This window comes from Pseudomonas poae RE*1-1-14, assembly GCF_000336465.1.
Classification (GTDB): Bacteria; Pseudomonadota; Gammaproteobacteria; order Pseudomonadales; family Pseudomonadaceae; genus Aquipseudomonas; species Aquipseudomonas poae.
In genome coordinates, this window is the sequence record NC_020209.1 from 1717072 (window position 1) to 1774464 (window position 57393).

A 57393-nucleotide genomic window follows, 5' to 3' on the forward strand; every position below is an offset into this window, starting at 1 on the left:
TGACTACCTTGCGCCAGCTCTACGGCATGTTGCTGGAGAAGGGGGTGGAGGTGGTGAAAATTACCGATCATGAAATCGGCAACGGTCTGTATTTCAACGACCCCGATGGCAATCGCATGGAATTCTTTCTCGAGACCGAGCATGACGATGCGTGCGGCAAGGCCCGCTTCAAGGCAGCCGGTGCGCCGAGTCGCAATATCACGCTTGACCCCCTTGACCCGATTTGAACCGAGGTTCACCTGATGAAAACTGCAAATTTCGCCAGCTATCACATCCGCAAATGGTACAGCTTCGTCGAAGAAACCCTGGCCAATGAAACCGGCCAACTGGCCGATGGCGAGCCAGTGTTCAAATACGCCGTGGCCGCCGTGATCGCCAACCCCTATGCCGGCCGCTACAGTGAAGACCTTTCGCAATTGATCGAGCCGTCGCCGCTGCTGGGTGAAGAGTTCGGCCGACGCATCCTGGCACTTGCCGGTTCACGCCGGATTGAAAGCTATGGCAAGGCTATCCTGGTGGGCAGCGCCGGTGAGTACGAACACGGTAACGCGTTTCTGACCAACCCGGCGGCCGACCCGATTCGCGTGGCGCTGGGCGGCGGCAAGTCGTGGGTGCCATCCACCGGCAAGCGCGGCGGTCCGGGCTCGACCATCGACGTGCCGCTGGCCCACAAGGACGCGCTGTATGTGCGTTCGCACTACGACAGTTTTTCCATCACGTTCGGTGACGGACCTTCGCCGGATGAGCTGGTGGTGATCTGGGCCTTCGCCACCCGCGGACGCCTGCATGCGCGGCTGGGCGGCCTGCGCGCCGAAGAGGTGAAGGGCCTTGACGGGCTGCACTGATAACGGTGCAGGCGTGAGCGCTGGCGTACCCCAACCACAACAAGAACAGCGGTGAATAGCGATGAAGCAGGAGAAGACCCAGGTTGTCATCGTCGGCGGTGGTCCCAACGGGATCACCGCCGCGCATTACATGGGGGTGTACGGCATCGACTGCGTGGTCCTCGAACTGGCCGACGGCATCCTGCCGTATCCCCGTGCCGTGGGCATGGACGACGAAGCATTGCGCGTGTTGCAGGGCATCGACATTGCGGACCTGGCGGTGCGCGACATGATCTGCGACGTGCCGCTGCGCTATTACAACGCGCGCGGCGTGTGCTTTGCCGAGGTCAAGCCGAGTACCGCGCATTACGGCTGGCCGATGCGCAACATTTTCATGCAGCAGTTGCTCGAAGGCACCCTGCGTGAACACCTCGGCCGTCACCCGGGTGTCGAACTGCGCGAGGGCCACGAACTGCTTGAGCTTGCCCAAGACGGGCAGGGAGTGACCCTGCAGGTGCGCGGCGCCGACGGCGAGGTCTATCAGTTGCAGGCCGACTATGTGATCGGTGCCGATGGCGGGCGTTCCACGGTGCGCAAACAACTGGGCATCGAACTGCTCGGGCTGACTCACCCGCGCAAATGGGTGGTGGTCGACACGGCCAACGACACCCTCGATGCGCCGTTCACCGCCTTGCATGCCGACCCGCAGCGGCCCTTCGTGTGCATCTACCTGCCTTACCAGCAACGACGCTGGGAATTCATGCTGATGGAGGGCGAAGACGAAGCGAAAATGTGCGAAGAGGCGACCATCCGCCGGCTGATCCACGGGCATATCGGCGATGCGGTCGACGACCTCGATATCATCCGCATTCGGGCCTACACCCACCACTCACGGGTCGCGGCGCGCTTTGTCGAAGGGCGCGTGGCGCTGGTCGGCGATGCAGCGCATATCTCCCCGCCGTGGGCCGGGCAGGGCCTCAACTCGGGCCTGCGCGACGTGGCCAACGTGGCGTGGAAACTCGCGGCGATCATCCAGGGCCGCGCGGCACCGTCGATCCTTGGCAGTTACGATCAGGAACGCCGTGGTCACGCGACCGAACTGGTGGCCCTGGCCGACAACATGGGCGCCGTCCTCGGTTTGACCAATCCGCTGATGGCCGGGGTGCGCGACTGGCTGTTCCAGGCAGTCAACAGCGTCGATAACCTGCGTTCGCACTTGCTGGAATTCAAGTTCAAACCCAAGGCCACCATCACCAGGGGCCTGGTCCACCATGAGCGCGCCGAATTGCGCGAGGACGACCTGGTCGGCCAGCTGTTTATCCAACCGTCCATCGAAGATGCCCAGGGCCAGCGCCGGCGCCTCGACGAAGTGCTTGGCAATGGCTACGCGGTGCTCGGCTATCGGGTGAATCCGCGTGAACACTTGAGCGATGCCATGGCCGAGTATTGGGCCGGGTGGAGCACGCGTTTCATTCAGGTCAACCGTTCACGCAGCGGTGTGGGGCGCAACCAGCCGCTGACCGCCAGCGACGCCTTGAGTGTGGAGGACGTGGATAACCGTCTGGGCGAATGGTTCTCTCGGGTGCGTGATTGCATCGTCGTGGTGCGTCCGGACCGTTTTGTCGCCGCCATCACCACGCCTGAGCGACTCGACGGTGTGTTGCGCAAACTGGCGGAGCAACTGTCATGAGCAACGTCAACGATGTGCTTGCGCACTTGCAGCAGGCCGGGCGCGCTGTCCAGGCCATTGCGCCGTTGCCGCCCGAGGCGCTCGACAAGCAGCAAGGCTATGCGCTGTTGCGCCAGGGGCTGGCGCGCCGCAGTGCAAACGGCGAGCGCTTGAGCGGCTGGAAAGTGGCGTTTGCCGGCCGCGCCGCGCAGGCGCGCTTTGGCCTGGATGAGCCGGTGTATGGCGCGCTCACCCAGGCCATGGCGGTGGCGCCGGGCAGCGCGGTGGCTTGCGAGCAGCTGATCCAGCCCAAGCTGGAGGTGGAACTGGCCCTCGTGTTCGGGGATACCCTGGCGCCGGGTGAGTACAGCGACGCGCAGATTCTGGCGGCGATTGCCGAGGTGGCGCCGGCGTTCGAGATCGCCGATTGCCGCTGGCAAGGCTGGCAGTTCGGGCTTGGTGCGTTTCTGGCCGATAACGCCGCCGCCGGCCTTTACTGCGTCGGAGCGCGCGTACCGTTCGACCCGGCGCGACATGCCTGCGTGGCCTATCGCCTGGAGCACGGGGGCGTGTTGCTGGGCAGCGGCGATACCCAGGCGCGGGAGGACAGCCCGCTATTCAACCTGTGCTGGCTGGTGCGGCGTCTGCTGGCCGATGGTCACCCGGTTGAGGCCGGGCAGGTGGTGTTGTCCGGTGCGTTGCTGGCGCCGCTGGCGATAGAACCGGGAGCGTATCGTTTGCACATGCTTGGCACGGAACTGGCTTTGGATTTTCACGCCGGCATCGCGCCCGCGCCAACGTCCGCTGCCGCCAGGGATGACTGAGCCCTGCTTCAGGCCGCCGAGGAATCACACCTATGTTCGCCCAAGTGCGCACCTTCAATGACTCCCAACAGCATGCCGGCTCGATCCAGGGCTGGCAGCAGGTCTACGACCAGCTCGGTCGCGGTTGCCTGAACAGCGAGCTGCACCAGCTGTCCGGGGATCGTTTTCAGATTTTCCAGGAGGTGCTCGACAAGCGCGTCGTGCAGCATGGCCGCTCACCCAAGGGCCGCCTGTGTGCGGCGATGTCGCTGGGCAGCCCGCCCGTGGCGCAGGGCCAACAGGTAAGTGCGCAGAGTGTCGTGCTGCTGCGCGATGCCGAGGAATTCGTGCTGCATGCGCCCCAGGGCACGCATTTTTTCTCGCTCAACGTCGATGCGGTGCGCTTTGCCAAACTGGCGGCGTTCGAGTTGTCCGCCGAGCAGCTCAAGCGTTTGACCAGCGTGTCGGCCCTCAGTGTCGATGAAGCGTTACTGCTGCGCATTCGCCAGCGCATCCACCCGCTGTTTCGTCACTTTCTGGAACATGCCCACGCCATCAGCCCGGCCTCGGAGAAGATGCTCGAAGATGAACTGCTTGGAGCGTTTCTGGATCTGTTCAGCCACGCCGGCGATGAAGTGCGTGGTCGCCGTGGCAATTTCGCGGTCAGCGCGTACCTGGTCCGGCGCAGCCAGGAGTTGATCATCGCCAGTGGCGATACGCCGTTGAGCATTCTGGATCTGTGCGAACAACTGCGCGTGAGCCGCCGCACCCTGCAGAACAGTTTCCAGGCGGTGACCGCCATGCGCCCGGTCGAGTACCTGCGTAATCTGCGCCTCAACGCGGTGCGGCGGCGCTTGATCGCGACGTCGGCGAGTGACAAGAACGTCGGCGAGATTGCCGTGGCCATGGGCTTTTTTCACCTGAGCCACTTCGCCACCCATTACCGCGAGCTGTTTGGCGAGTCGCCCTCGGAAACGCGCCGGGCCTCGAGCTGAAGTTTTATCGGCCATTGCTACCGTTCTGATGCACCGCAGTCCATACGTGGGAGCGGGCTTGCCCGCGAAGGCGGTGGGTCAGTCAACATCAATATTTGCTGGACTACCGCCTTCGCAGGCAAGCCGAATCGTCGCACCGCAGCTCTTATCAAACACAAAATAACTTATTGATTTTAAAACCTGACGTTTCAGGCAGCCACATTCCTGTGGCGAGCGGGCTTGCCCCGCGTTGGGCTGCGCAGCAGCCCCAAAACCATGTTCTGCGTAGTGTCAGGTACACCGCGTTTTCGTTGATTGGGGGCGCTTCGCGCCCCAGCGTGTTTGACGGGGCGCCTAAGATCAAAAGCAAAAGCGCGGCGGCCTGAGAGCCGACCGGAATGGGGAATGTGAGCGCGATCAAATGTGGGAGCTGGCTTGCCTGCGAAGGCGTCGGCCCAGCAAACATTAATGTTGACTGACCCACCGCTTTCGCAGGCAAGTCGCAGCGCCGCTCCCACAGGGGATTTACGCTTAACTGAACGGAATTATGGCAAGCCCGCTCGCCACAGAGGCCCCCGTTTGCTGCGCGACAGCGCTAAGTCGAAGACTTGGCGGAGCCTCCCACATTTGGATTGCGTCCGGCCTGCGTTATAAGTCAGGCGTTCACGCCAGGCCCGGATCCACGCGTTTGCCGATGTCCTTGAGGCGCGCCAGTTGGTCGATCATCGACGGCGCCTCATCCAGGCAACTGACGAAGGTCCACAGGTAGGTCATCACCGCATAGATATGCCCGGCTTTGACCGCGGGCGCCAATGCCAATTGGCTGATGGCGACCACGAACAGCAGCGCCGAGACCACGCCGATACACAGAAAGGCCACGGCTTCACGGTCCGACAGCCGGATGCGCAGGCGCGACAGTACGTGGTAGTGACGGTGCAGCGTGTGTTCGCCCACGGCTTCGACCAGGCCGATTTCCTTTTCCAGGCGATTGTTCAGGCGCTCGTGCAAACGCTGGTTGCGTCGGGCGAAGCCGGGCATGACGGTGAGGCACAGCAGCAACGCCACCAAACACGCCAGGCCGACCCACGGCTCGATCACCAACAGCATGCCCGCCGCGCCGATGATCGAGACCAGCGCGGTGGCGATGATCGGCACGTGCTTTTCGAAGAAATCCACGAAGTCCCGCGCCAATACCACCCGCGCCGCCGCCTTGGAGGTGCTGTGGCGTTGCAGGCGCTGGTTGAGAATCACCGGCACCGCAAGGTCTGCGTAGATGCGCGTGAAGGTGCGCGTGTCCAGGGCCCGGCGCGCCGCGCCCACCACCCAGAACCCCAGCACCACACCGGCATACAGCAACGCACTGGCGGCATCGCCACGGATGATCGAGTCCACCGCAAAGCCGGCGAACAGCGGGTAGGCCAACAGCAGCGCGTTCTCCAGCGCGACCAGCGACAAGGTGGCGAATAACTTGCCGGGGTAGGCCCTGGCGATGGCCTTGAGGGTCTGGCTGGCGGACTGTTGTCCGAGTTTTTCACTGTCTACGAGCAGGACTGGCGGTGTTACGGAGGGCATGGGGCACCTGTGGCGCGTATTGGGCATTTCGACGGGTGCCGATAATGCCTGGCAAGCGTGCAGGGTCAGTGAAGGGATTGTGGAGAACGCGTGGAGGCCGCAAACATGCTGCCTGCCCAATCTGCATCGGCTTGGTAAACACCAAATACACAGCGGCACACCCGGCTCAGTCGCAAACGAAGCATTCGAGTAAAAATCTAAACTGAGACGAAAGGAGTTCCACCCGCCTGTAGCCCCAATTGGTAACGCCAACTTCACTGGTCTTTCGGACTTGTTTGGCTTTCCAAGGATACTAGAAATCGCTGCGGGCGCTGAGACTTTAGGTGAGGTACGGGGCATGAAACCCGCGTGGTCGAGTTAGTGAGAGGTGCCGGAAGTTACTGAAATTTAATTCATTGAAATTGAGAGGATTTTTAAGAAAAAAGGCCATCGTTACAGCATCGGTATAAGGTGGCTTTATCCGTTGCTGATGGTGAGCCCCCTTGCATGGCGTCAACCATGGTGATGGGGTACCGGAAAATAGGGGTCTACTTCAGACCATCCCTAGAGCTAGCTAAAAATATTGGCTTTTTCAAGGCACAAAAATCTCTGCTTCAGAAGAGATACCAATGCTTTGGCATATCTCGGAAAGGGATGTTAATGCCCCGCCTGATAACTGAAAATAAATACTTTCTATCTCTTGGGTATCGTCGAGTAATATAGACATTCTTATGTCTTCGCCTGCATATTTCTTTATTCCGGAATACTCCTCTAAAAACTTAAGTTTAAGAGTTTCTATTAAGTAATTGCTAATATTTTTAGACAGGCGCTCAGAACTTTCAAACTCCCAGCCATCCTCTCCAAGGATCTTGGTGGCCCCGATTGGGAATATAAATGCGGCTTTATATTGGTTAGTCATTACATTACTCCCAAATTTCGACTGGAATTTTCTCAATACCCGCTTTTTTTGCTGCTGCTGCCCTATGGTGTCCGTCTTGGATTTCCATTCGCCCTGTGCTGGGATTTCTCCAGACATCAACTGGATAATTTGGGTCGAAGCCATTTTTTTCCATATCTTTCGCGAGGCGCTTAATCTGTGACCCGGACATCTCGGACTTGGATTGCGTTGGAATCAGATTGCCAGGTTTCTCATATGATCTCCTCGGCTTGAGATCCCTTGGAGTACTAGTATCAGAGCGAGGTGACGGCGCTGAGGCTGGTCTTTCTTGTGAACCCATTGCTCCTTTATGCGTTTCAGCCTTTTGCAAGTCCGGTCTACCCTTCAACGCATCTTCATGCTCAACCATCCACTGGCCAATTCTTGCGCCTTTCGGACTGGCTCGCATCTCTTGGGCTAACCTGCCAGCGTTACCTCGACCACGAGTCAAGTATTCAACCATGGCGCCCAGCAACAGAATGACGACTTCAACGTGGCCTAGCGCGATGTTATGGGCCGCGCTGCTAACCGCCAGGGGATCATCTTGGCTGAAGGGAGTTAAACCTTCCTCACCTCGTGTTCCTTCCCATGCAGCTTTAATTCCTGTCAAGTAATACCAGCCAATGCGCGGCAATCCTTCGACGAAGAACTCTGCAATAGACTGCAGGCCAAGCATCCCCAGTATCCAGCTGCTGACCTGCAATCCCATGGTAGCACCAGCAGCCCCCATGGGAACTGCGCCAGCTCCGCCGAAGAATGTGCCCACGCCGGCACCGAGTGCACCTCCGGCCAACGTACTGCCCGCTACGATCATTGCCATCTGAGTAACGACATCGATCAGGTCTTTGAGGATGATGGAAATATCGAGATCGGCGAAACGTCGGCGAAGTAGTTCACTCGCTTGCCATTCAGCCTGATGAAACGCAGAGCGGACGCTTGCAACGCGACGGATATTGAGGCTGAGGGACGGGACAGGTTCACCCCAATGGTTTCGATGCTGGGCACCACCCTGGTAGCCCATCTCGTCCCTTATCCGATCTTCAATTTGCTGCCAAGAGGGCCCGATTTGCCATAAAAACACTCAATGTCTCCCTGCCACCTTGCTTGCTTGAGGGGGGCAATAGTCCGTTTTTGGTTCTAGATAAGATACCGGCAAACGGTATTGCAACATCGCCTGGAAAGTTACCTTAAGGATGTGCTGACGCAAAAGGCCGATAAGATCGAACAAGTTCTGCCTCATCGGGAGGTGCATGGCAGATCTGCGCTAGATGTGTTCCATGTACGCTTACGTTTTGCGAACGTATAGACTCGCACACCGCAGTGGTGTTGAGTTGTGCAAAGAGGATCGCGTCGCCAGGGCGACTAAGGAGTGATACTGAAGGCTGTGAGAAAGCCAAACAACTGGCCGTTCGGCTAGGTATTGGTAAAAACCGAAATTTCCGACAAGGTTAGTTGGTGCCCGCAAGCAGGTTTAACTCTGGGGGCGGGTATGTTCAGGAAGGGCAGGGGTTCATGCGAAACGGATGCGCTCGTTGTAGGCGCTCTGCAGCATTTTGCGCTGGTAATCGCAGGGCGTGGTGCTGACCAGCTTCTTGAAGTCGCGCAGGAAGTGCGACTGATCGGAAAAGCCCAGGTCCAGCGCCAGGTCCGAGAACGACACGTCGCGCTGGTTGTTCAACGTGTCCAGGGCGGCCTGGCAGCGAATGATCCGAAAGAAGGCCTTGGGCGACACGCCGGTGTCCTGGCTGAACTGGCGATGAATCGTGCGGCTGGTGTAGCCACTGAGGTCTTCCAGGTGCTGGATGCGCAGATCGCCACGATGGGCCAGCGCCTGCTGGATCACCAGGCTGGTCAGCTTCGAGGTGCGGCCCATCAGGCGAGGGGCCAGGTAATCGTTGAACAGTTTGATCTGGTCCTGCAACAGCGGGGCGTTGACGATGTTCTCGAACATGCTCTGGGCAAATGCCGAGACTTGCAGCAGGTCCCACTCCTGTTCGGTCAGGTCCTCAGCCATGACATTGATGAAACCTGGAATGACCCCCGGCGCAAAGCGCACGCCAAAGTAATGATGGCACTGAAGCAGTTCGACCCGCTGGGCTTGCAGCGGCGTACCGCAGATTTTCACGCTGGGGCGCGTGGCATCGCAGTCGAACACGATGTCCACGCAGCCATCCGGCACCGCCAGCAGGTCAGCCGAGTGGGCGACATCGAAGGCATAGAAGTGCGATATCGCCGGATGTTCGCAGGGCACTACCGCATACCGCGATGAGTTGAGCACGAACCAGGGTTGTTCATAAGCGGTGTGCTGCCGCGACAGCGGTGAACACAAGTTGAGCATGTCCGGACCTTGCTATGGAAATAGGCACGAATATTCACGCACGTATCGCGCCAACTTCTGGCTGTGCGCCGAGCCGTGATGTCCGAAATTTACAATACCGGCGCGCAACACCGCCCGATACTCGACCTCGATAGCGTGGGAGCCGCGCCTACCGCAGCGATATCACCTTCAGCCGAGAATAATAATGTCCACTACTGCAAAAATAGACTTCGTCTACCTGTCCGAACAGGACATGATCCGCGCCGGCGTCACCGACATGCTCGCCTGTGTGAATACCATGGAAGAAATGTTCGGCCTGCTCTACAGCGGCGACTACCGCATGGCCGGGCCGAACAACGATTCCCATGGTGCGATGGTGATATTCCCGAAGGATTCGCCGTTTCCCAACATGCCCAAACCCACCGCCGACCGCCGCATGATGGCGATGCCGGCCTACCTGGGCGGCAACTTCTGCACCGCAGGCGTGAAATGGTACGGCTCCAACATCGCCAATCGCGAGAAAGGCCTGCCGCGTTCGATCCTGATGTTCACCCTCAATGACCCTGACACCGGCGCTCCTTTGGCGCATATGTCCGCCAACCTGCTGTCGGCGTACCGCACCGGTGCGATCCCCGGCGTCGGCGCGCGGCACCTGGCCCGCAAGGACGCGAAAGTGGTCGGCCTGCTCGGTCCGGGAGTGATGGGCAAGACCACGCTCGCCGCGTTCATCGCCGTTTGCCCGCATATCGACACCTTGAAGATCAAGGGGCGTGGCGAGAAAAGCCTGAATGATTTTATTGGCTGGGTGAAGCAAACCTATCCGCAGATCACCACGATCAAGGTGGTCGACAGCCTCGAAGAGGTGGTCCGCGATTCTGACCTTGTTACTTATTGTAGCTCCGGTGAGACCGGCGACCCCTCGACCTACCCAATCGTGAAGCGCGAGTGGGTCAAGCCGGGATGCTTCATGGCGATGCCCGCGTCCTGCTCGCTGGACGAAGGCATGGAGCGCGCCGACGTGCGCAAGGTGCTGGACAACACTCGCTTGTACGAAGCCTGGTTCGACGAACTGCCCAAGCCTGCACACCACAACGTGCCGGTGATTGGCGTGCGGTTCATGGACATGATTGCCGAAGGCAAGATGCAGCACGAAGAGCTGGAAGACATCGGCAGGATCATCGCCGGCGATGCCCAGGGCCGTCGCAACGATGACGAGATCATCATCATGTCGGTCGGCGGCATGCCGGTCGAGGACGTGGCGTGGGGCACGGTGGTGTACCGCAACGCCATCAAACAGGGCATCGGCGTGAAGCTGAACCTGTGGGAAACCCCTGAGCTGCGCTGAGCCGTTCCTTACCCAACTGAAGAGACCTTCGACATGATCAAGATCATCAAGCTCAAGACCGGTTCGCCGTTCGAAGACCAGGCCAGCTATTCACGTCTGGTGGTGGTGGACAACTGGATCTATGTATCCAATACCGCTGGCCGCAATCCGCAGACCAAACTGATCCCCGAAGACGTTCTGGAGCAGACGCACCAGGTCTTTGCCAACATCGAGTCGGCCTTGAAGGCAGTCGATGCCAGCCTGGCCGACGTGGTGTGCTCGCGGGTGTTCATCCAGAACCCCAGCGACGTGCCGGCGGTGATGGGGCTGATCGGCGAAAAGTTTCGCGGCGTCGACCCTGCCAGTACCGTGACCTGCCCGCCGCTGGGCTCGACGGTCTACAAGGTGGAGCTGGAGGTGACGGCTTACCGCAACGCCTCCAAGGCGCAGGTGGAACTGATTCGCCTGGCGCAGTAATCCGCGACGCGGCCGTGCATTCGTGCGGCCGACTTTCATTGTTTTGCGAGTCTTGATCATGGCCCCGACTATTGCGCCCGTGAACACGTCCACCGAGTTTCCCTCTGCCACGTCCGTCGTCATTATCGGCGGCGGAATCATTGGCTTGACCGCCGCGCTGGCGCTGGCTGAGCGCAATATCCCGGTGGTGGTCCTGGAAAAGGGCCGTATCGCCGGGGAACAGTCCTCGCGCAACCTGGGCTGGGTGCGCAAGACCAGCCGCCACGCTCACGACATTCCGCTGGCCCTGGCCGCCGACCGCCTGTGGGCGCAGATGCCCGAGCGAGTGGGCGCGGATGTTGGCTACCGCCAGGAGGGCATTATGTTCGTCGCGCGCAACGAAGCGCAGATGGCGATGCATGAAGGCTGGCTCAAGTCGGTCGAGCATCTGTCCCTGGATTCGCAGTTGCTCAGTAATCGCGAAATCGCGCAGCGCGTGCCCGGTGGCCAGGGCGAGTGGGCCGGCGGGATCTACACCGCGTCCGACGCCCGCGCCGAACCGACCCTGGCCAGCAGCGCGATTGCCAAGGCGGCCATGGCCCTGGGCGTGGTGATTATCGAGCAGTGCGCGGTGCGCACGCTGCAGAGGTCGGCCGGCAAGGTAAGCGGCGTGGTCACGGAAAAAGGCGAGATCCGCTGCGACCAGGTCTTGCTCGCCGGTGGCATGTGGTCGCGACGCTTTCTGGGCAACCTCGGCGTGTCATTGCCGACCCTGGCCCTGACCTGCTCGGTGCTGCGCACCCACCCCATGCAAGGCCCCACCGAAATCGCCGTGGGCGCGCCGGATTTTTCGTTTCGCAAACACAAGGACGGCGGCTTCATCATCACCCAGCGCGGCAAGCTGGATGCATTCCTGACCCTTGACCACCTGTTGCTGGCCAGGCAATACATGCCTCAATTTCGTGCGCAGCGCAGCGTGTTGAACGTGTCGTTGGGCAAATACTTCTTCAACGACCTGGCCCTGTCGCGACGCTGGTCGGCCGACAGCATCAGCCCGTTCGAACGCGTGCGCACCCAGGACCCGGCCGCCAACCCACGGCTGAACGACGACGCGATGAACAACCTCAAAGCCGCCTGGCCGGTGTTCGAGCAAGCCCGAATCGCCCAGACCTGGGCCGGCACCATCGACGTCACACCGGACTCCAACCCGGTCATCGGTCCCGTCGAAAAGATCCCCGGCCTCACCGTCGCCACCGGCTTCTCCGGCCACGGCTTCGGCACCTCACCAGCCGCCGGCCAACTGGCCGCCGACCTCATCAGCGGCCATCCCCCCATCATCGACCCAAGCCCGTACCGCTTCGACCGTTTCTAAAAACGCTTTTGATCTGGCTTTTGATCTGGCTTTTGATCTGGCTGTTGATCTTGATTTTGATCTCAAGCGCCCCGTCAACCACGCTGGCCGCACGCAGGCTTGAATCCGTGGGTAACCCGGCAGGACGCCGGGTTAGCCGCACTGGGCCATGGATGGCCCATTGCGGCGGCCCACGGATTCAAGCCTGCGTGCGGGCACACCGAGCGTGAGCGAGGTGCCGAGTGGTGGGGCAAGAGCCCTTTTGGTTACTTTTGGGGCTCTTTTCCAAAAGTGACCCGCCGTAAGGGCGGAACCAATCTAAGCCGTCACCCCAGAAACGGATATGTACACCGTCAGCCCGCTATCGCAGGCAAGCCAGCTCCCACATTAAATCCACGGCGGATCACCCAATGCCCCCAACCAGCAGCTTCTTCACCAACCGCACCGGCCTCAACCTGCACGTCCTGCGCTGGGGCAACCCAAGCGACACCCCCCTGGTCCTGCTCCACGGCCTGCGCGCCTACGCACAAACCTGGGAATCACTGGTCCAGGCGCTCGGCCCCGGCTTCTGCGTCTACGCCCTGGACCAACGCGGTCGCGGCCTGAGCGACTGGGCACCGCCCACCAGCTACCACACGCAATCCTACGTCGACGACCTGCAAGACTTCGTCGCCCACGCCGGCCTCGAGTACTTCTTCCTGCTGGGCCACTCCCTGGGCGGCGCCAACGCCCTGGAATACGCCCGACAAAACCCCGACCGCCTGCTGGGCTTGATCATCGAAGACATCGGCCCCGGCTCCTCCAGCCAGGGCGACGGCGCCGCGCGCATCCGCCGCGAGATGAACCAGACCCCGCTGAACTTCGAGAGTTGGGACGCTGCCCGTACGTTCTGGCAGGCCTCACGCCCCGGCTTGTCGGAGCAGGGCCTGACGTCCCGGCTGGCACACTCGATGAAAGAAAGCGCCGGCGTTATCACCTGGCGCCACGATCAGCAAGGCATCGCCGAGGCACGCCTGAGCATCGAGCCCACCGATTTATGGCCGGCGGTGCGTGCCCTCGATTGCCCGACACTGTTCATACGCGGCGCGCGCTCGGATTTCCTGCCGGCGGCAACGCTGCAAGCCATGCGCGAGAGCAACGCACGGGTGCGCACCGCCGAAGTGGCGGACGCCAGCCATTACGTGCATGACGACCAGGCCGAGACGTTCAACCGGCTGGTCATCGCTTTCCTTGACGAGCTGTTGGACGTCTAGGTTTTCTTGTCCGCCTTCGTCGTCCGGCTGTCGGGCACCGCACAGCCATCCGCGCCACAGCGAGCGCCGCCGTCAGGGTGCGGCAGCCAGGCCAGGTGGGGGCGAAAGCGGCAGAACAGGCGATAGCCGATGTTCAACAGCGGCCGTGTCAGCCGCCATGACAGCGGCGCGGCCCAGACACCCAAGCCAGCTGCCCGCCAGCTCCAGAGCGTTGCGTCCAGGCCGGTGACCCAGGTGCCATCGTCAAACCTGGCATGCAGCGATGAGGCCATGTCCGCCGCAGTGAACCCCAGGGGCGTCGCGTCGAATGCCTCAGCGCTGATGTCAACGAACAGCAGGCGGTCCGGCGCGGCATGGGCGCTGAGCAGCTTGATCTCGCGTGCGCAAAGTGGGCAATCGCCATCAAAGTAGAGCGTCAAAGGCCATTGGGCGTTCTTGTACAATGCAATTCACCTTGTATAAGTTATTGGTCACGATAGGCGCAAAGAATCGCCGTTGCAACGTGCGCCGACATTCCATCAGCCGCTTTGCACGGGGCCTCAATAAGCCGTTGGCCTTGCCGATAGCCTGAGTATGACCCCAGAGGCGCTGCCCCATGTTTAACTCCAAAATCAAGCAACAACTCAATGTTCAGGCTGCCGAGCTGGCGCAACTGCGCCAACTGCGCGACGGTCTGGACCGCGAAATGCTGACGTTGAGCATTGATCCGACGCTGAATATAACGGCCTGCAACGACAACTTCGCCAATGCCCTGGGCTACACCCGGGAGCAGCTTCTGGGGCGGGCAATGGCCGATATCGTTCCGCAGTACGTCGCCAGGCTGCCGTGCTATCAGAACTTTCGCGCCGCCGTCAGCGCCGGGAGGTCAATCACTGACGAGTACCGCTACCTGCATGCGGACGGCTCGCTAGTGTGGATTCACGCCCACTGGCAGCCCATCACCGATACCAGTGGCAGTTTGAGCCACATCACCTGTTACGCCACCAACATCACTTCGCGTCTGGAAAAAGCTTCGGAAAACACCTCCTTCATCGATGCCTTGCTGCGTTCGACGGCGGTGATTGAGTTTGACCTTTCCGGGCATGTGCTGATGGCCAACGATCAGTTCCTCAAGGCGATGGGCTACAACCTGGCCCAGGCCAAAGGCAGTCATCACCGTATTTTCTGCAAGCCGGAAGACGTCGCGTCACAGCACTACAAGGATTTTTGGGCCACCCTGAACAAGGGCGAGTTTGTCGGCGGGCGCTTTGAACGCATCGACAATCGCGGTGAGACGGTATGGCTGGAAGCGACCTACAACCCGGTGTATGACACCGAAGGCACGCTGTGCAAGGTGGTGAAGTTTGCCACGGTGGTCACCGACCAGGTGGCCCGCGAACAACAGGTCAGTGAGGCTGCGCAGACGGCCTTTGAAATTTCCCGGCAGACCGACGTGACGGCCCAGCGCGGCGCCGTGGTGGTCAATGACACGATGCACACCATGCGCAAGGTTTCGGTGGACATGCAGGCGGCTTCCGGCGGCGTCGAGGCCCTGGGCAAACAGTCGCTGTTGATCAGTTCGATCATCCAGACCATCAGCAGCATCGCCCAGCAAACCAACCTGCTGGCCTTGAACGCGGCCATCGAAGCGGCGCGCGCGGGTGAGCAGGGTCGCGGCTTTGCCGTGGTCGCCGATGAGGTTCGCCAGTTGGCCGGTCGCACGAGCACGGCCACCGAAGAGATCGCCTCGGTGGTGTTGCAGAACCAGAAACTGGTGGATGAAACGGTCGCCGAAATGGCCAACAGCAAGTCCCAGGCCGAGCAGGGGCTGGAGCTGGCCACGCAGGCGGGCCAGGTGATTGTCGAAATTCAGGACGGCGCCAAACAGGTGGTGGATGCCGTGGGCAGGTTTGCGACGCAGGTGCGTTAGCCGCCGCGCCAGGCCCTGTAGCCGCCGTTTCGCTTGTGACGGCGGGCTTAACCGCTGGTCGTGAGACTCAGGTTTGTTTTGAAATTTTGCCCTCTCCCGATGCTTCACATGAAGGTAGGCGCGCATTCCAGAATGCCGTCACTTTCAGTAAGCCTGAGGAGATTGTTCATGTTTCTACATAACAAACGACTTCAATACACGGTACGTGTGGCCGAGCCCAATCCGGGCCTGGCGAACCTGTTGCTCGAACAGTTTGGTGGTGCCCAGGGTGAATTGGCGGCTGCGTCCCGCTATTTCACCCAGGCGTTGGCCGAGGACGATCCGGGGCGCAAGGATCTGCTGATGGACATCGCCACCGAAGAGCTCAGCCACCTGGAGATCGTCGGATCGATCATCGTGATGCTCAACAAGGGCGCCAAGGGCCGCATGGCCGAAGGCGTGGAGGAGGAGGGCGAGCTGTATCGCTCACTCAACGGCGCCGGCAATGACTCCCATATCACCAGCCTTTTGTATGGCGCCGGTTCGCCGTTGACCAACTCCGCTGGCGTGCCGTGGACCGCGGCCTACATCGACACGATTGGCGAGCCGACCGCCGACATGCGCTCCAATATCGCGGCCGAAGCCCGCGCCAAGATTGTTTATGAGCGTTTGATGAACGTCACGGACGATCCTGGCGTCAAGGACGCGCTGGGCTTTTTGATGACGCGGGAAATTGCGCATCAACTGTCCTTCGAAAAGGCCCTGCATGCCATTCAGCCCAACTTCCCTCAAGGCAAGTTGCCAGGCATGCCTGAGTTCACTCAGGTGTACTTCAACATGTCGCAAGGCGCGCAGGATGTGCGCGGCCCGTGGAATCAGGGTGAGGAATGGACGTTCGTCGAGGACCCGCAACCGGCGGTCGATGGCGGCGACGGCACCGCCAGCGTGCAGTTGGACGCCAGCGACGAGGCGCAATTGAATGCGATGAAAATTCGCACACTCTCGGATCCTTCCAGCGACCCGATGACCGGCGCTGACCTGGGGTCGGGGCTGCAGCCCAAGCCAGATCTCTGACCTGGAGCAACCGCACGCCTGGCGGCGTGCGGTGCTGCGCTCTGCGCGCGAGCGCAGCACAGGGTCGCACTCCGCGGCGTTTTCACGGTCCATGAAAAACGCACCATTCTCCCGGAGGTGAACCTTGGCACAAAAGAACAAGCCCGTGGTTGAAAGTGCCGATATGGCGACGCTGTCCTCCAACCGCAAAGACCTCTTCCTGGCAGCCATGAAAGCCAGCCACAGCGCGATGATCGTGACCGACCCCGCACAACACGACAATCCGATCATTTTTGCCAACCAGGCCTTCGTGGACCTGACCGGTTTTGAACAGGACGAAATCATCGGCCGCAACTGCAGATTCCTGCAGGGCCCGGAAACCGACAAGTGCGCTCTTGCGCAAGCGCAACAGGCGATCGAGCGCCACCATGAAGTGTGTGTGGAAGTGCTCAATTACCGTAAGGACGGCTCGACGTTCTGGAACGAAATCTTTATCGCGCCGCTGTTCAACGAGGCGGGGCAATTGGTGTACTTCTTCGCCTCGCAGCTGGACGTGAGCCGCCGCCATGATGCCGAGCAGCGGCTGCGCAGCGCCCAGGACATGGAAGCGTTGGGACAACTGACCGGCGGCATTGCCCACGATTTCAATAACCTGCTGCAGGTGATGTTCGGCTATCTCGACGTGATCCAGCAGAGCGCGAAGCGCCCGGACGGCGATCTGCAGCGCATCTTCAAGAGCGCCGCTCGCGCCAGGACGGCAGCGGAGAAGGCGCAGACATTGACGCAACAGTTGCTGGCGTTTTCGCGAAAACAGCGGCTCGACAGTCGCGTGATCAATCTGAACGGCCTGCTCACTCGGCCCGATTTCATGCGCCGTGTCGAGCACAATGGCAATGTACAGATGGACCTCGCGCCAGACCTTTGGAACTGCCGCATCGACCCCGCTCAGGCAGAACTGGCGGTGCAGCACCTGTTGTCGAACGCCCTGGATGCGCTGGAGGGCTGCGTCGATCCGAAGGTCACCGTCGAGACGTGCAATTTCGAGTCTCCCGGAAATGGCGTGCCTGAGGGACGCTACGTCAGCCTCTCGGTGACCGATAATGGCAGCGGCATCGCCCCGGACATCCAGGAAAAGGTCATTGAGCCGTTTTTCACCACCAAGGAGGAGGGCAAAGGTTCGGGGCTGGGGCTCTCGATGGTGTACGGGTTCGTCAAGCAATCGGGCGGGACTGCCCGGGTCCGTTCGTCCCCAGGCGTCGGGACGACGATACGCCTCTACTTCCCGGCCGACGACAGCCAGCCCTGGGTCGAGCCACCGCCGTCCGATGCCACCTCACTGCGCGGCAGCGAGCGTATCCTGATCGTGGAGGACCGACCCGAAGTGGCCGAGTTGGCCCAGATGATACTGACTGACTATGGCTACCGGACCGCGACCGCGACGCATGCCGAGCAGGCGCTGGCGATGCTGGAGAACGCCCGCTACGACCTGGTGTTCAGTGATCTGATCATGCCGGGCGCCATGAACGGTGCGGCGCTCGCGTGTGAGGTGTCCCGGCGGTACCCGCACACCCAAGTACTCCTGACCACGGGCTACGCGAAAGACTCGCTGGAGCGCGCGGATATACAGGTGCATGAGTTCGAGCTGCTGGCCAAGCCGTATCAGCCCCCGGACCTGCCAAGGAAAATCCGCGAGATGCTCGATTCCCGGCGTGCCCACTGATCCGGCAGGCTCATTGGCGGCGTGCCGCCAGGCCGAATGCTGTGGCGGGGGCAACTTAAAAAAAAGCCCGTACCAGGTACGGGCAAACAGGAGTTTTACCAAGAGCCAATTGAGTGAACAGGCTCTGTATTAAGAGTTGAAAGAGGCTGTCCCGGTTTATTGTTTATTGCAGGTTGCCGACGAATGGTTGTAAGCGAGAAGATAAGTAACTCGTTGTACATGGCGTTGATTAATGTATAGGAAAAAAATCTGAACCTTCGATCTGGGCGAGTAACAAAAAAGTAACAGACGGAGTCGCCATGAAAAATTCCCTATACATCATCGAGTACGAACTTCATCAACAGCCTAAATCATTCATTATAAGGGCGGAAGTCATGAATAACGCCGAGGCGTGGCATTGGGCATGTTGTGACGCGGGAATTGGTATTATTCCACGCTCGCGCAATGAGAAAATCAAACGGATCAGCAAACCCCTGGCGGAGCGTTATGGCCTTGAGAAGGTCCGTTGGCGTCCTTCAAGCAGTGTTCCGTTTATTGCAAAACCCTACGTGCCGCCACCGCCTGACTAAGGGCGGTATTGTCAATAATCACTACTGTTTTCTTCGGCGCTCCTGCAACAAACATAACTTTTGAACGCTGCGCTGAAGTGCATGAGTCAGCACATCGTTTAAATAAGCCTGCCTGCACTTGGAACACAGTAAGTCCGCCGCCGTGGACACCAGATAAGTCGGCTCTTCGGCAGCCGGTGTGTAGGGTTGTTTGCAATTAACGCAGCAGCGGTTCGCTTGTAACTCGGGCATCACGGTTCCTCCTTGAATGAATGCACACTCACAATCAAGGAAGACGTGGACGTTTTCAAGCGCAAAAACGAGAGAAATTCAAACGAGCGCTTAGTTGATATTTTAGTGCCACTATTGCAGCGCGCGTTGGCACGCAATACAGACTAACTGTGAATGAAGCTGCTCACACACTCCGTCTGTATCACCGGCGCCTCGATCCCCTGTATCAGCCCGCTGGTCATGGCCTGTTGCGGGTCGAGAATACGCGGCGCGGCGATCAGGTGCTTTTCGGTGTCCAGCGGCTCAAGCGCGTTCTGGGTGCGTTCGGCCACGATGCGTACGTACAGTTGCAAATCATAGTCCAGGCTCATCGCGTATTCGGACATGCGCGAATGGTCCACGGCGCCTTGCACATGCCAGTGAAACGGGTGGAACAGGAATTTGCTGTGGGTGCACGCGGTCCTGCGTTCACCGGCGAGAAAAATGATATTGCCCATCGACTCCACGGTGCCCAGGTTATGGGTATGCACCGGAATGGGCAAAGACAGCAGAAAGTTGTACATCGTGAAGCCGTAGCTGCATTCACCGCCCATGGTCGCCATGTTCAGCACCAGGCGCGAGGCCTGCGCCTGCACGGCCAAAGAGGCTTTTTCGATCAGTTGGCTGCAGGTCGATGCGGAAATCGGCGCAGTGAAATTGATGATGTGTACCGGCATGGTGTCCCTCTTCGATCAAAACAGGGGAGCTGGGCTCCCCTGCGTCAGGCGCGTCAACTGTTGCGACCGCCGCCATGGCTGTTTTCACCGCCTTTGCGGCCCGCTTCGGAGGCTTTTTCACGGTCATTGGCGAAGTTGCCGCCACTGTTGTGGCCCCCTTTGCTCCCGGCCTCGGCGGCGCGCTCGGGATCGTTCTTGAAGTTGCCGCCGCTGTTCTGGCCCCCTTTGCTGCCGGCTTCGGCGGCGCGCTCGGGATCGTTCTTGAAGTTGCCGCCGCTGTTCTGACCCCCCTTGCTGCCTATCTCCTGATAGAACTCTTTGTCATGGGAGGCAGAAGTGGCTTCGCCGCCTTTCTTGCCCGCTTCATTGACGCTCATCTGGCCTTGCTTGTCTTGATTGCTCATGTTCGGTTACCTCGTCGTTATGTCGGTTGTGCAACGTTTATTTCGATCTGTACGGCACTTACACATCAGGAGGATGTGCTCACTTACTTATAAGTGCCTTTCACACAGCGGTGGCGTTAGCGATGCGCCAAGAGTGGCGTCGGCGTACTCCGCGACTGGCTGACGTTCAAAGCATGTTTCTGTATTAAAGCGTTTGTTTATATCAGTGTGCGTTTGCACGTTGGCACGGGGTTCGCGATGCCGCTCGTGTCGTGAGTAAACAGTTGACGCGCGCATGATTAATGCCTCTTGGTAATAAGGAAGGGGCAGCGATGCCGCCCCAAACTTCATTCGCTATTGAGACTTGCGGCCACCACCGTGGCTGTTCTGGCCACCTTTACGGCCAGCTTCCGATGCTTTTTCACGGTCATTGGCAAAGTTGCCGCCGGACGCCTGCCCACCTTTCTTTCCCGCCTCCGATGCTTTCTGATGATCGTTGGCGAAGTTGCCGGGATTTTTATTACTCGTGGTCATAGTAATTCTCCAAGTCAAATGTCGTTTCGCTAGTTATCCGTTTATGCACCGGACATAGATTCCGATACGTCGGAAACGGCGAATGTTTTGAAAATTTTTCGGGATGGCGATGAACGGTAGTTTGGTGAAAATACTTGTACACGTTGTTCGCTGTGCGCGCCGCTTCGTATAAGTTTTATGAGCGGTTAGCCAAATTTTGATATTGAATTAATGGCATGCGCTGCCGCTTCGCTTAGTTGCTAATAAGAGCGCCGAGAAAGGTATCCAGTAAACAGGGTTGTAGCATGGGTTTCGCTGACCTCGACGACTGATCAGTTCGACTCTGCGAGGGTGCCACCTTTGGCCTATCGCCGGGCATTACGCCAACCACAGCGTGTTTGATGTGCACAGAAGCAGGGCGTCGCTGTGCCTTTTGGTAGCACATGGCCCTATCCGCCTGGGCCAGCGCTCCTGGTATGAAACCGAAGAACGCATCCAAATCAGTCAGTTAACCCTGCAACGCTATTATTGGCACGCACTGTGCTTTGCTGCATCCATGGATAATTGGATACAAAAATACAAAGAGGCTGCCAATGCAATTTGCCCCCGCTTATGGTGACCGCCAGCCTCTCACTGCCGAAGAGGAGGCCTACAACTTTCTTCTCGACGCCATCTGCGGTGGTCGTTTACGCAAAGGTGATCGCCTGATTGCCGAGGATATCGCTGGCGAGATCGGCATGAGCCGCATGCCGGTGCGCGAAGCATTCCGCCGTCTGGATGCCCAGGGCTTGGTGACGCTGCGGCCCAATCGCGGTGCCATCGTCAGCGGCCTGGATATCAATGAGCTGCATGAGGTGTTCGAGATGCGCAGCGCTCTTGAGGGCCTGGCGGTGCGCGTCGCGGTCAGCCGTATCGGTGAGCGCCAGATGGCGGCGCTGGAGCGGCTGCTGGACGAGATGGATGACTACCGCGATGAGAGCGCCGCATGGGTACGTTGCCACCGTGCCTTTCACGAATACCTGTGCGGGCTCAGCGGCCGGCCGCGCTTGATGAAGCAGATTTCGGCGTTGTATTCGCTGGTGGAAGCGCCCATGCGCTTGTGGCTGCATCACAGCGAAAAACCCCTCAGCGCGCGCCAGGAACACGCGGTGATTCTTGACGCGATTCGCGTCGGTGACGCCGCCCTCGCCGAAGCCGTGGTGCGCGAACACATCGAAAGCACCGTGCCGCTGCTGATTCAATTTCTGCAATTGGAAAAATAACAGAGGCGGGTCCGAACCCGCCCACGTTTAAACGTTGCTTCCTGCCCCTTTCTTCAACGAAGTGGAGTGTCTGGTCATGCATAAACAACACCGCGCCTTGCTGGTGGCTGTCACCCTGGGGCTCTGCACACAGTGGGCCTGCGCTGCAGCACGGGTGCCTGAGCGCTTGAAGAGCGTCGACAAACTCACCTACTGCTCGGGCATGGATTCTCCGCCCTTGGTGTCCTTCGACGAATCCCAGAAACCACGCGGGCTCACCGTCGACCTGGGCCTGGAAATCGCCAAGCGCCTGGGCAATAAAACCGTGCAATGGCGGGTCATTCCGTTTTCCGGCCTGGTGCCAGCGCTGCTTGCCCAGCAGTGCGACATGATCGTCGACCAGTTGTTCGACAAGCCCGAGCGCCGCCAGGTGATCGACATCGTCAACTACATGTATTCCAGCCAGTCGGTGGTGGTCCCCAAGGGCAATCCCAAAGGCATCCAGACCCTGGATGATCTGTCCGGGCACAAGGTCGCCGTGCTCAACGGCTCCACGATCAAGACCCTGCTCGACGCGCAGAACGAAAGCCTGGCCAAGACCGGCAAGCCCCCGATGAAACTGGTGGTCTACAACACCGACACCGATGCCTTCCAGGCGCTGCGCATCAGCCAGGTCGACGCCTATGGCACCACCGTGGAAACCGCCGGTTACTACGCGGCGATGGCCCCGGAACTGTTCCAGGAAGGCGTGCCGGCCTTCAGCCGCATCCTCACCGGTCTGGGCATGCGCAAGGACGACCCGCAACTGACCGCCGCCGTGCAGCAGATCATCAGCGACATGCGCAGCGACGGCAGCTATGTTCAATTGCTCGACAAATGGCATGTCAGCAGCGACACACTCGACTGAGGTGCCACATCGATGAATTTCAATTGGGATGTGTTCTGGCAATACCTGCTGCAGCCCAGTGGGGTCTACCTCACCGGGCTGTGGTTGACGTGCCTGATCAGCGTGCTGGCGATGCTGCTCGGCTGTGCGCTGGGCCTGGCGGCGGCGCTTTTACGGTTGTCGAAGAACCCGCTGCTGCACCTGCCGGTACGCCTTTACGTGTGGCTGATGCGCGGCACGCCGTTGCTGGTGCAGATCGTATTTCTGTACACCGCACTGGCAGCGGGCGGGATCTTCCGCTTCGAGGACATCGAGCTGTTCGGGCTGATCATCCCCGGTAATATCCAGGCGGCGATCATCGCCCTGGGCCTGAATGAAGGCGCGTACATGGCCGAAATCATCCGCGCCGGCATCGGCGCGGTGGACAAGGGCCAGTACGAAGCCGGACGCTCCCTGGGCATGGGGTTCGGCAAGCTGATGCGCCGCATCGTGCTGCCCCAGGCGTTTCGGGTGATCGTGCCGCCATTGGGCAATGAGTTCAACGTGATGCTCAAGAACACCACGCTGGTCAGTGTGATCGGCGTGCAGGAATTGTTGCTCAGCACGCAGATGGTGACCTCGGCGACGTTTCGCGTATTCGAGTTGTATCTGGTCGTCGCGATTTACTTCCTGACATTGACCACCCTGTGGGGCTTTTTCCAACGCTGGCTCGAAAACCGCTTCGGCCAGTCCGATCGACCGTCGGCGCCCCCTCCGGCCGCCAGCCGCATGTTCGGTCGCAGCACCCTGAAACTGCTGAGGGGACGTTAACAATGGCGCACCAAAGTGAAGAGCTGATCATCGAGGCACTGGATGTTCAGAAGTCGTTCGGCGAGTTGCAGATCCTCAAGGGCATCTCCCTGCAAGTGCGGCGCGGTGAAGTGGTGGTGCTGATCGGTGCCTCTGGTTCCGGCAAGACCACCTTTATCCGCTGCATCAACCTGCTCGAAGACATCCAGGGCGGACGCATTCGCGTCAACGGCCGCGCCATGGGTTATCTCGAACGCGCCGATGGCAGCCTGGTGCGTGATTCGGAGCGCAACATCGCCCGTCAGCGCCGCGACATTGGCATGGTGTTCCAGCGCTTCAACCTGTTCCCGCACATGACCGCATTGGAAAACATCATCGAAGCGCCGATCCAGGTGCTCGGCGTGCCGCGTGCCCAGGCGCTGGAGCAGGCCCGAGGCTTGCTGGCGCGGGTCGGCCTGGCGGACAAGGCCGGCCATTACCCGTCAATGCTCTCCGGTGGCCAGCAGCAACGGGTGGCGATTGCCCGTGCGCTGGCGATGAAGCCTCAAGCCATGCTGTTCGACGAACCCACCAGCGCCCTCGACCCGGAAACCGTCGGCGAGGTGCTGCAGGTGATGAAGGAATTGGCGGAGGAGGGCATGACCATGGTGGTGGTCACCCATGAAATGGGTTTTGCCCGTGAAGTGGCCGACCGCGTGGTAGTGCTCGATCAGGGCGAATTGATCGAACAAGGGCCGCCGGAGCAGATTTTCAGCCATCCCAGCCATCCGCGAACCCGGGCGTTTCTCAGCCGCGTGTTATGACCTTTTTGGAAGAGCCTTTGCCATGTTGACATTTTCCGCTCACGAATACCCCTATCCGTCGCAACGCCAAAGTGTGTTCGCCAAGCGCGGCATGGTCGCCGCCTCCCAGCCGCTGGCCGCTCAGGCCGGCATCGAAGTCATGCAGAAGGGCGGCAATGCCATCGATGCTGCCATCGCCACCGCCGCCGCGCTGACCGTGGTCGAACCCACTGGTTGCGGCCTGGGCGGCGACGCCTTTGCGCTGGTGTGGTGCAAGGGTCAGTTGCACGGCCTCAATGGCAACGGCCACGCGCCGGTCGCCTTGAGTATCGAGGCGGTCAAGGCGGCGGGGCATCAACAGATGCCGCTGTACGGCTGGACCCCGGTGACGGTGCCCGGTTGCCCGTCGGCGTGGGCCGAATTGTCCAAACGCTTCGGTAAATTACCGTTCACCGATTTGCTGCAGCCGGCCATCAGCCTGGCGCGCGACGGTTTCCCGTTGTCACCGGTGGTTGCGCATCAATGGCAGATCGCCTTGAACGAATTCGGCCCGCAGCGCGATGACGTGCTGCAAGCCTGGTTCGACACCTTCCTGATCGACGGGCGCGCGCCCCAGGCGGGCGAGATTTTCCGCAACCCGGCCCAGGCCCGCACCCTGGAAGAGCTCGCCGCCACTGGCTGCGAAAGCCTGTATCGCGGCGCTCTGGCCGAGCGCCTGGATGCGCATTCACGCGCCAGCGGCGGCTACCTGCGCGCCAGCGACCTCCAGGATTACCGCGCGCAGTGGGTGGAGCCGATCCGGGTCAATTACCGTGGCGTCGACGTATGGGAAATCCCGCCGAGTGGCCAGGGCCTGGTCGCACTGATGGCGCTGAAGATCCTCGAAGGCTTCAGCTTCGATCACCGTGACAGTCAGCAGACCTGGCATCGCCAGTTGGAAGCCATGAAGCTGGCCTACAGCGACGGCCTGCATTACATCACTGACCCTGCGCACATGCGCGTGGCGGTGGCCGACCTGCTCAGTGACGACTACAGCACCCGTCGCCGTGGCCAGATCGGCGAGCAGGCCCAGCCGCCCAAACCCGGCGACCCCCATGCCAGCGGCACGGTGTACCTGGCGACCGCCGACGCCGAAGGCAACATGGTGTCGTTTATCCAGAGCAACTATCACGGCTTCGGCTCCGGCGTGGTGCTGCCCGACAGTGGCATCGCCCTGCAGAACCGCGGGCAGGAGTTCAGCCTCGACCCGACGCATTCCAACTGCCTGGCACCGGGCAAGAAAACCTTCCACACCATCATCCCGGGCTTTCTCACCAAAGACGGCGAAGCCCTTGGCCCGTTCGGCGTGATGGGCGGCTACATGCAGCCCCAGGGCCATGTGCAGATGGTGATGAACCTGGTGGACTTCGGCCTCAACCCCCAGGCGGCATTGGACGCACCGCGCTGGCAATGGCTGGGCGACATGAAGGTCGGCATCGAACACGGTGCCTCCCGCGACCTGGTCAATGCGCTGGCGCGGCGCGGGCACAAGGTGCAGACCGACAGCGACCTCACCGACTACGGGCGAGGGCAGATCATCCTGCGCGACCCCGTCACCGGTGTTCTATGCGGGGGTACTGAGCCACGGGCGGATTCGCATATCGCGGTGTGGTGAGCGGCTACACAAGCGCTGAGCCAGGTGGCTGATAACGATGGGGTTGATGAGTTGTTCGATCTTCGCTGCAACGGGTTGGCGCTCGTTGAAGCAAGGATTGAACCTCACAACCCAGGCCTCTGTTCCATCTGCTATCTGGCGCTTTATTACCTCGCTGGTAAATACCCTGCCGTTGTCAATTTCCCTGATATTAATCGTCTTTTTTTTATCAGATAAAAGCACCTAAATTCCAGCTCCACCACGACCAAACCTGGCGAATAGGGTGCAGCCAGAATCGACGGGGTTACGTATCGATTGTCAGCCGGATCGGGTGGAAATTGCTTGGTCGAGCACAAGGCTCCTTAAGTCTGGATGCATCCCACACGTTCTTAAACTCTATCTTGGCAGGAAGTTCCATGGCCCCTCGAACTGTACTTATCACTGGCGCAGCAGGTGGTGTTGGCCGCGCGTTGGTCGAGCGTTTTTTAAATGAGCACTTCAAGGTTTTCGCGACAGATCTGGACGCGAAAAAGCTCGCAGACCTACAGATTGAATATCGGGTGTCAGGCATTTTTTGCGGTGATATTCGTCAACCCGCTGTGTGTGCTGCGGCCGTTAATGCAGCCGTTATGGCGATGGGCCGGCTGGATGTATTGATCAACGCTGCGGGAGTATGGCGCGAAGGTCCGGTTGAAGCGTTTACCGAAGAGGATTTCGACCTCGTTCTGGACGTGAACCTAAAGGCTACGTTCTTCATGTGCTCAGCCGCTATTCCCCATCTGAAATTATCCGAAGGTTCGATCCTGAATATTTCAAGCGATGCTGGCCGGCAAGGCAATCGAAACGCCGCAGCTTATTGCGCAAGCAAGGGCGGCGTGACTCTGCTGACAAAAACCCTGGCATTGGACCTGGCACCGTTTGGCGTGCGCTGCAACGCTATTTCCCCAGGTGATATCGAAACCCCAATGCTCAAATTTCAAGCCACTCAATATGGACAGGGAAACCCTCAGGCCTACTATCAGGATCTGTTGGACAAGTACCCGCAAGGTGCCCGCGCCCGATTTATCCAGCCAGAAGAAGTCGCCGAGCTGGCGTTTTTCCTATCCCAACCCGGTGCACGATCCATTACTGGTGCGGACATGGCGATTGATTGCGGCGTTTCCGCTGGAAACTGACAGTGGCCCATTGATGCCTATCTTGGGCAAGGGATTATGATCATGTCAAAACGCGGAATGGGTGAGTCGGCGGTGGCTGTTTTTACTGCGAGTGGGCGTCGTCGCAAGCCTCAATGTGCACGTTTACTCATCAAATACGACGAGGCTCCCCCTCCGTAATTTCGCGTATCAGGCTCAGGTAACGAAGCGCGCCCAGTCCCAGGGGCCGGTTTTTTACCCAGATGATATCGACCCATAGCCGCATCTGACTCGGCATGTAGTCAAACACCACTTCCGTCAATGCGCCTGACGTGATGAGAGGATGTACCAGCGATTTTGGAAGGTAGGCCCAACCCAATCCTTGCTGCACCAGGTCCAGCGTGGCCAGATAATTGTCGCTGTGCCAAATCCGCCGCGACAGCACAACACGTGGGTCAGAGTCTGCAGGTCCTCCTGTGGCGACGATGATCTGCCGAACGTTTACCAGTTGCTCCTCACTTAAGGGGCTTTTCTTGCCGGCGGCCGCAGGGTGATCTGGAGCAGCAACCGCTACCAACAACTGGCTTCCCGCTTCAAGAAATGTTTCCCGCTCGTCAAGCCCAGGTCGTTCAAATCCAAGTGCCAATTGCACACGCCCTTCATGGAGCATGCGCATTGCCTCCGGATGGGACGCGGAGCGAATCTCGATTTCAAGCGTGGGAAACTCCCTGGCGATAATCGACAGCGGACGATTCCATACGCCTGTTTGCAACTCCGGCGCCATCGCGAAGACCAAGCGCTCCTCCAGCCCCTGATGTAGCTGGAGGGCATGCGCATCCAGCAGATTTATCTGGCTCGCGACTTGTCGTGCCTGGGGCTCAAGTGCTTTGGCGGCGGCCGTAGGAATGGCTTTGCGAGTTGATCGGTCAAACAGCAACAAATCCAGCTCTGCTTCAAGCTGCGACACCGCCATGTTGACGGCCGAGGGGACCCGGCCCAATTTTCGCGCCGCCGCCGAAAAGGATCCGCTGTCGATGACCGAGAGGAAAATTTTGAGTGACTCACTGGTAAACGCCATGGGGGTTGTCAGTTTTTCTGATGATGATTGTCTTTGTGTATCAGATTTATTCGCCTAGTTTCTACTCTCTTTCAAACTAAATACGTGGGGCACCCATGTTGGATACGCAATTGAGAGGGCATGTTGCACTCGTCAGTGGTGCCGGGAGTGAATCCGGGATCGGCATGGCTATTGCTCGCAGGCTAGGTGCATCCGGGGCGAAGTTGATCATCACTGCCAGCAGCAACCGCATTGCGGATCGGGTTGAAGAGTTACGTCTTGAGGGATTTGACGTTGAAGGCCGGCCAGCCGACCTCACTGACGAACGTCAGGTGCGCGAATTGAGCCTGTGGGCGGAGTCCGTCTGGGGACGGGTCGATATTCTGGTGAACAACGCCGGCATGGCCATGCAAGGAAGCCCCGAGGTGTTCTCGGAATTGGCAACGATGGAACTGCAGGAGTGGAATCTTTCACTGGGCAGAAACCTGACCACGGCCTTTCTTCTGACGCGAGCCGTTCTGGCCGGTATGAGGGCGCGAAATTACGGGCGCATTGTGAATATCAGTTCCATCACAGGCACCCGCTGCAGCAACCCGGGCGAGGCGGCTTATAGCGCCGCCAAGGCCGCGATGGTGGGCATGAGCATGGGGCTTGCACTTGAAGTTGCCAGGCAAGGGATCACCGTCAACAGCATTGCGCCTGGCTGGATCACGACAGGGTCAACCTCACCCGTTGAAGCCGAGGCGGGGCGCTTCACCCCGATGGGCCGGGCAGGCAGTCCTCGCGAAGTAGCTGCGGCGGTTGCATTTCTGGCGTCGCCTGAATCCAGTTACATCACCGGTGAAGTCATTGTGGTGGATGGCGGGAACTGTTTGATCGAGAACAAGGCTGCGCGAGCCTGAGGTCAGGAAAAAGGACAGTTGAGTGTTCCTGTCCGAGCGGTCACGACGTTTAACCGATATTTGTCATCAACACAGGGTGTTTGGTCATGTCGAAAAGTGGAATCAGTGAATCAGCGATTGCTGCGTTTACCGCCTGCGAGCGTGAGCGTTTCATAGAAAGCAACCCAACGTCGATGGCGCTGGCCAAACGTGCCAGGGCGAACCTGTTCAACGGTGTGCCCATGCACTGGATGAGCGACTGGTCGATGCCGTCGCCGCTCTTCGTGCAGCGCGCCAAAGGCGCACGCTTCACCGATGTTGATGACCATGAATACATTGACTTTTGCCTGGGCGACACCGGCACGATGTTTGGCCATTCACCTGATCCTGTTGCCCGTGCCATCGCCGAGCAGGCGAACAATGGCCTGACCACCATGCTGCCCGGCGAAGACGCGGTGGTCTGCGGCGAGTTACTGGCTCAGCAATTTGGGCTGCCTTACTGGCAGGTGACCACGAGTGCCACTGACGCCAACCGTTACGTGCTGCGCTGGGCGCGTGCCATCACCAAACGCAATGTCTTGCTGGTGTTCGACGGCTGCTATCACGGCACCGTGGATGACGTGATGGTGCGCTACCGCGACGGCAAGACAGTGCACCGTTCAGGCCTTGTGGGCCAGGCCTACGACTTGAGCCAGTACAGTCGATCCATTCCCTTCAACGATGTCGCCGCACTGGAAGCTGCGTTGGCCCAGGGCGATGTGTGCGCGCTGATGTGCGAGCCGGCGATGACGAACATCGGCATGGTCCTGCCTGATCCTGGGTTCATGCAAAAGTGCCGAGAGTTGACCCGTCACTATGGCAGCCTGCTGGTCATTGATGAGACCCACACGATTTCCACGGGCTTGGGTGGATGCACGCGCCAATGGGCGTTGGAACCCGATTTTTTCGTGGTGGGTAAACCCATCGCAGGAGGCGTGCCTTGCGCTGTGTTCGGCGTGACCGAAGACGTTGCCCAGGCCATGCGCGACGTGCAGATGAGCGCAGCGGGCGGCGGCCACGGGCACAGCGGCATGGGCACAACGCTGTCCGCCAACGCGCTGGCGATGCGTTGCATGCGCGCCAGTCTTGAAGAGGTCATGACCGACGCGGCCTACCAGCACATGCTGTCTGTCGCCTCACGACTGGCGCAGGGGTTTCGCGCATTGTTCAAGCGCCATCAACTGAACTGGTCGGTTACCGAGTTGGGCGCTCGTTGTGAGTTTCAATTCTGTGCCACGCCGCCCAGAACCGGTGCGCAAGCCGAGGCGGCTTTTCATGACAGCCTTCAAATGGCGCTGCACCTCTACCTGATCAATCGCGGCATCCTGATCACGCCGTTTCACAACATGACGCTGTGCTGCCCGCAAACCAGTGAGGCGGATATCGACAGGCTGATCGACGAGCTGGATAACGCGCTGACCACGCTGCTTGCCCTGCCGGGAGCTCGGGTCACCTGCTCATAAGTGAACGGCGACGCCGCGACTTTCTTCCAATACTGCCAAGGCGCTTGAATGAGCGCCAAGAGGTTTGCCATGCAATTTGCTGATAGAAAAGAGGCCGAGGAGTATCTGGCCGCTCACCCTGAAGTGCAGAGCATCGAGTTGTTCCTGATCGACGCGAATGGTGTGCCACGGGGCAAACTGTTGCATCGTAATGAGCTGCTGGCGATCTACGACAATGGGCGGCCGCTGCCGAGTTCCATTCTCGCCTTGACCGTGCAGGGTGAGGACGTGGATGACACTGGTCTGGTCTGGGATGTCGCTGACGCTGATTGCTGGAGTTACCCCTTGCCGGGAAGCCTGACCCTGCAACCCTGGCGCACCCATCCCACCGGTCAAGTGCAGGTCAGCATGCACCCGACCCAAGGTCTTCCCGCCGCACCGGCGGACCCGCGTCATGTGTTGGTGAACACCATCGAGCGGCTCAAAGCCGATGGCTTTCATCCGGTCATGGCCGTGGAGTTGGAGTTCTACCTGCTGGACCAACAGCGCGATGTCAACGGTCGACCGCAGCCGGCGCAGCAAACCAATGGTGTACGTCCGGTAGCTCCGCAGGTGTATGGCGTGTTTGAACTCGAACAGGTTCAACCGTTTCTGGATGACCTCTACGCAGCGTGCGCGCTGCAGGGGTTACCGGTGCGCACGGCGATCTCCGAGTATGCGCCGGGCCAGCTCGAGTTGACGCTGGAGCATCGTTTCGATGCACTCCAGGCCATTGATGAAGGCGTACGTTACAAGCGCCTGGTCAAAGGTGTGGCCAACAAACACGGGCTGCAAGCGTGCTTCATGGCCAAGCCATTCAGCGACCAGGCCGGCAGCGGTCTGCACTTGCACGTCAGCCTGGCCGACGAGCAGGGCAACAACCTGTACGCGAGCGAAGACCCACAGGGCACGCCGCTGTTGCGTCACTCCATTGGCGGGATGATGGCAACCTTGTTCGACGCGCTGGCGATCTTTTGCCCCCATGCCAACTCTTATCGCCGCTTCCAGACCGGCAGTTATGCGCCACTGGCCAAAAGCTGGGGCGTCAACAATCGTACGGTGTCATTCCGCGTACCCGGTGGCCCGGCGATCAGTCGGCACATCGAACACCGCATTTGCGGCGCCGATGCCAACCCCTATCTCGCCGCTGCCGCGTTACTGGCGGGCATTCACCATGGCATCACGCATCAGAGCGATCCCGGCGCGGCGATTGTGGGCAATGGCTACGAGCAGGCGACCGATTTTCTACCCACCGACTGGCTGACCGCGTTGCAGGCATTGGAGCGTTCAACCTGGGCACGCGAGGCGCTGGGCGCTGAATTCATGAAGGTGTTCCTGGCGATCAAGTGGCGCGAGTTCCGTACTTTCAATGCCGAGGTCGGAGAGCAGGACTGGCGGTGGTACCTTACTCACGCATGAGTGTTGGCCCGTCAGCGTGTCTTGAAACGGACCGCTGAGGACACCTGTTTCCGAACTATCCAGAGATAAACCATGAACAATGCGCTCAAGTTTTACATTGATGGCCAGTGGGTCGACACCCAGTCTGGCAACACGCTGGAGGTGATCGACCCTTCCACGGAGCAAGCCTTCATCAGTATCGCGGTGGGCAACGCGGCGGACGTGGACAGCGCGGTAGACGCTGCTGCCAGGGCCTTTCCCGCGTTCTCTGTAACCCCCGTCAGCGAGCGGCTGGCACTGCTCAAGGAAATCCTGCGGGTCTACAACCTGCGCTACGAAGACCTGGCCAAGGCCGTCAGCCAGGAGATGGGCGCGCCACTGCATTTTGCCCGTGACTCGCAGGTCTGGAGTGGCCGGGCGCATCTGGAATCGACCATCAGTGCCCTGGAGACATTTCAGTTCAGTGAAGCGCACGGCATCACTCAGGTGATGCGTGAAGCCATCGGCGTCTGCGCCCTGATCACGCCGTGGAACTGGCCCCTGAACCAGATCGTCTGCAAGGTCGCACCCGCCATTGCCGCCGGTTGTACCGTGGTGCTAAAGCCCAGCGAAATCGCACCACTGACCGGCATCATCTTCGCCGAGATCATGCATGAAGCGGGCGTGCCGGCCGGGGTGTTCAACCTGCTTAACGGTACCGGGGCGGATGTAGGCCAACATATGGCCAGCCACCCGAAAGTCGATATGGTCTCGTTCACCGGCTCCACCCGCGCAGGCATTCTGGTCGCCAAGGCGGCGGCCGACACGGTTAAACGCGTGGCTCAGGAGTTGGGCGGTAAATCGGCCAATATCCTGCTGGAAGACGCAGACTTTGACGTGGCGGTGGCCAAGGGTGTGCAGCGCTGCTTTGCCAACTCGGGGCAATCCTGCAATGCGCCGACACGCATGCTGGTACCGCGAGCGCAGCTTGCCCGTGCCCTGGAAATTGCCAAGGCAACCGCCGAGCAGTTGGTGACCGGCAGCCCGCTGGATGCCGGCACGAATCTCGGCCCGGTGATCAGCGACGCACAGTTCGCGAAGATTCAGAGCCTGATCGCCATTGGTATCGAGGAGGGCGCCACTTTGGTGAGCGGTGGCCTGGGCCGTCCCGAAGGCCTGGACAAGGGCTACTACGTGCGACCCACCGTGTTCGGCGACGTGACGGCGCAGATGACCATCGCCCGCGAAGAAATCTTCGGTCCCGTGCTGTCGATCATTGCCTATGACAGCGAAACGCAGGCCATCGAAATGGCCAACGACACCGTGTACGGCCTGGCGGCCTATATACAATCGGGCAATATCGAGCGTGCCCGCGCCGTGGCCAAACAGATGCGTGCCGGCTCGGTGTACCTGAACTACCCAAGCTGGGACACGTTCGCGCCGTTTGGTGGCTACAAACAATCCGGCAATGGCCGCGAGTACGCGGGCTGGGGCATTCACGATTTCCTGGAAATCAAGGGCGTGGTTGGTTGGAGCGAGTGACCACTGAGCAGGTAATAGTTTCATTTGCGCCGAGAATGCCGCGAACCGCTATTGCTGCCCCAATGACCACAGCAATAAGCCCTGTCGCCTCTATGGGCGTTGGGAACCTCCCAATAAATAGCAAACCAAGGACAGCGGCGAACAAAGATTCCAGTGAAATCAACTGACCGGAAAGCACCATCGGCAGCCGTTTTGTCGCCGCGTTCCACATGCTCTGGTCTTTACGGCTGCTGACGAAGTCTTCCCCGTATGCAGTCCGAGTTACCTTGCCACAGGCGAGTTGCTTGGCCCTGAAGCACTTTGTCTGCACAATCTCTTACACTATCGCTCTACGTCCCCTGACTTTATGGTCTGGGAAGAGTGGTTGCAGGTGTTTGGAAAGACGATCGCGAATCATGTGCCTGGTACGGTGTTCGATAGCTACCCGCTGATGCTTCAGGCGGCAGTCGCGGGACATGGCATCGCATTGGGATGGCGTCGAACTGCCGGAAAGCTCATTGAGGAGGGCGCTTTGGTGCGACCTTGTGCAGAATATGTTCCTCTGCCCCATGCCATTTCTGTTTATAAAGAAAATGGCGGGGATGAACGGATTGAAGTGCAAGTGCTACTGGCGTGGCTCCAGGAGCAGTTGAGCACCTAGTAGCTAGGCAGTAAATGGGTCAGGTAAACGCCAACCGATGGTGCATGAAAAAACTTGCGACAAGGGCGATAGCGTCAAATGTTTCTGAATCTTGAAGTTCGCAGCTACGAGCGGGAAGCCCCTCATCACCATCACGAGCATGCTCAATTGGTGCTGCCGATTCGTGGCCGAATGGAGATCGATGTAGGGGGGCGCGGTGGCTACATCGATCAGTCACTGGCGGCACTTGTGACACCCGGCGCGGTGCATTCGCAGCATACGCACGCCGATAACCGCTTTCTGGTTCTGGACTGTGCGCCGACGACCCTGGAAACGCTAAAGATCGAGCGTCTGGCTCAGAGAATATACGTGCCTATTCCCGCCGCAACGCGTCGGCTTATGGAGTTCGCCGAGCTGATAGGGAACGCGCAACTGTCCCTCGTGGCCTCACAGCTGGGCCCTTTGCTTTTTTCGTCCCTTGGCGCTGATGCTCCTCGCGTTTCCGATCCCATGGAGCGATTGATCGTCCGTCTTCGGGCCAATCCTGGCGCGAACTGGAGTAACGAAAGCATGGCTCAGGTCGCCAATATGAGCCTGAGTAAACTGCACCAGCGGTTTCGTCAATTGTTCGAAATGACCCCTCAAGCGTGGTTGACTGAGTTACGCCTGCAGGAAGCTCAACGATGGTTGCGCGCAACTTCGCTACCCATAGCCGAGATTGCCTTGCGGGCAGGTTTTTCCGATCAGGCCTCACTGACCCGTGCCATGCAGCGAATAACCGCCATAACGCCGGCTGCTTATCGTAAAGCGCAGAAACAGCCTGGGTAAAAGACTTCACAGCTACCGACAATAGTTGCCGAATCAGTTGCATCAGACTTCATCCACTACGTTGTGGAGTACGGGTGAAATGTTTGCTGATCGGTCGTTGCTCAAGGGCATTGTTTACGGCGTGTGCGCAGGGCTGTGTTGGGGCGTGATCTTCCTTGGCCCCCAACTGACTCCGGGTTTAAGCGGCCTGGAATTCGCAGTTCTGAGATTTCTTTGTTATGGCGTGGTCTCGGCGGTTTTGCTGATGCCGCGCTGGCGGCGCGTTTGCGCCAATCTGACCGTGGCTGACTGGAAATCATTGTTCTGGCTCAGTCTGATAGGGAACCTCATCTACTACACACTGGTGGGCACCGGTGTGCAGCTGGTTGGCATCGCCACAACGTCGCTGATTGTCGGACTCATCCCGGTGTTCGTCACCCTGGCGGGTCGTCATGACGCCAACGCCGTTTCGTTGTACAAGCTCGTCCCTTCGCTGTGCTGCGCGGTGGGAGGGGTCATGCTCATCAGTTGGCATGCCCTGATCAATGGCGACAGGCTGGATACGCTTGCGACCATCGCCGGGATTTCATGCGCGGTGGGTGCTCTTGTCACGTGGAGTTGGTATGCCGTAAGCAACGCTCGGCGGCTGGTTCAGGTAGCCAGCGTCTCCTCCCATGACTGGGCACTGCTGACAGGGGTGATGACGGGCGCTCAGTCACTGCTTGTGGCGGCGCCTGTGCTGGGCTTGCAGGCCGCAACCCATGGCAGCGCCCAATGGCTGCATTTTTTGCTGGTGGCAGGAGGCGTAGCCATCTTGTCTTCAGTGGTGGGTGGCGCATGCTGGAACCAGGCGAGCCGACTCCTACCGTTGGCACTCAGCGGACAAGTGCTCGTGATTGAGACGTTAGCGGCGCTGGTTTTTGGGTTTCTATGGGAGCAGCGGTTGCCCGACGCCTATGAAATAGCGGCGATTGCACTGCTTGTTTCCGGTGTCGTCTGGTGTCTGAACTGTCATCGTAATCCGGGCTATTCTGCGGCTGTTTAGTGAGCCTTCACCGTTAAGGAGTCGAATCATGTTTGCCGGTTTCCAGAAAGAACAACGCCAGGTAAACGGCGTGAACATCAGTTACCGCATTGGCGGCAGTGGCCCCCCGCTGCTGCTGTTGCACGGCCATCCGCAGACCCACGTGATCTGGCACAAGGTCGCTGCGCAGCTGGCGGGCGTTTTTACCGTCGTCGCCGCTGATCTGCGCGGCTATGGCGACAGTGACAGGCCGCCTGCCGATGCCGAGCATGCAGGTTATTGCAAGCGTGAAATGGCGCTCGATGCTGTTGAGCTGATGAAATCGCTGGGCTTTGCGCAGTTCAGGGTCCTTGCCCATGACCGCGGTGCGCGCGTGGCCCATCGCCTGGTCCTCGACCATCCGCAGGCGGTGCAGCAGATGGTGCTGCTGGACATCGCGCCGACCCTGTCGATGTACGCGCAAACAGACGAAGCCTTCGCCCGCGCCTACTGGCACTGGTTCTTCCTCATTCGACCAGCGCCATTGCCGGAGGGGCTCATCGAGGCAGACCCTGAACTCTATTTGCGCAGTGTGATGGGCAGCCGTAGCGCCGGCCTCGAGCCCTTCACCAACGAAGCGTTTGGCGAGTACCTGCGCTGCCTGCAACGTCCGGGCAGTGCGCGGGGCATTTGTGAGGATTATCGCGCGTCGGCCGGTATCGATCTGGAGCACGATCGCGCCGATATCGCGGCGGGTAATCATCTGACGCTGCCGCTGTTGGTGCTCTGGGGCGAGGAGGGTACGGTGGGACGCTGTTTCGACCCGCTTGAAGAGTGGCGCAAGGTCGCCCTGGATGTTCGCGGCAAGGCGCTACCTTGCGGCCATTACATCGCCGAGCAAGTGCCTGATTTGCTGCTCGAAGAAGTGCTGGTTTTTTTTGCTGCACCGCTCTAGGTCAGTGGCCTGACTGGCCAGCATGGCGCACCTCTCGCTGCTCACTTGAGGGCCGCGAACGGCAAGCGTTCCGCCAGCGCCTGGGCAAGGTAACGGGCGAAGACCGAGATGCGCTGGGGGATATGCCGCCGGTGCTGATACACCGCAAAAATATCAGCCTGGGGTGCCTGGTGATCGGTCAGTACTGCCTGCAGGCGGCCACTTTCAAGATGCTGCTGAACATTCCAGCGCGACCGCAGAATCAATCCATGGCCGTCCAGCGCCAGGCTCAACGCGACCTCACCGTCATTGCTCGACAACGTCCCGCTGACCTTGTGCGAGTACTCCTGGCCATCCTTGCTGAAACGCCAGATCGCGTAGTCGCTGCCAAACTGCCGCAGAACAATGCAGTTATGCCGTGCCAGATCCGCCACACGCGTCAGCTCGGGCATACCTTCAAGGTAGCCCGCAGAGGCGCAGAGAATGCGTGGATTCTCCAGCAGACGAATGCCGATCAACCGTGAGTCCGGCGGCTCGCCCATGCACACGCCGATATCGAATTGATCGTCCAGCATGCTCAGGGGCTGGCTGGTCAGCTCAAGAGAAATCTCAAGTTCCGGGTGCAGCCGGGCGAAGCTTGAGACCACGGCGGCGAGGTGTCGCCGCCCGAAACCCAGCGTGCCATTGATCCGCAACCGGCCTTGCAAGGTGGGCTGACGGCTGCCGAGTGCGCTCTCCAGTTCCTCGAGCTGGCGCAGAATCGGGCGACTGCCCTCCAGATACAGCACGCCCTCGGGCGTCAGCGACAATCGACGCGTGGTGCGCTGCAACAACTGCACCCCAAGCCTGGCCTCGAGTTGACTCAGCCGCTTGCTCACGGCAGGCAGCGACAGCCCGAGATGGCGTGCCACTTGCGTCAGGCTGGTGCGCGTAGCCACCTGCTGAAAGAAGCTTAGGTCATCGATCATGCTCATGGATTCTTTCCTGAAAACTAAGAATGGCTTTCCATCAAGGCTAATTATTAATTCCAGCACACTGCATACACTGAGAACCCTGCCCCCATCAACCCTGGAGTCGAATCCATGAGCAAAACCCAGTACAAAATTGCAGTGATCCCCGGCGACGGTATTGGCAAGGAAGTGATGCCCGAAGGCGTGCGTGTGCTCGACGCTGTAGCGGCCCGGTTCAACCTGGAGCTGCAATGGGACTGGTTCGACTTCGCCAGTGCCGATTATTACCTGGCGCACGGCAAGATGATGCCGGACGATTGGTTCGACACCCTCAAGGGCTACGATGCTATCTACTTCGGTGCCGTGGGCTGGCCGGACGTGGTGCCTGACCATATTTCCCTGTGGGATTCGCTGCTGCAGTTCCGCCGTGAATTCGACCAGTACGTCAACCTGCGGCCCTGCCGACTCATGCCCGGTGTGAAGGCGCCACTGGCGAACCGCAAGCCCGGCGACATCGATTTCTGGGTGGTGCGCGAGAACACCGAAGGCGAGTACTCCAGTGTCGGCGGCAAGATGTTCCCTGGAACCGATCGCGAAATCGTACTGCAGGAAACCGTGATGACTCGCGTCGGCGTCGACCGTATCCTCAAGTTCGCCTACGACCTGGCACAAAGCCGTCCGAAGAAGCACCTGACCTCGGCCACCAAATCCAACGGCATCGCGATCACCATGCCTTACTGGGATGAGCGCGTTGTGGAAATGGGCAAGAAATATCCGGACGTTAACGTCGACAAGTACCACATCGATATTCTTACGGCGAACTTCGTCCTGCACCCGGACTGGTTCGACGTGGTGGTGGCCAGCAACCTGTTCGGCGACATCCTTTCCGACCTGGGCCCTGCCTGCACCGGCACCATCGGCATCGCCCCCTCGGCCAACATCAACCCGGAGCGCAACTTCCCGAGCCTGTTCGAGCCAGTGCATGGTTCGGCGCCCGACATCGCCGGCAAAGGCATCGCCAATCCGATCGGGCAGATCTGGTGCGGCGCGATGATGCTCGAACACCTGGGCCATCCCGAAGCCGGCGCCGCCGTGCTGACAGCGATCGAAACCGTGCTTGCGATGGGCCCGGAGCATGCGCCCTTGACCGCCGACATCGGTGGCACCGGCAACACCGAATCGCTGGGCAAGGCCATCGCTGCTGCGGTCTGAAGCCGGGGACAGCGTGTAATCCGGATTCTCACCTGGTCACTGCAACCGTCGCCTGAGCATTTACTCGGGCGCGGTCTGCCCTCCAATGTCCAGCGTCTCTTCGTGTAGCGCCTTGATGAGGGTGCTTGCAGCGGGGGGTCTCGGCCCGTTACGCAGCAAAATGATACCCACCGGCGGTAATTCGATCGGCACCTCCAGCGCCAAGGTGTAACCCAGGCCTACGGACTCGAGGTAATGCGCGACTTTAGTGGCGACGAAACAGACGCAGCTTCGTTTGCGCATAAACGTCATCATCACCAAAAAGGACGACGTTTCGATGATGTCGGCGGGTGGTTGCAGGGTGTGCTTGTAGAACATCTGACTCAGCTTGATCCGCGAGGATGCCCACGCCGGGGGAACGACCCAGGGCAGCGTCGCCAGATGCTCCCAGGTGGGGCAGGCCACCGTGGCCAGCGGATGATCCGCGGCGACGACGACGCGCATGGTGTCGGTGTATAACGCCTGCGTCTCAAGGTCCGGAGAGCTGTAACCCGGCTCCAGCCGACCCACGATCAGATCCAGCTCGCCTGTGCGCAGCCTCGGCAACAGGCGCGTGAGATCACCTTCCTCGATCGACACCGTCGTGTGTGGCGAGCTGAGCTTGAGGCGGTCGACGGCACCTGCCAGCAATCCAGGTGTGGCGACGACCATTGCGCCGACACGGATACGGCCAGCGCCGCCGCTGGCGACTGAGGCGATGTCTTCGCAGGTACGGTCAAAATCCACCAGCACCGAACGCGCAAAGCGCACAACCTGCTCGCCATAGGCGGTCGGCCGGGTCCCTCGGGTTGAGCGGATGAATAACTCGAGCCCGAACATCTTTTCGATTTCCGCCAGCGACTTGCTGACTGCCGGCTGGGTAAGCGACAAGAATTCCGCCGACCGCCCCAGATGACGGAATTCATCCAGCGCTACGACGAGCTGCAAATGCTTGAGTTTGAGATTGGAGCGCAAAACTCTATCGATGTCGCTCACCTGTTCTATCCCCAGCAGAAAAAGCTTAGATGTCAAAAAGGTTATGAAGTATGTCCGCTTATTCATTGTTCAGCAATGTAGGCGCGGGTCAGTATCCAAGAACAAAAACAATAACCGGAGACAAGCAATGCGCACTCCAATGACGACAAAACCGTTACATGACACCGCAGTGAGTCCAGGCAGGAAATCCAACGCTCGTTGGGTCGTGGCAGGTCTGATGTGGTTTGCCATCGCTATCAACTATATCGATCGCACGGTTCTTTCCGTCGCAGCACCCGAACTCATTAAAGAGTTCAGCCTGACCCCTGAGATGATGGGTATCGTCTTGTCCGCGTTTTTCTGGTCTTACGCGCTGCTACAAATCCCTGCCGGCTGGGTGGCAGACAAATTCGGGCAGAAAATGGGGCTTGGGATAGCCGTCGGCTCATGGTCGCTTGCAACGGCGGCGACAGGACTTGCGACAGGTTTTGCCTCCCTGGTTGGCCTGCGCGTGGTACTGGGCGTCGGTGAAGCCGGCGCTTATCCGGCCAACGCCGGAATCGCGTCAAAATGGTTTCCCGACAAGGAACGGGCAACTATTTCCGGGCTTTTTGACAGTGCTTCGAAATTCGGCGGTGCCGTGGCGATGCCGCTGATTGTGACCTTGATGATGACGTTCGACTGGCGCATGACGTTTGTGATCGTGGGCCTGACCGGTCTGGTCTGGAGCCTGATCTGGTGGTGGTATTTCTCGGACACACCGGAGACGCACAGAAGCGCAAACGCCGCCGAGGTGGAATACATCCGGGGCGGTCAGGCCCAGCAGCACGGTGTCGATACCACGCTTGCGATGAAATGGTACGAACTGCTCAAGCACCGCAATATCTGGGCGATGTGCCTGGGCTTCTTCACCATCAATTACATCTCGTACTTCTTCATCACCTGGCTGCCCACCTACCTTGTGAAGGAGCAGGGGATGGGCCTGCTCAAGATGGGCATGGTCGCTTCGCTTCCGCTGATCTGCGGCCTCTTCGCCGAGATCGCTGCCGGGTGGCTTTCCGACAGGGTGGTCCACAGTGGGCGCCTGTCGCTGACCGCGACACGCAAACTGTTTCTCATCGTGGGGCTTTCGATGGCGTTGTGTATCGGTCTGGCGCCGTTGACCACGTCGGTCGGGCTCACGGTCCTGCTGCTGTGCATCGCCAAGGCCGGCACCACCGTCGCGGCCTCGCAGGTCTGGGCGCTGCCGGGAGACGTCGCGCCGAAGAACATGACGTCCACCGTCGCCGGCTTGCAGAACATGGTGGCGAACTTCGGCGGCGTACTGGGGCCGGTGATTACCGGCTTCATCGTGGCCTCGACCGGATCATTCAAAATGGCGCTGGTCTTCTCGGCGGTGCTCGGAATGCTGGGCATCCTGAACTACGCCCTGCTGCTGAAGAAGGTCGAGCCCATCGTTGCGTCCACGCCAACCGAGCCCGAGCCACGCCACGCCGTCGCGCCCTCTCAGGTGTTGAATGAACCCTATAGCCGCTAAGCGCCAACGCCGGGATGACACCGGCGTTGCAACTCCGACGCCGTAATCTGGATGCCAAGGATTGTTTTATGACGACTAACACGACCCATGCCACTCACCGACTGATACGTCTGCATGCCAGTGACAACGTCCTTGTCGCCCGCCAATTGATCGGCCTTGGCGACGAGCTGCCCGAGCTGGGTGTACGCATCCGTGCGCAAGTGCCGGCCGGGCACAAGGTTGCAGCGCAGGACATCGTGGCCGGTGAGCCTGTGCGCAAGTACGACACGGTCATCGGTGTCGCTTCGCGCAATATCCTCAAGGGCGAGCACGTTCACTCCCACAACATCGCACTCATCGATTTCGACCGGGACCCGGGTTTCTGTGAGAATGTGCGCCCGGTGGAGTACGTGGCACTCGATAAGCGTGCGACCTTCATGGGCATCGTGCGAGCCGACGGGCGTGTCGCCACGCGCAACTTCATCGGGCTGCTGTCGTCGGTGAACTGCTCGTCGACCGTGATCAAAAAGATTGCCGAACACTTCACGGCCGAACGGCTCGCCGCTTACCCGAATGTCGATGGCGTCGTCGCGTTCGCTCAGACAAGCGGGTGCGGCATGTCGTCTCCCAGTCATCATTTCGACGTGCTGCAGCGCACCATCGCCGGGTACGCGCGCCATCCCAATCTGGCTGCTGTACTGATCGTCGGCCTGGGTTGCGAGCGAAACCAGGTGTCCAGCCTGGTCGATGCTCAGCAACTGGTGCCTGATAGTAATCTGCGCACATTCGTGATGCAGGATACCGGCGGCACGCGTGCAACCATTGCTCAAGGCATTGCTGCGATCGAAGCGATGCTGCCCGAAGCCAATGCTGTCAAGCGAGTCCCGGTCAGTGCGGCGCACCTGAAAATCGGACTGGAATGCGGCGGTTCCGATGGCTTCTCAGGCATCACCGCCAACCCGGCATTGGGCGCTGCGATGGATATTCTGGTGCGTCATGGCGGTACGGCCATTCTGTCCGAGACACCCGAGATCCATGGCGTGGAGTTTATGCTGACGCGACGTGCGATCAGTGCCGAGGTGGGCCAGAAGTTACTGGACCGCCTGGCTTGGTGGGAAGACTACACGCGAGGTCAGAATGGCCAGTTCAATGGCGTCGTAGGCCCCGGTAATCAGGCCGGCGGTCTGGCCAACATCTTCGAAAAATCCCTGGGGTCCGCCATGAAAGGCGGCACGACACCGTTGCAGGCGGTGTACGAGTACGCCGAGCCGATTGACAAGGCCGGGTTCGTGTTCATGGATTCACCGGGCTACGACCCTGTCGCGGCCACCGGTCAAATCGCCAGCGGTGCAAACCTCATTTGCTTCACCACGGGAAGGGGCTCGATGTTCGGCAGCAAGCCTGCGCCCACCCTCAAACTCGCCAGCAATACCGCGATGTTCACCCGTCTTGAAGAAGACATGGACATTAATTGCGGCCTCATTCTTGACGGTGAGTTGTCGGTTGAGCAGATGGGCGAACGCATCTTCGAGCACATTCTGCAGGCGGCTTCAGGTGCCTCGACCAAGAGCGAATTGTTGGGGCTTGGGGATCACGAGTTCGTGCCCTGGCACCTGGGTATCGTCAGTTGATCCAACCCGTTTTCACACATTTTAAGGAACCTCGGCATGAGCTTGAAACTGACCCGCACCGACCTGATTCGAACGCAGAATTTCATTGGCGGCCGTTGGCGCAGCAGCGATTCGCAGACGCTGCTGACGGTCACCAACCCGGCCGACGACAGCCACCTTGCGCAAGTGCCCGACAGCAATGCGATTGACGCCCGTGACGCCGTCGATGCCGCTCATTCGGCTTTTGCCGCCTGGCGAAGTACGCCTGCCAAGCAACGCGCGCAATTGATCAAGCGCTGGAATGATCTGATTCTGGAGCACCAGGAGGACCTGGGCAGGCTCATATCGCTGGAGCAGGGCAAGCCGCTGGCAGAGGGGAGGGGCGAAGTGGCTTACGCCGCCAGCTACGTTGAGTGGTTTGCCGAGGAAGCGACGCGCGCCTATGGCGATGTGATCCCGGCGCCGGTTTCGGGTCGCCGCATGACGGCAATCAAGGAGCCGGTTGGTGTGGTTGCAGCGATTACACCCTGGAATTTTCCGGCGGCGATGATTGCCCGCAAAATCGCGCCAGCCCTGGCGGCCGGTTGCACCGTCGTCTGCAAGCCCGCCGAAGACACGCCACTGACCTCCCTTGCGCTTGTGCGCTTGGCCGAGGAAGCCGGTTTTCCGGCGGGCACACTCAATATCGTTACCGCTTCGCGCGAGCGTACACCCGAAGTGGTAGACGCCTGGCTGGCTGATTCACGGGTGCGCAAGATCACCTTTACCGGGTCGACGCCAGTGGGCAAACACCTGGCCCGAAAGTCAGCAGACACCTTGAAAAAATGCTCGCTTGAACTGGGCGGCAATGCCCCCTTCATTGTGTTTGACGATGCGGACCTCGACGCTGCGGTGGACGGCCTCATGCTCTCCAAATTTCGTAATGGCGGTCAGACCTGCGTGTGCCCCAATCGAATCTACGTGCAGAGCGCCGTTCACGATCAATTCGTTGAAAAGCTGGTGGCAAGCGTCAGCGCGCTGAAGGTTGGGCCGGCTTCCCACGGCGATTCCCAGGTGGGTCCGATGATCAACGCGCGCGCCATCGACAAGATTGCCCGCCATGTGGATGACGCGGTTGCAAAAGGCGCAGAGATCGCCACCGGCGGTTGCCGTATCCGAGACGCCGTCGCAGACGGTCCGAACTACTACGCGCCGACCGTGTTGATCAATGCTGCCTCGCACATGGAGCTCTGCAATGAAGAGACATTCGGCCCCGTGGCCCCCATTTTCCGCTTCACGACTGAAGCGCAAGTGATCGAACTGGCCAACGACACGCCATTCGGGTTGGCGGCCTACTTTTACACCCAGGACGTCAAACGCGTGTGGCGTGTGGCCGAGGCGCTGGAGTCGGGCATCGTGGGCATCAACGAAGGTGCGCTCGCCGCAGAGGCCGCGCCGTTTGGGGGTGTCAAAGAGTCGGGGTATGGCCGCGAAGGTTCACGCTACGGCCTGGAGGACTACATGCACATCAAATACCTGTGTCAGGGCGGCCTGAACTAGTTCCGACAACGACAACAGAGGAGTACAGGCAATCATGGCAAATCCGTTCAAGACTGCGCTTTCGCGAGGCGATAAGGTCATCGGCCTCTGGCTCTCACTGGCCAATGCCTACAGCGCCGAAATTTGCGCCACGGCAGGCTTCCAGTGGGTGCTTATCGACGGTGAACACGCACCAAACGACGTGCGCAGCACACTGGCACAATTGCAGGCTGTTGCACCTTATCCGGCCCATCCCGTGGCCCGCACGGTGGATGGCAATCCGGCAATGATCAAACAACTGCTCGACATTGGCGTGCAAACGTTGCTGGTGCCCATGGTCGATACCGCCGAGCAGGCCATTGCGCTGGCGGCCGCGACCCGATACCCGCCGCAGGGAACACGAGGCGTGGGTGCTGCGGCGGCGCGTGCTTCGCGTTGGGGAGGGCACACTGACTACCTGGAGACAGCCAATGACGATGTATGCCTGTTGGTACAGGCTGAATCCAGGGTTGCGCTCGAGAACCTTGAAGCCATCTGCGCCGTCGACGGCGTGCATGGCATCTTCATCGGGCCGGCAGATCTGGCCGCATCCCTGGGCCATCGCGGGCATCCCGAGCACCCTGACGTGCAGCAAGCGATAGAGAACGCCATACGCACCATCGTTGCCAGTGGCAAAGCCGCCGGCACGCTGACAGGCGATGCCACGCTTGCCCGGCGCTATCTCGAACTGGGCGCCAGCTTCGTCGCCGTGGGGCTGGATCTGACCCTGCTGGCACGGGCCACGCGCAGATTGGCAAACGATTTCGGTCTCGGTGAATTGTCGGCATCTTTCGCAGGCGTTGCTTCGCCTTACTGATGAGTCATGGATAGCGATTCCATGCCAGGCTATGCTCGACGGCCCAACTGGCGGGTTTGATTACGCCCTGCGGTCCGAACACCAGCGGTCGCTGCGCCAGTGGTCCCATCGAAGGGGTAGCACCGGTGCGGTGCGCGGTATCCCATACACCCCAGGTCAAAACGGCGGATACCGTGCCCGTGCCGAGCACGAGGTCCAGGTATCGCTTGTAGGTATCGGCCACGATGGCGTCGCGTTGATTCGCGTCACCCGTCATGTGGCTGTCGTCGACGTCGAGTTCGGTAATGTAGACACTGAGGCCCAGGTCATGTACCTGCCGCAGGAACGCGGCGAGCCCGGGGCCGAAGCCATGCGGGTCCGCAGCGCGCAGATGGGACTGAATGCCCAGCGCATCCACCGGCACGCCGCGCTGCTTCAGGGTCCGCAGGAGGGCAAGCACGGCGGCGCGCTTGCGCGTGCCAGCGGGTGAGTCGCTTTCCAGTCCGTATTCGTTGTAGCAGAGTGCGGCGTCCGGATCGGCACGGTGCGCGGCCTCGTAGGCCAGGTCGATATAGCCGGGACCGAGCATCCGGTACCAGAAGGCGTCGCGCAGCCCGCCTGCCTGCCCGTCGTCAACTTGAATGGCCTCGTTGACGACATCCCAAGAGACAATCTTGCCCCGGTAGCGGCCTACCACCTCGGCAATGTGTTGCGTCAGTACCTCCTTTGCATTAGCGGGTGTGACCGTGCGGGTGACCCAGTCGGGCAGGGCGCGGTGCCAGCACAGTGTGTGGCCGCGCATGTGCTGATGGTTCGCCTGCGCAAATGCGAGGATAAGGTCCACGGGTGCGAAGGTGTAGCGGTCCGGCGCGGGGTGAACCTTGGCCCATTTCAACGCGTTTTCCGGCACCACGATGCCTGCTTGCCGGGCCACGACGTCCCGATACGACGGGTTGGTATCGAGCAGGACGGGATCTACCGCGAAGCCGAACGAGAGCCGTTGTTGCGCAGCGACTGCGCGCAAGGGTCGAAAGGTGTCGTCGGCAAGCGCGGGGCGAACACGCAAAAGCGGCGCGAGGGCCATGGCCTGCAACGTCATAGTGAGGAAGCGTCGGCGATTAAATGGCTTCATGCGTAAGAGCCGTAAACTCCATTGGATCTGGATAGGTGGCGGTGGACTTAAAGTGCCCATAACCCGTTTGTTATAAACAGGTTCGTGCGACCTGGTGGCGCTTGGTTACAAGCTATCGGGGTCCCCAAAAAACATCTGAATCCGCGACCTCAACCACCGCTCTCCCGGATCATTGTCCTGGGATCCGCGCCATGCCATGTGCAGTTCGAAACTGCGCACCGGCAGCGGTGGGTCCTCGGCGCGCAGGCCGCCGGCCGAGGTCAGTGCCTCGGCCGCGTAGTCGGGCACGGTCGCGAGTATGTCGGTGCCCGCCAGCAAGGTGCCCAGGCCGTTGAACTGCGGCACGGCCAGCACCACATGGCGCTTGCGATCGAGCTTTTCCAGTTCTTCATCGATAAACCCGCTCAGGTCGCCGGCAAACGACACCAGGGCGTGCGGGCGGCTGCAGAAGTCGTCCAGGCTCAGGGAGCCAGGCACGCTGTCGGCGCGCAGCAATTTGGGCAGGCTGCGCCGCAAAACCTTGCGCTTGGCGTTGGCGGGCAGGTCGGCGGTGTAGCTGACGCCGATGGAAATTTCGCCGGAGGCCAGCAGGCCTGGCATCAGGATGTAATTGACGCGGCGCACCACCAGCACGATGCCGGGGGCTTCGGCGCGCAGGCGTTTGAGCAGTTGGGGGAGCAGGGCGAATTCGACGTCGTCGGACAGGCCGATACGGAACACGGCAGTGCTGGTGGCCGGGTCGAATTCGGCGGCGCGGCTGACGGCGGTGGAGATCGAGTCCAGGGCCGGGGAGAGCAGGGCGAAGATCTCGACCGCGCGGGCCGAGGGCTCCATGCTGCGGCCGGTGCGCACGAACAGCGGGTCGTCGAACAGGCCGCGCAGGCGCGAGAGCGCGGCGCTGATGGCGGGCTGGCCGAGGAACAGTTTCTCGGCAGCGCGGGTCACGCTGCGCTCATGCATCAAGGTTTCGAATACGATCAAGAGGTTAAGGTCGACACGACGCAGGTCGTTACGGTTCATCTTGTGTCCTGGAAGAGTCTGCAAACTTGACGAGAGCGGCCCTGTGTAAACAATGACCGGCATGAATCTTACGGGGAAAGACTGATACTCTGCACAAGATTATTGAGTTTTCCTACGAAAGCTGAGGTCTGTAGCTTAGTCGCGGAATCAATGACAGGCATGTCGACTATTAATGGCGACCGGTGGCCTTACCCCCAAAGCCCAGATAAAGTTCATGGCATTAGAGGTTACTTTGACGAGGTTTGCGATGTCCCGCACGATCCGTTTTCACAAGTTTGGTCCGGCCGAGGTGCTCAAATGCGAAGAGCATGCAGCCGCGCAGCCCGCACCGGGCGAAGTGCAGGTGCGTGTCGAGGCCATTGGCGTCAGTTGGTATGACATTCTGTGGCGCCAGAACCTGGCGTCTTCCCATGCACGCCTGCCGTCCGGTCTGGGCCATGAAATGGCCGGCGTGGTGGTCGCCCTTGGCGATGGCGTGGATGACTTGGCGGTGGGCGACAAAGTGGCCAGCTTTCCGGCCGAGAGCCCTAATGATTACCCCGTGTATGGCGAGCAGATCATCCTGCCCCGCTCGGCACTGACCCGTTACCCGGATGTGCTGAGCCCGATTGAAGCCAGTGTGCACTACACGCCGCTGCTGATCGCCTACTTCGCCTACATGGATCTGGCGCGGGTCAAACCCGGCCAGTTTGCGCTGGTCACCGACGCCAGCCATTGCGCCGGCCCGTCCTTCGTGCAACTGGGCAAGGCCTTGGGGGTGCGGGTGATTGCGGCGACCAAAGACAGCGCCGAGCGTGATTACCTGATGTCCCTCGGGGCGGAAAAGGTCATTGTCACCGAGGAGCAGGACCTGCTGATGCAAATCAACAAGTTCACCGACAATCGCGGCGTCGACGTGGTATTCGATGGCCTCGGCGGCCCACAGATGTCGTTGCTTGGCGATGTGCTGGCACCGCGCGGCAGCCTGGTGCTCTATGGTCTGCAGGGCGGCAATCAGACGCCGTTTCCGGCTTGTGCGGCGTTCCAGAAGAACATTCAGTTCTTTGTGCACTGCATTGGCAATTTCACCGGCAAACCGGAGTTGGGCATTATCCAGGACCAGGTTGCCATGCAGCGTGCATTGCGTGATATCAACCAGTTGACCGCCGACCGTGTGCTGGTACCGCTGAAAACCACGGTGTTTGCCTTTGACCAGTTCGTTGAAGCGCACCGTTATATGGATGAATGCCCGTGCCGTGAGCGGGTGGCGCTGCAAGTTTAAGCTGTTTCGTGTGTAGGAACATTCGTAAACGACTGTTCCGAGCCCTCGGCGTATGGGACAAAAGCGCCATTTGACAGGGCTTAACCCGCGCGCTTTCCAATGCGCGCAACCGTCCCTCAGTCCCGTAAACGATACCTTTGCCCCGGACGCCGCCCTGAATTTCAGCGCGGCGTTGTCGTGTGTGGGTGATCCACTTGACGTCTGATCCTGAACTGAACTGGTTTTCGGCCGGCTTCTGTATCTGTTAATCATTATTCAAGCCTTGATAATTGTGTTCTTACTTCAACTCAAGGACCGAGTAATGATTGATGCACTGACACGCCGGCGGGTACTTACTGCGGTTTTTAATAGTGCGGCATTTGCGGTGGACTCAGGTCTTGCACGCTTCCCTGCCGACGCTCAATCAACTGACATTCATGGAGCAGTGTCTGGCAAATTTAATTTGTCGGATCGATCTTTTAATTCGGGGTTAAAGGAATGTAGGAGATTGTCTGAATATTCCTAGGAGAGTCATCAGCACCGGCGTGAGCCGCGGGCATGCGGGCGTTCGAGGCCATGGAGGCTTGGGCGTACGTTTCGCGCAGTCAATGTCGATTTTTTACAAGGTGCTAGTGTTGGGTCACCGTCGGCACCACACCGCAAACGACTTTCCTGGCAATTCAATAGATCAAGCAACTCGGTTTGATAGTTGTTTGAAACTTATATTTCAACTCAGGTAGTAGAGCTATGAGCGCTATTCACGAACAGGCTATGACGTATGTTTACCAGCAAGTTCAGCAACGATTGATCGGGTACTTCAGTCGTGCGGAACGTACGGCGCTGCAGTTGTTGATCCAGCGTATTGTCGTGGCGGCAGGCGGCATGGAGCATATCGGCGACTACAAGGTGCTGGTCGCCCACGGCGGCGGTGAGGTCAGCAGCTACACGTTGGCGATGCTGCGTGCTGCGCAATTGAGTATCGCCGGGCGATCACCGATGACGTTCCAACTGCGGGTGGCAACGCTGCGCCATGCCGGCATGACCCAGCGCACACTCGATACCATCCACAATGGTTACAGCCGCCTGTTTTTCCATGACGATGACCGCGTGGAATTGCTGATGGTGGAAAACCATGAGGTACTGCCATTCAATCATCAGCGCCCGGTATCGACCCAGGGCTGTGAAGCGGCACAACGCAACCGGTTGATGGTCGGTCACCTGAGCTGCGGCGATATCTGCGCAACCTTGTGCAACGACACCTATCTGGCCCTGGGGGATTTCTATCAGCGTGTCACCGCGTGGGACGGCGGCGTGCACGTACTGGTCAGTGGCGACTCTGCGCGCAAGCAGAGCCAACTGCTGGCCTGGCTGAAAAAAGCCGCTCAGGCGGGTTCGGACAAGGGCCGCACCGACAGAGCCCTGTCTCTGGACCGTCTGTTCGCGCGCATGGACCAATGGAGCGAGGATTTCTATCGCGACCTGTATGGCGAGCATTATCAGGTCAGGGCCGACATCAGCGCCGGCGGTTACCGTCCCCTGGCGTATATCGGTTTCGCCGACCTGCTCGAAGGCATAGACCCGGCCAGCGCACCGTTGCTGACCGAGTTCATGGCGTATACCCCAGACCCCTTGGGGTTTCATTTCAGCCACCCGGCGTTTGCCAATCCCTTGTTGATGGCCCATCTGCGCGGCCTGAAAGCTGAATGCCTGCGCGAATTACCGTATGGGGAAGGTGTTGAAGAGTTTCTGTTGCTGGCGCAGGAGCAACTCGATCATGTGCAGATTCCGCAGGAACTGCTGGCCCAGGCCGGCAGCAGTGAAGGGCGCGCCGCGGCCACCGCCTGTGCCCGGCAGTTTTTCGGGCTGGATGAAAGTCAGATGATCTGCCTGATGTTTTCGCCCTTCATCCATCATGGTGAACGGCTGGAAAGCTACCTGCGCCAGTGCCATCCCGGCATGCTCGTGGCATTGCCCGAACTGCACAAGGTGCTGCAGGGCAAGCCGGCCGCCGAGATGCTGCAACAGTGGGTGACGGTTGCCAGCGGTTTGCCGCTGCCCTTGCTTCAGCATCTGTATCGTCAGCGGCCAATGACCCTGCTGCCGGCCAGCAGTGCGCGCAAGCACGCCCTTGAGCGCGACCTGACCTCTCATCACATGGCTCGGCAGCTGTCCGTTCGATGACGTTGCGTGGCGCGCGACAAGCGGACTTCGCCTACCAGGCGGTGTATCGCTACATGATCAATCTGATCAACGAGGTGAGTACCGATACGCGAGTGAAGCTGCCGTCGCTGCGCGAGCTGTCCCAGCGCCTGAATGTCTCGATCTCCACCATCCAGTATGCCTATTCGCTGCTGGAGAAAGAGGGCCGGGTGTACTCGGTGGCCAAGTCGGGGTATTACGCCTGGCCCCTTGCCGACAGCGCTGCGACATGTGCCAGTGGGGACTTGCTCGAACGTCTGTACGTGGCGGCGCGACGCCCGGCCATGGCGGTGCTCAGCGGTGATGAACCGGCGCTACTGGCCAATCTGGACGATACCTTGCTGCGCCTGGAGCGCGAGCTGGTGCGCCAGTATCCGCGCCAGTCGCAGCACAGTTCCCAGTCGTGCGGCGTGTGGGAGCTGCGCGCGGCGCTGGCGGCGCGCTACACCTCATCACCCACGCGCTGCTGGCACGCGGACGATGTGTATGTGGGTGCTGACCTGCGTGGCGTGCTCGACATCCTCATCGAGGTGCTGGGGTTGCGCGGTGCCACGGTGTTGGTCGAGTCGCCCTGTGACTGGTTGATCCTGCGTCTGCTGCAGGATGCCGGCGTGCGAGTGATCGAACTGCCCTGGGTGCACGCGGGTCGCCTTGATCTGGGGGCGCTCGAACGCGCCCTGCGCGAGGAATCCGTGCAACTGCTGTTGATGTCATCGTCGGTGAGCCTGCCGGCAGGGGTGGCCGTGCAACCTCAGGACCGCCTGGAGCTGGCCCAGTTGCTGGACCATTACGGTTGCTGGCTGTTGGAAAACGACCTGTATGGCGAATTGAGCTTTGTGCCGACTCAGGGCCCGCTGCGTGACCTGGTCAACCCCGAGCGGCTGATCGTGTTTTCCTCGTTCGAGAAAATCCTCGGGCCGGAAGCGCCTTACGGCTATGTGCTGTCGCGGCACATGAGCAGCGACCTGCAGCGCCAGTTCCTGCTGCGCTCGTTTCGGTTATCGGCGATTCGCCAGCGGGCGATTGCGCGGTTGTACCAAAGCGGTCGCATCGACCTGCACCTGCGTAGCCTGCGCACGTTATTGCGCGAGCAGGCCAGCGCCATGGGTGAACTGCTCGATCAGCATCTGGGAGGTCTGGTGACGTACCGGATGCCGGTCGGCGGCGCGACATTCTGGCTGGAGTCGGCCAAAGCGGTGGATATGCGCCAGGTGTTCCAGTATCTGCTGGCGCGCGCCGTCGTTATTGCGCCCGGCGAGCTGTTCAGTGTCAGCGGTTTGCATCATCAACACCTGCGTCTGAGCCATACCTTCCATGGTCTGCCCAATCTGGACAACGCCCTGGCTGCGCTGGGCGAGGCACTGCGCCAGGGGCAGAGCGTCTAGCTGTATGAAATTTCTCGCCATCAAGTAGGATCGATACCGTCGCGCGGTAGTCCAAGTGCCAGTAAACTGCCTTTTTCCGACTTCTTCTTTTCGAGGTTCATGCATGACAATCAGTCCTTTTGCGGGCAAATTGGCGCCGGCTCAGTTGCTGGTGGATATCCCGCGACTGGTCACGGCCTATTACACCGGCCAGCCTGATGCAGCGATCTCCACCCAGCGCGTGGCGTTTGGTACGTCCGGGCACCGTGGCAATTCCTTCGAGCTGAGCTTCAACGAATGGCATGTGCTCGCCATCAGCCAGGCGATCTGCCTGTACCGTGAAGCCCAGGGCATCAATGGCCCGCTGTTTGTCGGCCTGGATACCCACGCACTGTCGACCCCGGCCGGCGCCAGCGCGCTGGAAGTGCTTGCCGCCAATGGCGTGCACGTCATGCTCGCCGAGGGTGACGAATACACCCCGACGCCAGCGATTTCCCACGCCATCATCTGCTACAACCGCGGCCGCACCAGCGGCTTGGCGGACGGGATCGTCATCACGCCGTCCCATAACCCGCCGCAAAGCGGCGGTTACAAATACAACCCGCCCAATGGCGGGCCGGCCGATACCCACGTCACCAAATGGATCGAAGCCAAAGCCAACGAGCTGCTGGCCAACCAGTTGGCCGGGGTCAAGCGCATAACCCACGCCCAGGCGCTCAAGGCGGACACCACCCATCGCCATGACTACCTCAACACCTACGTGGCGGACCTGATCAATGTGATCGACATGGATGCCATCCGCAGCGCCGACCTGCGCCTGGGCGTCGACCCGCTGGGTGGAGCAGGGGTGCGTTACTGGTCGGCGATTGCCGAGCATTACCGCCTGAATCTTGAGGTGGTGAACACCGAAGTCGATTCGACCTTCCGCTTCATGAGCGTCGACTGGGACGGCCAGATCCGCATGGACCCGTCCTCCAGCTATGCCATGCAAGGCCTGATCGGGCTCAAGGAACGCTTCGACGTGGCCTTTGCCTGCGACCCAGACCACGACCGCCACGGTATCGTTACCCCGTCCGGCGGATTGCTGGCGCCGAACAACTACCTGGCGGTGTCGATTGACTACCTGTTCCAGAACCGTCCCGACTGGCGCGCCGATGCGGCCGTGGGCAAGACGGTGGTCAGCAGCGGCTTGATTGACCGCGTGGCGGCAAACATCGGCCGTCGCCTGTACGAAGTGCCGGTGGGCTTCAAGTGGTTTGCCGATGGCTTGTTCGACGGCTCGCTGGGCTTTGGCGGCGAAGAAAGCGCCGGTGCATCGTTCCTGCGCAAGGACGGCACAGTGTGGAGCACCGACAAGGACGGTCTGATCCCGGCCTTGCTGGCGGCCGAGATGACCTCGCGCAAAGGTCAGGATCCGAGCCAGATCTACCGTGGCCTCACCGATGCGCTGGGCGAGCCGTTTGCCATTCGCGTCGATGCCAAGGCCACCCCGGCGCAGAAAGCCCTGCTGGGCAAGCTGTCGCCGGAGCAGGTCACGTCCACGCAGCTGGCCGGGGAGAGCATCCAGCAGATCCTCAGCCATGCGCCGGGCAACAACCAGGCCATCGGTGGCTTGAAAGTGATGACCGAAAATGGCTGGTTCGCCGCACGGCCATCGGGTACCGAGGATATCTACAAGATCTACGCCGAGAGTTTTATCGGCGAAGATCACCTCAAGCAACTGGTGGAAGAAGCGCAAGTGCTGGTTGACGGCGCTATTTCTCAATAATCGCCCCTGTGTAGAGCGGGCTTATTGTGGCGAGCGGGCTTGCCCCGCGTTGGGGGGCGAAGCGCCCCCAATCAAGGGAAACGCGGTATGCCTGACACTGCGCAGAGCATGGTCTTGGGGCTGCTGCGCAGCCCAACGCAGGACAAGCCTGCTCGCCACCGGGTATGCGGCTGTCCGATATTTGTAAATCAGGCCAGGTCGACCAGCACGATCTCGCTGTCTTCAATCGCGGTCACCCGCAGCACCCGCTCGTCCTCCACCGCCACACCGTCGCGAGCCTGCGCGCGCAGGCCATTGACTTCAATGACCCCCGTGGCCGGCACCAGGTAGGCTCGGCGTCCACCGTCCAGGTGGTACTCGGCACTTTCCCCGGCTTTCAGATTGGCCGCCACCAGTCGCGCATCGGCGCGAATGCGCAGGCTTTCGCTGTCGCCGCGCTTGCCACTGGCCAGGGTCACGAAGCCCTCGCGACCATCCTGCGGAAACGGCTTGGCGCCCCATGACGGCGGCAGCCCAGCTTCATTGGGAATGATCCAGATCTGGAAAATCTTCGTCGGTGCGGCTTCCAGGTTGTATTCGCTATGGGCAATCCCGGTGCCTGCGCTCATCACCTGCACGTCACCGGCTTCGGTGCGGCCCTTGTTGCCCAGGTTGTCGGCATGGCTGATGGCACCCTCGCGCACATAGGTGATGATTTCCATGTCCCGGTGCGAATGCTGCGGGAAGCCGGTGCCCGGCGCGATGATGTCGTCGTTCCATACGCGCAGGTTGCCCCAGTGCATGCGCTTGGGATCGTGGTATTTGGCAAACGAAAAGTGATGATGGGCGTCGAGCCAGCCGTGATGAGCGCCGCCCAGGGAAGTGAAAGGTCGAAGTTCAAGCATGATCGTCTCCTCTGAATGGGCTCTATCATCCTTGAGCGGTTGATCGGTAAAAAGCGTAAAAACTGCCTGATTCCTATCAACCGATTAGATGGATTAACCGGGTTTTGACTTTCACTTCGTCGCCTAACTGCATGACGGCAAAGCAATTGGCTGGCACTGAACAGCGATTCCGGCGACCATGGCCCATTCGCCAGAATCAACATCCTCGCCGGAGTTCGCGTGCCGCAGCAAAAGCCCGATTTGCCCCCTGATTTGCTTCCGCTGGCAGAAATGCCCTTGTTCAAACGCCTCGCTGCACGCCTGTTTGGCCATGGCCTCACGCGGCTGCGTGCGCAGCACCGGTTCTCCTGGCTGCATGGACAAGCCGACGGGTTTCGCAGCGGGCATGAGGCAGGCGTGGAGTACGGTTACCGCGAGGGCATGGCCGAGGGTATCGAGCAAGGGCGGCAAGTGCTGCTGATTCGTGATTTCCGCCCGGACGAGCACCGCGCGCCCGGAGTGGACGACAGCCTGTTCGACGATTGGCGCCTGCCGCTCACCGCCGAGATCAAAAAGCGCATCAAGGCCGATGTGGCGCGCCTGCTGCCCGCCCATGCCCAGCCCAGCACCGCGCAGTGGAAGATGATCTTCAGCGATACGCCGTCCACCTCGGTGATTGCCGGTGCCGGAGCCGGCAAATCCACCTCGCTGGTGTTGCGCATCCTGCTGCTCACCCATTACCTGGGCTTTGAACTCAGCTCGATGACCGTGGTGACCTTTACCCGTGAGTCGCGCAAGGACTTCGTCAACAAGCTGATGGACATTCTTGCCCTGTGGGGCCAACCCTTTGGCGTGAAAGAAGCGCAGGCCGTGGTGCGCACCTTTCACTCGCGCATTCTGCCGATGGTGCGCAGCCTGCCGGGGTTTGAGCGCCTGCAGGCGTTCGAAAACCTCAGTGCCGGCTTCGAGGACGCTGACAGCAACCCCTTCGACCTGCGCATCAACGACGCCCAGCGCCAGCAGATGAACGCCTGCTACCACCGGCTGCACGGTCGCCACGCGCGGTTTCGCGAATTGATCGCGCCGCTGGCCCGTCATGGCCTGCAGCTCAAGGAACTGGAGCGCGACCACCCGGACGTGCAGAAACGTATTGCGGTGACGGAGTTGGCGGCCAAGCGTGATGAAGAACTGTGCGATTTGATCGAGGACCTGTGGTTTCGCGCGGGTGCCTGGCCGATCAAGGGCATCGAGCCCAGCCGTCAGACGTTTGAAATCAACGGCGCCACGTTCCATTGTCACGGCTATGCGCCTGAGCTGGACGCCTGGGTTGTGCTGGGCTTCGATTCGCGGGAAAACCCGCAGATCAGCCGGCCCAACGCCAAGTTGTCGGTGCGTGCGGAGTGGGCGGTCAAGCGCACCCTGTTTCAAGCTTTCTGCCGCAAGCCATTGATTTGGCTGGATAGCTACGAATCATCAAGACGACTTTTGAGCAGCCTGGCCGGTGAGGCTACAGCCGGACCCGGCTTCGACTACAAGGTCAAGGGCGAGCTGGCTTCGGCGCCATTGCTGGACTGTTTCGTCACCGCGGCGGGCTTTATCGAGAACCTTGGTCTGGACGTGCCCACTGCCGTTGGCCAGATGACCTTCGCCAGGGACGACCCCGACCGCTTGTTCTTTGAGGCACTGAGCATTTTCTGGAAAGCCCTGGAAGAACACCTGCTCGAACAATCGCCGCCAATCATGACCTATAACCGCATGTTCTCGCTGTTTGGCGAGAACATGCCGGAAAACCTCAAGTTGCTCAGCGACGCGCTGTTGCGGCCGCTATCGCACCTGATGATCGATGAATTCCAGGACGTGTCGCCGCAGATCGTCTCGTGGATCCGCGCCAGCCTGCGCGAAATCCGCAGCCGCGGCCCGGCCATGCATGTGGGGCGCGGCGCGCAGCGTTCTTCGTTGTTGTGCGTGGGTGATGACTGGCAGTCGATCTACGGCTGGCGCGGCAGTTCGCCCAAGTACTTCATGGAATTCAACACCGAGTTCCCGTCGCCCGGCACCACTCGGGTGATGCTGGGCGAGAACTATCGCAGCCATCAGCACATCATCGATGCCGCCGAGCATATCGTGCGCGCCGCGCCGGCGATTCCCGGCAAGAAAGCCAAAGCCAGTGGCGCGCCCAAGGCGCTGGTGCCCGTACACGTCGTGGCCCGCGACGATGCTGCATTGGGCCAGCAGCTACAGGCGCACTATCAGCAGGGTGACTCGGTATTAATGCTGTATCGAAAAAGCAGCGATAAGCTATTGATTCAGGAGCATATTCAGGCGGTAGTTAATGCTGATTCGAGCTTGCCGGCACCCGCGCGCAGGCTGAAACAGCTGACGTATCACAGCGCCAAGGGGCTGCAGGCGGATGCAGTCTTTCTGTTGGGCGATTGTCAGCACGTCACCAGTTCGCCTT

At 60.2% G+C, this 57393-nt stretch carries 50 protein-coding genes and 3 pseudogenes (2 of these 53 cut by a window edge); 38 read left to right on the forward strand and 15 right to left on the reverse strand.

From position 1 onward, the window contains the following. The 5 genes from H045_RS07755 to H045_RS07775 form a co-directional block, all read left to right on the forward strand. Positions 1–227, forward strand: partial view of a VOC family protein gene (locus H045_RS07755; RefSeq protein WP_015371949.1) — the end only. The gene continues 232 nt to the left of window position 1, outside the view; only the last 227 of its 459 coding nucleotides appear in the window; the start codon falls outside the window, past its left edge; the stop codon is at positions 225–227. A 15-nt stretch (positions 228–242) separates the two neighbouring features. Continuing rightward, positions 243–845, forward strand: a complete 603-nt coding sequence (locus H045_RS07760) for an amino acid synthesis family protein (protein ID WP_003234959.1) — start codon at positions 243–245, stop codon at positions 843–845. A gap of 61 nt (positions 846–906) precedes the next feature. Next, positions 907–2514, forward strand: coding sequence for a bifunctional 3-(3-hydroxy-phenyl)propionate/3-hydroxycinnamic acid hydroxylase (locus H045_RS07765; protein WP_015371950.1), 1608 nt, complete (start codon positions 907–909; stop codon positions 2512–2514). Then, positions 2511–3317 (forward strand): 2-keto-4-pentenoate hydratase, encoded by an 807-nt coding sequence (locus tag H045_RS07770; RefSeq protein WP_015371951.1) that lies wholly within the window; start codon positions 2511–2513, stop codon positions 3315–3317. The genes H045_RS07765 and H045_RS07770 overlap by 4 nt, the downstream gene beginning before the upstream one ends. Before the next feature lie 32 nt (positions 3318–3349). Further along, complete coding sequence (locus H045_RS07775) at positions 3350–4291, forward strand: helix-turn-helix domain-containing protein (protein ID WP_015371952.1); 942 nt, start codon at positions 3350–3352, stop codon at positions 4289–4291. A 642-nt stretch (positions 4292–4933) separates the two neighbouring features. On the opposite strand, the gene H045_RS07780 is transcribed toward H045_RS07775, so the two are convergent. The 4 genes from H045_RS07780 to H045_RS07795 form a co-directional block, all read right to left on the reverse strand. Further along, positions 4934–5842 carry an ABC transporter six-transmembrane domain-containing protein gene (locus H045_RS07780; RefSeq protein WP_003234967.1) on the reverse strand — a complete coding sequence of 303 codons (909 nt, stop codon included), beginning with the start codon at positions 5840–5842 and terminating at the stop codon, positions 4934–4936. Positions 5843–6413: 571 nt separating this feature from the next. Then, on the reverse strand, positions 6414–6740 hold the full coding sequence (locus H045_RS07785; protein WP_015371953.1) for a hypothetical protein: 327 nt from the start codon (positions 6738–6740) through the stop codon (positions 6414–6416). A gap of 4 nt (positions 6741–6744) precedes the next feature. After that, positions 6745–7839 carry a DUF6861 domain-containing protein gene (locus tag H045_RS07790; protein ID WP_015371954.1) on the reverse strand — a complete coding sequence of 365 codons (1095 nt, stop codon included), beginning with the start codon at positions 7837–7839 and terminating at the stop codon, positions 6745–6747. A gap of 429 nt (positions 7840–8268) precedes the next feature. Then, positions 8269–9096, reverse strand: coding sequence for an AraC family transcriptional regulator (locus tag H045_RS07795; RefSeq protein WP_015371955.1), 828 nt, complete (start codon positions 9094–9096; stop codon positions 8269–8271). 184 nt (positions 9097–9280) lie between these two features. On the opposite strand from H045_RS07795, the gene H045_RS07800 reads away from it, so the two are divergent. The 4 genes from H045_RS07800 to H045_RS07815 all read left to right on the forward strand — a co-directional run bounded on the left by H045_RS07800 (position 9281) and on the right by H045_RS07815 (position 13459). Then, positions 9281–10420: an ornithine cyclodeaminase family protein gene (locus tag H045_RS07800; protein ID WP_003234971.1), complete on the forward strand. Its 1140-nt coding sequence runs from the start codon at positions 9281–9283 to the stop codon at positions 10418–10420. A gap of 33 nt (positions 10421–10453) precedes the next feature. Next, the gene (locus H045_RS07805; RefSeq protein WP_015371956.1) at positions 10454–10876 is read left to right on the forward strand and encodes a RidA family protein; all 423 of its coding nucleotides are present in this window, start codon (positions 10454–10456) and stop codon (positions 10874–10876) included. 58 nt (positions 10877–10934) lie between these two features. Further along, on the forward strand, positions 10935–12227 hold the full coding sequence (locus H045_RS07810) for an NAD(P)/FAD-dependent oxidoreductase (protein ID WP_015371957.1): 1293 nt from the start codon (positions 10935–10937) through the stop codon (positions 12225–12227). Positions 12228–12616: 389 nt separating this feature from the next. Beyond that, complete coding sequence (locus tag H045_RS07815; RefSeq protein WP_015371958.1) at positions 12617–13459, forward strand: alpha/beta fold hydrolase; 843 nt, start codon at positions 12617–12619, stop codon at positions 13457–13459. Here the strand turns inward: H045_RS07815 and H045_RS07820 are convergent. After that, on the reverse strand, positions 13456–13902 hold the full coding sequence (locus tag H045_RS07820) for a thiol-disulfide oxidoreductase DCC family protein (protein WP_015371959.1): 447 nt from the start codon (positions 13900–13902) through the stop codon (positions 13456–13458). The genes H045_RS07815 and H045_RS07820 overlap by 4 nt on opposite strands. 242 nt (positions 13903–14144) lie before the next feature. Here H045_RS07820 and H045_RS25750 point away from each other — a divergent pair. The 5 genes and pseudogenes from H045_RS25750 to H045_RS24400 all read left to right on the forward strand — a co-directional run. Then, a pseudogene (locus H045_RS25750) lies at positions 14145–14783 on the forward strand (PAS domain-containing protein); the annotation flags it as partial. A 150-nt stretch (positions 14784–14933) separates the two neighbouring features. Further along, a pseudogene (locus H045_RS25755) lies at positions 14934–15368 on the forward strand (methyl-accepting chemotaxis protein); the annotation flags it as partial. Between the two features lie 168 nt (positions 15369–15536). Further along, entirely contained in the window at positions 15537–16421 is an 885-nt protein-coding gene (locus tag H045_RS07830; protein WP_003236568.1) for a manganese catalase family protein, read from the forward strand. A 124-nt stretch (positions 16422–16545) separates the two neighbouring features. Continuing rightward, positions 16546–18120, forward strand: coding sequence for a histidine kinase famiy protein (locus H045_RS07835; protein WP_015371961.1), 1575 nt, complete (start codon positions 16546–16548; stop codon positions 18118–18120). 299 nt (positions 18121–18419) lie between these two features. Next, complete coding sequence (locus tag H045_RS24400; protein ID WP_080627570.1) at positions 18420–18689, forward strand: DUF6555 family protein; 270 nt, start codon at positions 18420–18422, stop codon at positions 18687–18689. A 374-nt stretch (positions 18690–19063) separates the two neighbouring features. On the opposite strand, the gene H045_RS07840 is transcribed toward H045_RS24400, so the two are convergent. From H045_RS07840 to H045_RS07850, 3 genes are all read right to left on the reverse strand, one after another. Beyond that, positions 19064–19615, reverse strand: coding sequence for an ATP-dependent Clp protease proteolytic subunit (locus H045_RS07840; RefSeq protein ID WP_015371962.1), 552 nt, complete (start codon positions 19613–19615; stop codon positions 19064–19066). 53 nt (positions 19616–19668) lie between these two features. After that, the gene (locus H045_RS07845; protein ID WP_015371963.1) at positions 19669–20019 is read right to left on the reverse strand and encodes a con-10 family general stress protein; all 351 of its coding nucleotides are present in this window, start codon (positions 20017–20019) and stop codon (positions 19669–19671) included. Positions 20020–20352: 333 nt separating this feature from the next. After that, positions 20353–20532 carry a con-10 family general stress protein gene (locus H045_RS07850; protein ID WP_003236559.1) on the reverse strand — a complete coding sequence of 60 codons (180 nt, stop codon included), beginning with the start codon at positions 20530–20532 and terminating at the stop codon, positions 20353–20355. A gap of 572 nt (positions 20533–21104) precedes the next feature. Between H045_RS07850 and H045_RS07855 the strand changes: the two genes are divergently transcribed. The 6 genes from H045_RS07855 to H045_RS07880 all read left to right on the forward strand — a co-directional run bounded on the left by H045_RS07855 (position 21105) and on the right by H045_RS07880 (position 27017). Further along, positions 21105–21773 carry a GntR family transcriptional regulator gene (locus H045_RS07855; RefSeq protein ID WP_015371964.1) on the forward strand — a complete coding sequence of 223 codons (669 nt, stop codon included), beginning with the start codon at positions 21105–21107 and terminating at the stop codon, positions 21771–21773. 76 nt (positions 21774–21849) lie between these two features. Then, complete coding sequence (locus H045_RS07860) at positions 21850–22659, forward strand: ABC transporter substrate-binding protein (RefSeq protein ID WP_015371965.1); 810 nt, start codon at positions 21850–21852, stop codon at positions 22657–22659. A gap of 12 nt (positions 22660–22671) precedes the next feature. Further along, positions 22672–23448, forward strand: a complete 777-nt coding sequence (locus tag H045_RS07865) for an amino acid ABC transporter permease (RefSeq protein WP_003236553.1) — start codon at positions 22672–22674, stop codon at positions 23446–23448. Positions 23449–23450: 2 nt separating this feature from the next. Next, entirely contained in the window at positions 23451–24230 is a 780-nt protein-coding gene (locus H045_RS07870) for an amino acid ABC transporter ATP-binding protein (protein ID WP_003236552.1), read from the forward strand. Positions 24231–24252: 22 nt separating this feature from the next. Then, complete coding sequence (locus tag H045_RS07875) at positions 24253–25863, forward strand: gamma-glutamyltransferase family protein (RefSeq protein ID WP_015371966.1); 1611 nt, start codon at positions 24253–24255, stop codon at positions 25861–25863. 395 nt (positions 25864–26258) lie between these two features. Further along, positions 26259–27017 (forward strand): SDR family NAD(P)-dependent oxidoreductase, encoded by a 759-nt coding sequence (locus tag H045_RS07880; RefSeq protein WP_015371967.1) that lies wholly within the window; start codon positions 26259–26261, stop codon positions 27015–27017. Between the two features lie 130 nt (positions 27018–27147). On the opposite strand, the gene H045_RS07885 is transcribed toward H045_RS07880, so the two are convergent. Further along, the gene (locus tag H045_RS07885; RefSeq protein WP_003236546.1) at positions 27148–28053 is read right to left on the reverse strand and encodes a LysR family transcriptional regulator; all 906 of its coding nucleotides are present in this window, start codon (positions 28051–28053) and stop codon (positions 27148–27150) included. 95 nt (positions 28054–28148) lie between these two features. On the opposite strand from H045_RS07885, the gene H045_RS07890 reads away from it, so the two are divergent. From H045_RS07890 to H045_RS07905, 4 genes are all read left to right on the forward strand, one after another. Next, positions 28149–28934: an SDR family NAD(P)-dependent oxidoreductase gene (locus H045_RS07890; protein ID WP_015371968.1), complete on the forward strand. Its 786-nt coding sequence runs from the start codon at positions 28149–28151 to the stop codon at positions 28932–28934. 86 nt (positions 28935–29020) lie between these two features. Next, a complete protein-coding gene (locus H045_RS07895; RefSeq protein ID WP_041931462.1) occupies positions 29021–30415 on the forward strand; it encodes an aspartate aminotransferase family protein in 1395 nt (464 codons plus the stop codon). Between the two features lie 69 nt (positions 30416–30484). Then, positions 30485–31852, forward strand: coding sequence for a glutamine synthetase family protein (locus H045_RS07900; protein ID WP_015371970.1), 1368 nt, complete (start codon positions 30485–30487; stop codon positions 31850–31852). Positions 31853–31924: 72 nt separating this feature from the next. Then, positions 31925–33352, forward strand: a complete 1428-nt coding sequence (locus tag H045_RS07905) for an aldehyde dehydrogenase family protein (protein ID WP_015371971.1) — start codon at positions 31925–31927, stop codon at positions 33350–33352. On the opposite strand, the pseudogene H045_RS25445 reads toward H045_RS07905, so the two are convergent. Next, positions 33324–33560: pseudogene (locus H045_RS25445) on the reverse strand (DMT family transporter); the annotation flags it as partial. The gene H045_RS07905 and the pseudogene H045_RS25445 overlap by 29 nt on opposite strands. 72 nt (positions 33561–33632) lie before the next feature. On the opposite strand from H045_RS25445, the gene H045_RS07910 reads away from it, so the two are divergent. The 4 genes from H045_RS07910 to H045_RS07925 all read left to right on the forward strand — a co-directional run bounded on the left by H045_RS07910 (position 33633) and on the right by H045_RS07925 (position 36736). Next, a complete protein-coding gene (locus H045_RS07910) occupies positions 33633–33992 on the forward strand; it encodes a LysR substrate-binding domain-containing protein (RefSeq protein ID WP_236278000.1) in 360 nt (119 codons plus the stop codon). Positions 33993–34070: 78 nt separating this feature from the next. Continuing rightward, entirely contained in the window at positions 34071–34799 is a 729-nt protein-coding gene (locus tag H045_RS07915) for a helix-turn-helix transcriptional regulator (protein ID WP_015371973.1), read from the forward strand. A 79-nt stretch (positions 34800–34878) separates the two neighbouring features. Continuing rightward, positions 34879–35823: a DMT family transporter gene (locus H045_RS07920; protein WP_015371974.1), complete on the forward strand. Its 945-nt coding sequence runs from the start codon at positions 34879–34881 to the stop codon at positions 35821–35823. A 28-nt stretch (positions 35824–35851) separates the two neighbouring features. Then, positions 35852–36736 carry an alpha/beta fold hydrolase gene (locus H045_RS07925; protein WP_015371975.1) on the forward strand — a complete coding sequence of 295 codons (885 nt, stop codon included), beginning with the start codon at positions 35852–35854 and terminating at the stop codon, positions 36734–36736. 41 nt (positions 36737–36777) lie between these two features. Here the strand turns inward: H045_RS07925 and H045_RS07930 are convergent, their stop codons facing one another. After that, positions 36778–37689 carry a LysR substrate-binding domain-containing protein gene (locus H045_RS07930; protein ID WP_003236527.1) on the reverse strand — a complete coding sequence of 304 codons (912 nt, stop codon included), beginning with the start codon at positions 37687–37689 and terminating at the stop codon, positions 36778–36780. Between the two features lie 108 nt (positions 37690–37797). Between H045_RS07930 and H045_RS07935 the strand changes: the two genes are divergently transcribed. Then, positions 37798–38877, forward strand: coding sequence for a tartrate dehydrogenase (locus H045_RS07935; protein WP_003236525.1), 1080 nt, complete (start codon positions 37798–37800; stop codon positions 38875–38877). Between the two features lie 60 nt (positions 38878–38937). On the opposite strand, the gene H045_RS07940 is transcribed toward H045_RS07935, so the two are convergent. Beyond that, positions 38938–39891 carry a LysR substrate-binding domain-containing protein gene (locus H045_RS07940; protein ID WP_032871186.1) on the reverse strand — a complete coding sequence of 318 codons (954 nt, stop codon included), beginning with the start codon at positions 39889–39891 and terminating at the stop codon, positions 38938–38940. 217 nt (positions 39892–40108) lie between these two features. On the opposite strand from H045_RS07940, the gene H045_RS07945 reads away from it, so the two are divergent. The 4 genes from H045_RS07945 (at position 40109) to hpaI (ending at position 45370) form a co-directional block, all read left to right on the forward strand. Continuing rightward, the gene (locus H045_RS07945; protein WP_015371976.1) at positions 40109–41407 is read left to right on the forward strand and encodes an MFS transporter; all 1299 of its coding nucleotides are present in this window, start codon (positions 40109–40111) and stop codon (positions 41405–41407) included. A gap of 68 nt (positions 41408–41475) precedes the next feature. Then, positions 41476–43017: a UxaA family hydrolase gene (locus tag H045_RS07950; RefSeq protein ID WP_015371977.1), complete on the forward strand. Its 1542-nt coding sequence runs from the start codon at positions 41476–41478 to the stop codon at positions 43015–43017. A gap of 36 nt (positions 43018–43053) precedes the next feature. Further along, positions 43054–44535 carry an NAD-dependent succinate-semialdehyde dehydrogenase gene (locus H045_RS07955; RefSeq protein WP_003236517.1) on the forward strand — a complete coding sequence of 494 codons (1482 nt, stop codon included), beginning with the start codon at positions 43054–43056 and terminating at the stop codon, positions 44533–44535. Positions 44536–44569: 34 nt separating this feature from the next. Continuing rightward, entirely contained in the window at positions 44570–45370 is an 801-nt protein-coding gene (hpaI, locus tag H045_RS07960; protein ID WP_015371978.1) for a 4-hydroxy-2-oxoheptanedioate aldolase, read from the forward strand. A gap of 4 nt (positions 45371–45374) precedes the next feature. Here hpaI and H045_RS07965 read toward each other — a convergent pair whose 3' ends face one another. Continuing rightward, positions 45375–46481: an endo-1,4-beta-xylanase gene (locus H045_RS07965; protein WP_015371979.1), complete on the reverse strand. Its 1107-nt coding sequence runs from the start codon at positions 46479–46481 to the stop codon at positions 45375–45377. Positions 46482–46586: 105 nt separating this feature from the next. Beyond that, entirely contained in the window at positions 46587–47501 is a 915-nt protein-coding gene (locus tag H045_RS07970; protein ID WP_015371980.1) for a LysR family transcriptional regulator, read from the reverse strand. A 247-nt stretch (positions 47502–47748) separates the two neighbouring features. Here H045_RS07970 and H045_RS07975 point away from each other — a divergent pair, with 247 nt between their 5' ends. The 4 genes from H045_RS07975 to pgm all read left to right on the forward strand — a co-directional run bounded on the left by H045_RS07975 (position 47749) and on the right by pgm (position 54072). Continuing rightward, complete coding sequence (locus tag H045_RS07975) at positions 47749–48762, forward strand: zinc-dependent alcohol dehydrogenase family protein (RefSeq protein WP_003230112.1); 1014 nt, start codon at positions 47749–47751, stop codon at positions 48760–48762. Positions 48763–49488: 726 nt separating this feature from the next. Beyond that, complete coding sequence (locus H045_RS07980; protein WP_015371981.1) at positions 49489–50922, forward strand: hypothetical protein; 1434 nt, start codon at positions 49489–49491, stop codon at positions 50920–50922. After that, positions 50919–52325 carry an aminotransferase-like domain-containing protein gene (locus tag H045_RS07985; RefSeq protein WP_003230115.1) on the forward strand — a complete coding sequence of 469 codons (1407 nt, stop codon included), beginning with the start codon at positions 50919–50921 and terminating at the stop codon, positions 52323–52325. Before H045_RS07980 ends, H045_RS07985 begins: the two co-directional genes overlap by 4 nt. Positions 52326–52428: 103 nt before the next feature. After that, on the forward strand, positions 52429–54072 hold the full coding sequence (gene pgm / locus H045_RS07990) for a phosphoglucomutase (alpha-D-glucose-1,6-bisphosphate-dependent) (RefSeq protein WP_003230116.1): 1644 nt from the start codon (positions 52429–52431) through the stop codon (positions 54070–54072). Positions 54073–54260: 188 nt separating this feature from the next. Here pgm and H045_RS07995 read toward each other — a convergent pair whose 3' ends face one another. After that, entirely contained in the window at positions 54261–54956 is a 696-nt protein-coding gene (locus H045_RS07995) for a pirin family protein (protein WP_015371982.1), read from the reverse strand. A 219-nt stretch (positions 54957–55175) separates the two neighbouring features. Between H045_RS07995 and H045_RS08000 the strand changes: the two genes are divergently transcribed. Further along, positions 55176–57393, forward strand: the 5' portion of a protein-coding gene (locus tag H045_RS08000; RefSeq protein WP_015371983.1) for a UvrD-helicase domain-containing protein. Its footprint extends 230 nt past the window's final position; the window shows 2218 of its 2448 coding nt (coding positions 1–2218); its start codon is at positions 55176–55178; its stop codon lies beyond the right edge, outside the window.

What these genes read in the sequence shown, in the direction of transcription:
- H045_RS07760 (WP_003234959.1), top strand. Translation starts at nt 243, where the DNA reads ATGAAAACTGCAAATTTCGCCAGCTATCACATCCGCAAATGGTACAGC.
- H045_RS07765 (WP_015371950.1), top strand. Translation starts at nt 907, where the DNA reads ATGAAGCAGGAGAAGACCCAGGTTGTCATCGTCGGCGGTGGTCCCAAC.
- H045_RS07770 (WP_015371951.1), top strand. Translation starts at nt 2,511, where the DNA reads ATGAGCAACGTCAACGATGTGCTTGCGCACTTGCAGCAGGCCGGGCGC.
- H045_RS07775 (WP_015371952.1), top strand. Translation starts at nt 3,350, where the DNA reads ATGTTCGCCCAAGTGCGCACCTTCAATGACTCCCAACAGCATGCCGGC.
- H045_RS07780 (WP_003234967.1), bottom strand. Translation starts at nt 5,842, where the DNA reads ATGCCCTCCGTAACACCGCCAGTCCTGCTCGTAGACAGTGAAAAACTC.
- H045_RS07785 (WP_015371953.1), bottom strand. Translation starts at nt 6,740, where the DNA reads ATGACTAACCAATATAAAGCCGCATTTATATTCCCAATCGGGGCCACC.
- H045_RS07795 (WP_015371955.1), bottom strand. Translation starts at nt 9,096, where the DNA reads ATGCTCAACTTGTGTTCACCGCTGTCGCGGCAGCACACCGCTTATGAA.
- H045_RS07800 (WP_003234971.1), top strand. Translation starts at nt 9,281, where the DNA reads ATGTCCACTACTGCAAAAATAGACTTCGTCTACCTGTCCGAACAGGAC.
- H045_RS07805 (WP_015371956.1), top strand. Translation starts at nt 10,454, where the DNA reads ATGATCAAGATCATCAAGCTCAAGACCGGTTCGCCGTTCGAAGACCAG.
- H045_RS07810 (WP_015371957.1), top strand. Translation starts at nt 10,935, where the DNA reads ATGGCCCCGACTATTGCGCCCGTGAACACGTCCACCGAGTTTCCCTCT.
- H045_RS07815 (WP_015371958.1), top strand. Translation starts at nt 12,617, where the DNA reads ATGCCCCCAACCAGCAGCTTCTTCACCAACCGCACCGGCCTCAACCTG.
- H045_RS07830 (WP_003236568.1), top strand. Translation starts at nt 15,537, where the DNA reads ATGTTTCTACATAACAAACGACTTCAATACACGGTACGTGTGGCCGAG.
- H045_RS24400 (WP_080627570.1), top strand. Translation starts at nt 18,420, where the DNA reads ATGAAAAATTCCCTATACATCATCGAGTACGAACTTCATCAACAGCCT.
- H045_RS07840 (WP_015371962.1), bottom strand. Translation starts at nt 19,615, where the DNA reads ATGCCGGTACACATCATCAATTTCACTGCGCCGATTTCCGCATCGACC.
- H045_RS07845 (WP_015371963.1), bottom strand. Translation starts at nt 20,019, where the DNA reads ATGAGCAATCAAGACAAGCAAGGCCAGATGAGCGTCAATGAAGCGGGC.
- H045_RS07850 (WP_003236559.1), bottom strand. Translation starts at nt 20,532, where the DNA reads ATGACCACGAGTAATAAAAATCCCGGCAACTTCGCCAACGATCATCAG.
- H045_RS07855 (WP_015371964.1), top strand. Translation starts at nt 21,105, where the DNA reads ATGCAATTTGCCCCCGCTTATGGTGACCGCCAGCCTCTCACTGCCGAA.
- H045_RS07860 (WP_015371965.1), top strand. Translation starts at nt 21,850, where the DNA reads ATGCATAAACAACACCGCGCCTTGCTGGTGGCTGTCACCCTGGGGCTC.
- H045_RS07865 (WP_003236553.1), top strand. Translation starts at nt 22,672, where the DNA reads ATGAATTTCAATTGGGATGTGTTCTGGCAATACCTGCTGCAGCCCAGT.
- H045_RS07870 (WP_003236552.1), top strand. Translation starts at nt 23,451, where the DNA reads ATGGCGCACCAAAGTGAAGAGCTGATCATCGAGGCACTGGATGTTCAG.
- H045_RS07875 (WP_015371966.1), top strand. Translation starts at nt 24,253, where the DNA reads ATGTTGACATTTTCCGCTCACGAATACCCCTATCCGTCGCAACGCCAA.
- H045_RS07880 (WP_015371967.1), top strand. Translation starts at nt 26,259, where the DNA reads ATGGCCCCTCGAACTGTACTTATCACTGGCGCAGCAGGTGGTGTTGGC.
- H045_RS07885 (WP_003236546.1), bottom strand. Translation starts at nt 28,053, where the DNA reads ATGGCGTTTACCAGTGAGTCACTCAAAATTTTCCTCTCGGTCATCGAC.
- H045_RS07890 (WP_015371968.1), top strand. Translation starts at nt 28,149, where the DNA reads ATGTTGGATACGCAATTGAGAGGGCATGTTGCACTCGTCAGTGGTGCC.
- H045_RS07895 (WP_041931462.1), top strand. Translation starts at nt 29,021, where the DNA reads ATGTCGAAAAGTGGAATCAGTGAATCAGCGATTGCTGCGTTTACCGCC.
- H045_RS07900 (WP_015371970.1), top strand. Translation starts at nt 30,485, where the DNA reads ATGCAATTTGCTGATAGAAAAGAGGCCGAGGAGTATCTGGCCGCTCAC.
- H045_RS07905 (WP_015371971.1), top strand. Translation starts at nt 31,925, where the DNA reads ATGAACAATGCGCTCAAGTTTTACATTGATGGCCAGTGGGTCGACACC.
- H045_RS07915 (WP_015371973.1), top strand. Translation starts at nt 34,071, where the DNA reads ATGTTTCTGAATCTTGAAGTTCGCAGCTACGAGCGGGAAGCCCCTCAT.
- H045_RS07920 (WP_015371974.1), top strand. Translation starts at nt 34,879, where the DNA reads ATGTTTGCTGATCGGTCGTTGCTCAAGGGCATTGTTTACGGCGTGTGC.
- H045_RS07925 (WP_015371975.1), top strand. Translation starts at nt 35,852, where the DNA reads ATGTTTGCCGGTTTCCAGAAAGAACAACGCCAGGTAAACGGCGTGAAC.
- H045_RS07930 (WP_003236527.1), bottom strand. Translation starts at nt 37,689, where the DNA reads ATGAGCATGATCGATGACCTAAGCTTCTTTCAGCAGGTGGCTACGCGC.
- H045_RS07935 (WP_003236525.1), top strand. Translation starts at nt 37,798, where the DNA reads ATGAGCAAAACCCAGTACAAAATTGCAGTGATCCCCGGCGACGGTATT.
- H045_RS07945 (WP_015371976.1), top strand. Translation starts at nt 40,109, where the DNA reads ATGTGGTTTGCCATCGCTATCAACTATATCGATCGCACGGTTCTTTCC.
- H045_RS07950 (WP_015371977.1), top strand. Translation starts at nt 41,476, where the DNA reads ATGACGACTAACACGACCCATGCCACTCACCGACTGATACGTCTGCAT.
- H045_RS07955 (WP_003236517.1), top strand. Translation starts at nt 43,054, where the DNA reads ATGAGCTTGAAACTGACCCGCACCGACCTGATTCGAACGCAGAATTTC.
- hpaI (WP_015371978.1), top strand. Translation starts at nt 44,570, where the DNA reads ATGGCAAATCCGTTCAAGACTGCGCTTTCGCGAGGCGATAAGGTCATC.
- H045_RS07965 (WP_015371979.1), bottom strand. Translation starts at nt 46,481, where the DNA reads ATGAAGCCATTTAATCGCCGACGCTTCCTCACTATGACGTTGCAGGCC.
- H045_RS07970 (WP_015371980.1), bottom strand. Translation starts at nt 47,501, where the DNA reads ATGAACCGTAACGACCTGCGTCGTGTCGACCTTAACCTCTTGATCGTA.
- H045_RS07975 (WP_003230112.1), top strand. Translation starts at nt 47,749, where the DNA reads ATGTCCCGCACGATCCGTTTTCACAAGTTTGGTCCGGCCGAGGTGCTC.
- H045_RS07980 (WP_015371981.1), top strand. Translation starts at nt 49,489, where the DNA reads ATGAGCGCTATTCACGAACAGGCTATGACGTATGTTTACCAGCAAGTT.
- H045_RS07985 (WP_003230115.1), top strand. Translation starts at nt 50,919, where the DNA reads ATGACGTTGCGTGGCGCGCGACAAGCGGACTTCGCCTACCAGGCGGTG.
- pgm (WP_003230116.1), top strand. Translation starts at nt 52,429, where the DNA reads ATGACAATCAGTCCTTTTGCGGGCAAATTGGCGCCGGCTCAGTTGCTG.
- H045_RS07995 (WP_015371982.1), bottom strand. Translation starts at nt 54,956, where the DNA reads ATGCTTGAACTTCGACCTTTCACTTCCCTGGGCGGCGCTCATCACGGC.